The sequence below is a fragment of the Pseudomonas sp. ZS1P83 genome, from assembly GCF_054897825.1.
Genome location: NZ_CM142706.1, coordinates 341,939 through 399,609, shown reverse-complemented (window position 1 = coordinate 399,609; position 57,671 = coordinate 341,939). Strand labels below are relative to the sequence as shown.

At 59.2% G+C, this 57,671-nt stretch carries 52 protein-coding genes and 1 pseudogene (1 of these 53 cut by a window edge); 21 read left to right on the top strand and 32 right to left on the bottom strand.

Annotation, left to right across the window (positions count from 1 at the left end; all coding sequences use genetic code 11):
• Positions 1-168 precede the first annotated feature (168 nt).
• A complete protein-coding gene (locus tag ACYZT0_RS01950; protein ID WP_414923805.1) occupies positions 169-417 on the top strand; it encodes a CopG family ribbon-helix-helix protein in 249 nt (82 codons plus the stop codon).
• Positions 395-685, top strand: coding sequence for a type II toxin-antitoxin system RelE/ParE family toxin (locus ACYZT0_RS01945; RefSeq protein WP_462044406.1), 291 nt, complete (start codon positions 395-397; stop codon positions 683-685). Before ACYZT0_RS01950 ends, ACYZT0_RS01945 begins: the two co-directional genes overlap by 23 nt.
• Positions 686-736: 51 nt before the next feature.
• Here ACYZT0_RS01945 and ACYZT0_RS01940 read toward each other — a convergent pair whose 3' ends face one another.
• Positions 737-922 (bottom strand): hypothetical protein, encoded by a 186-nt coding sequence (locus tag ACYZT0_RS01940; RefSeq protein ID WP_462044405.1) that lies wholly within the window; start codon positions 920-922, stop codon positions 737-739.
• A 415-nt stretch (positions 923-1,337) separates the two neighbouring features.
• On the opposite strand from ACYZT0_RS01940, the gene ACYZT0_RS01935 reads away from it, so the two are divergent.
• A complete protein-coding gene (locus ACYZT0_RS01935; RefSeq protein ID WP_462044404.1) occupies positions 1,338-2,963 on the top strand; it encodes a glucan biosynthesis protein D in 1,626 nt (541 codons plus the stop codon).
• A 138-nt stretch (positions 2,964-3,101) separates the two neighbouring features.
• Here ACYZT0_RS01935 and ACYZT0_RS01930 read toward each other — a convergent pair whose 3' ends face one another.
• The 3 genes from ACYZT0_RS01930 to ACYZT0_RS01920 form a co-directional block, all read right to left on the bottom strand.
• Entirely contained in the window at positions 3,102-4,208 is a 1,107-nt protein-coding gene (locus tag ACYZT0_RS01930; RefSeq protein WP_462044403.1) for an NADH:flavin oxidoreductase/NADH oxidase, read from the bottom strand.
• 266 nt (positions 4,209-4,474) lie between these two features.
• Complete coding sequence (gene recJ / locus ACYZT0_RS01925) at positions 4,475-6,184, bottom strand: single-stranded-DNA-specific exonuclease RecJ (protein ID WP_462044402.1); 1,710 nt, start codon at positions 6,182-6,184, stop codon at positions 4,475-4,477.
• A gap of 66 nt (positions 6,185-6,250) precedes the next feature.
• Positions 6,251-6,793, bottom strand: a complete 543-nt coding sequence (locus ACYZT0_RS01920; protein WP_282377035.1) for a YaeQ family protein — start codon at positions 6,791-6,793, stop codon at positions 6,251-6,253.
• 147 nt (positions 6,794-6,940) lie between these two features.
• On the opposite strand from ACYZT0_RS01920, the gene ACYZT0_RS01915 reads away from it, so the two are divergent.
• Positions 6,941-8,140: a CaiB/BaiF CoA transferase family protein gene (locus ACYZT0_RS01915; protein WP_462044401.1), complete on the top strand. Its 1,200-nt coding sequence runs from the start codon at positions 6,941-6,943 to the stop codon at positions 8,138-8,140.
• On the top strand, positions 8,067-9,062 hold the full coding sequence (locus ACYZT0_RS01910) for a TIGR02285 family protein (protein WP_462044400.1): 996 nt from the start codon (positions 8,067-8,069) through the stop codon (positions 9,060-9,062). Before ACYZT0_RS01915 ends, ACYZT0_RS01910 begins: the two co-directional genes overlap by 74 nt.
• Positions 9,063-9,233: 171 nt before the next feature.
• Here the strand turns inward: ACYZT0_RS01910 and ACYZT0_RS01905 are convergent, their stop codons facing one another.
• The 11 genes from ACYZT0_RS01905 to ffh form a co-directional block, all read right to left on the bottom strand.
• Positions 9,234-9,521 carry a DUF3509 domain-containing protein gene (locus tag ACYZT0_RS01905; RefSeq protein ID WP_461974037.1) on the bottom strand — a complete coding sequence of 96 codons (288 nt, stop codon included), beginning with the start codon at positions 9,519-9,521 and terminating at the stop codon, positions 9,234-9,236.
• 162 nt (positions 9,522-9,683) lie between these two features.
• Entirely contained in the window at positions 9,684-11,042 is a 1,359-nt protein-coding gene (locus tag ACYZT0_RS01900) for a transporter substrate-binding domain-containing protein (RefSeq protein ID WP_462044399.1), read from the bottom strand.
• Positions 11,043-11,162: 120 nt separating this feature from the next.
• Positions 11,163-12,572: a threonine synthase gene (gene thrC / locus ACYZT0_RS01895; RefSeq protein ID WP_462044398.1), complete on the bottom strand. Its 1,410-nt coding sequence runs from the start codon at positions 12,570-12,572 to the stop codon at positions 11,163-11,165.
• Between the two features lie 66 nt (positions 12,573-12,638).
• Positions 12,639-13,943 (bottom strand): homoserine dehydrogenase, encoded by a 1,305-nt coding sequence (locus ACYZT0_RS01890; protein ID WP_461965900.1) that lies wholly within the window; start codon positions 13,941-13,943, stop codon positions 12,639-12,641.
• A 134-nt stretch (positions 13,944-14,077) separates the two neighbouring features.
• The gene (dsbC, locus tag ACYZT0_RS01885) at positions 14,078-14,809 is read right to left on the bottom strand and encodes a bifunctional protein-disulfide isomerase/oxidoreductase DsbC (protein ID WP_462044397.1); all 732 of its coding nucleotides are present in this window, start codon (positions 14,807-14,809) and stop codon (positions 14,078-14,080) included.
• A gap of 174 nt (positions 14,810-14,983) precedes the next feature.
• Complete coding sequence (xerD, locus tag ACYZT0_RS01880) at positions 14,984-15,880, bottom strand: site-specific tyrosine recombinase XerD (protein WP_462044396.1); 897 nt, start codon at positions 15,878-15,880, stop codon at positions 14,984-14,986.
• 99 nt (positions 15,881-15,979) lie between these two features.
• Entirely contained in the window at positions 15,980-16,330 is a 351-nt protein-coding gene (gene rplS, locus ACYZT0_RS01875; RefSeq protein ID WP_063322826.1) for a 50S ribosomal protein L19, read from the bottom strand.
• Between the two features lie 45 nt (positions 16,331-16,375).
• Positions 16,376-17,149, bottom strand: coding sequence for a tRNA (guanosine(37)-N1)-methyltransferase TrmD (gene trmD / locus ACYZT0_RS01870; protein ID WP_462044395.1), 774 nt, complete (start codon positions 17,147-17,149; stop codon positions 16,376-16,378).
• Entirely contained in the window at positions 17,131-17,670 is a 540-nt protein-coding gene (gene rimM, locus ACYZT0_RS01865) for a ribosome maturation factor RimM (RefSeq protein WP_462044394.1), read from the bottom strand. Before rimM ends, trmD begins: the two co-directional genes overlap by 19 nt.
• A 5-nt stretch (positions 17,671-17,675) precedes the next feature.
• Positions 17,676-17,927, bottom strand: coding sequence for a 30S ribosomal protein S16 (gene rpsP / locus ACYZT0_RS01860; RefSeq protein ID WP_007944872.1), 252 nt, complete (start codon positions 17,925-17,927; stop codon positions 17,676-17,678).
• Between the two features lie 250 nt (positions 17,928-18,177).
• Entirely contained in the window at positions 18,178-19,554 is a 1,377-nt protein-coding gene (gene ffh / locus ACYZT0_RS01855) for a signal recognition particle protein (RefSeq protein WP_462044393.1), read from the bottom strand.
• A gap of 210 nt (positions 19,555-19,764) precedes the next feature.
• On the opposite strand from ffh, the gene ACYZT0_RS01850 reads away from it, so the two are divergent.
• From ACYZT0_RS01850 to ACYZT0_RS01840, 3 genes are all read left to right on the top strand, one after another.
• Positions 19,765-20,577, top strand: coding sequence for a cytochrome C assembly family protein (locus tag ACYZT0_RS01850; RefSeq protein WP_462044392.1), 813 nt, complete (start codon positions 19,765-19,767; stop codon positions 20,575-20,577).
• 12 nt (positions 20,578-20,589) lie between these two features.
• The gene (locus tag ACYZT0_RS01845) at positions 20,590-21,825 is read left to right on the top strand and encodes a transporter associated domain-containing protein (RefSeq protein ID WP_462044391.1); all 1,236 of its coding nucleotides are present in this window, start codon (positions 20,590-20,592) and stop codon (positions 21,823-21,825) included.
• A 146-nt stretch (positions 21,826-21,971) separates the two neighbouring features.
• Positions 21,972-23,288, top strand: a complete 1,317-nt coding sequence (locus ACYZT0_RS01840; protein ID WP_462044390.1) for an MFS transporter — start codon at positions 21,972-21,974, stop codon at positions 23,286-23,288.
• A 127-nt stretch (positions 23,289-23,415) separates the two neighbouring features.
• Here ACYZT0_RS01840 and purT read toward each other — a convergent pair whose 3' ends face one another.
• The 5 genes from purT to ACYZT0_RS01815 form a co-directional block, all read right to left on the bottom strand.
• Complete coding sequence (purT, locus tag ACYZT0_RS01835; protein WP_462044389.1) at positions 23,416-24,597, bottom strand: formate-dependent phosphoribosylglycinamide formyltransferase; 1,182 nt, start codon at positions 24,595-24,597, stop codon at positions 23,416-23,418.
• Between the two features lie 95 nt (positions 24,598-24,692).
• A complete protein-coding gene (locus ACYZT0_RS01830) occupies positions 24,693-25,160 on the bottom strand; it encodes a preQ0 transporter (protein WP_449646424.1) in 468 nt (155 codons plus the stop codon).
• 160 nt (positions 25,161-25,320) lie between these two features.
• Positions 25,321-25,536 carry a DUF1289 domain-containing protein gene (locus ACYZT0_RS01825; protein WP_462044388.1) on the bottom strand — a complete coding sequence of 72 codons (216 nt, stop codon included), beginning with the start codon at positions 25,534-25,536 and terminating at the stop codon, positions 25,321-25,323.
• Positions 25,533-26,057: a gamma carbonic anhydrase family protein gene (locus ACYZT0_RS01820; protein WP_007954617.1), complete on the bottom strand. Its 525-nt coding sequence runs from the start codon at positions 26,055-26,057 to the stop codon at positions 25,533-25,535. Before ACYZT0_RS01820 ends, ACYZT0_RS01825 begins: the two co-directional genes overlap by 4 nt.
• A 68-nt stretch (positions 26,058-26,125) precedes the next feature.
• Entirely contained in the window at positions 26,126-26,725 is a 600-nt protein-coding gene (locus ACYZT0_RS01815; protein ID WP_462044387.1) for a CoA pyrophosphatase, read from the bottom strand.
• A 146-nt stretch (positions 26,726-26,871) separates the two neighbouring features.
• Here ACYZT0_RS01815 and ACYZT0_RS01810 point away from each other — a divergent pair, with 146 nt between their 5' ends.
• From ACYZT0_RS01810 to ACYZT0_RS01780, 7 genes and pseudogenes are all read left to right on the top strand, one after another.
• On the top strand, positions 26,872-27,423 hold the full coding sequence (locus ACYZT0_RS01810; protein ID WP_462044386.1) for an NUDIX hydrolase: 552 nt from the start codon (positions 26,872-26,874) through the stop codon (positions 27,421-27,423).
• Positions 27,424-27,487: 64 nt separating this feature from the next.
• Positions 27,488-27,991, top strand: a complete 504-nt coding sequence (locus ACYZT0_RS01805) for a L,D-transpeptidase family protein (RefSeq protein ID WP_462044385.1) — start codon at positions 27,488-27,490, stop codon at positions 27,989-27,991.
• A gap of 418 nt (positions 27,992-28,409) precedes the next feature.
• Positions 28,410-29,141, top strand: coding sequence for a GntR family transcriptional regulator (locus tag ACYZT0_RS01800; RefSeq protein ID WP_008151596.1), 732 nt, complete (start codon positions 28,410-28,412; stop codon positions 29,139-29,141).
• 31 nt (positions 29,142-29,172) lie between these two features.
• Positions 29,173-30,279 (top strand): N-acetylglucosamine-6-phosphate deacetylase, encoded by a 1,107-nt coding sequence (nagA, locus tag ACYZT0_RS01795; RefSeq protein ID WP_462044384.1) that lies wholly within the window; start codon positions 29,173-29,175, stop codon positions 30,277-30,279.
• Complete coding sequence (locus ACYZT0_RS01790) at positions 30,272-31,282, top strand: SIS domain-containing protein (RefSeq protein ID WP_462046488.1); 1,011 nt, start codon at positions 30,272-30,274, stop codon at positions 31,280-31,282. The genes nagA and ACYZT0_RS01790 overlap by 8 nt, the downstream gene beginning before the upstream one ends.
• Before the next feature lie 38 nt (positions 31,283-31,320).
• Positions 31,321-33,837: a phosphoenolpyruvate--protein phosphotransferase gene (ptsP, locus tag ACYZT0_RS01785; RefSeq protein WP_462044383.1), complete on the top strand. Its 2,517-nt coding sequence runs from the start codon at positions 31,321-31,323 to the stop codon at positions 33,835-33,837.
• A gap of 46 nt (positions 33,838-33,883) precedes the next feature.
• Positions 33,884-35,537 (top strand): annotated as a pseudogene (locus ACYZT0_RS01780) (PTS transporter subunit EIIC).
• 74 nt (positions 35,538-35,611) lie between these two features.
• Here ACYZT0_RS01780 and ACYZT0_RS01775 read toward each other — a convergent pair.
• The 4 genes from ACYZT0_RS01775 to purL form a co-directional block, all read right to left on the bottom strand.
• Positions 35,612-36,067, bottom strand: a complete 456-nt coding sequence (locus ACYZT0_RS01775) for a hypothetical protein (protein ID WP_282382543.1) — start codon at positions 36,065-36,067, stop codon at positions 35,612-35,614.
• Positions 36,051-36,689 (bottom strand): DUF6036 family nucleotidyltransferase, encoded by a 639-nt coding sequence (locus ACYZT0_RS01770; RefSeq protein ID WP_462044382.1) that lies wholly within the window; start codon positions 36,687-36,689, stop codon positions 36,051-36,053. The genes ACYZT0_RS01775 and ACYZT0_RS01770 overlap by 17 nt, the downstream gene beginning before the upstream one ends.
• A 184-nt stretch (positions 36,690-36,873) precedes the next feature.
• Positions 36,874-37,185: an NGG1p interacting factor NIF3 gene (locus ACYZT0_RS01765; protein WP_462044381.1), complete on the bottom strand. Its 312-nt coding sequence runs from the start codon at positions 37,183-37,185 to the stop codon at positions 36,874-36,876.
• A 5-nt stretch (positions 37,186-37,190) separates the two neighbouring features.
• A complete protein-coding gene (gene purL / locus ACYZT0_RS01760) occupies positions 37,191-41,087 on the bottom strand; it encodes a phosphoribosylformylglycinamidine synthase (protein WP_462044380.1) in 3,897 nt (1,298 codons plus the stop codon).
• Positions 41,088-41,360: 273 nt separating this feature from the next.
• Between purL and mltF the strand changes: the two genes are divergently transcribed.
• The gene (gene mltF, locus ACYZT0_RS01755) at positions 41,361-42,821 is read left to right on the top strand and encodes a membrane-bound lytic murein transglycosylase MltF (RefSeq protein WP_462044379.1); all 1,461 of its coding nucleotides are present in this window, start codon (positions 41,361-41,363) and stop codon (positions 42,819-42,821) included.
• Between the two features lie 127 nt (positions 42,822-42,948).
• Here the strand turns inward: mltF and pdxJ are convergent, their stop codons facing one another.
• From pdxJ to lptF, 8 genes are all read right to left on the bottom strand, one after another.
• Positions 42,949-43,692, bottom strand: coding sequence for a pyridoxine 5'-phosphate synthase (pdxJ, locus tag ACYZT0_RS01750; RefSeq protein WP_462044378.1), 744 nt, complete (start codon positions 43,690-43,692; stop codon positions 42,949-42,951).
• A 49-nt stretch (positions 43,693-43,741) separates the two neighbouring features.
• On the bottom strand, positions 43,742-44,425 hold the full coding sequence (gene recO, locus ACYZT0_RS01745; RefSeq protein WP_462044377.1) for a DNA repair protein RecO: 684 nt from the start codon (positions 44,423-44,425) through the stop codon (positions 43,742-43,744).
• A 166-nt stretch (positions 44,426-44,591) separates the two neighbouring features.
• On the bottom strand, positions 44,592-45,494 hold the full coding sequence (gene era / locus ACYZT0_RS01740) for a GTPase Era (RefSeq protein WP_462044376.1): 903 nt from the start codon (positions 45,492-45,494) through the stop codon (positions 44,592-44,594).
• On the bottom strand, positions 45,487-46,176 hold the full coding sequence (gene rnc / locus ACYZT0_RS01735) for a ribonuclease III (RefSeq protein ID WP_462044375.1): 690 nt from the start codon (positions 46,174-46,176) through the stop codon (positions 45,487-45,489). The genes era and rnc overlap by 8 nt, the downstream gene beginning before the upstream one ends.
• Positions 46,177-46,360: 184 nt before the next feature.
• A complete protein-coding gene (lepB, locus tag ACYZT0_RS01730; RefSeq protein ID WP_462044374.1) occupies positions 46,361-47,215 on the bottom strand; it encodes a signal peptidase I in 855 nt (284 codons plus the stop codon).
• 5 nt (positions 47,216-47,220) lie between these two features.
• A complete protein-coding gene (gene lepA, locus ACYZT0_RS01725; protein WP_462044373.1) occupies positions 47,221-49,020 on the bottom strand; it encodes a translation elongation factor 4 in 1,800 nt (599 codons plus the stop codon).
• A gap of 171 nt (positions 49,021-49,191) precedes the next feature.
• Positions 49,192-50,253 (bottom strand): LPS export ABC transporter permease LptG, encoded by a 1,062-nt coding sequence (gene lptG / locus ACYZT0_RS01720; RefSeq protein WP_462044372.1) that lies wholly within the window; start codon positions 50,251-50,253, stop codon positions 49,192-49,194.
• The gene (lptF, locus tag ACYZT0_RS01715) at positions 50,246-51,364 is read right to left on the bottom strand and encodes an LPS export ABC transporter permease LptF (protein ID WP_462044371.1); all 1,119 of its coding nucleotides are present in this window, start codon (positions 51,362-51,364) and stop codon (positions 50,246-50,248) included. The genes lptG and lptF overlap by 8 nt, the downstream gene beginning before the upstream one ends.
• Positions 51,365-51,670: 306 nt before the next feature.
• Between lptF and ACYZT0_RS01710 the strand changes: the two genes are divergently transcribed.
• The 5 genes from ACYZT0_RS01710 to rlmF all read left to right on the top strand — a co-directional run.
• Positions 51,671-53,161 carry a leucyl aminopeptidase gene (locus ACYZT0_RS01710; RefSeq protein ID WP_462044370.1) on the top strand — a complete coding sequence of 497 codons (1,491 nt, stop codon included), beginning with the start codon at positions 51,671-51,673 and terminating at the stop codon, positions 53,159-53,161.
• A gap of 60 nt (positions 53,162-53,221) precedes the next feature.
• Positions 53,222-53,650, top strand: a complete 429-nt coding sequence (locus tag ACYZT0_RS01705) for a DNA polymerase III subunit chi (RefSeq protein WP_462044369.1) — start codon at positions 53,222-53,224, stop codon at positions 53,648-53,650.
• An 8-nt stretch (positions 53,651-53,658) separates the two neighbouring features.
• The gene (locus tag ACYZT0_RS01700; RefSeq protein WP_462044368.1) at positions 53,659-54,048 is read left to right on the top strand and encodes a DNA polymerase III subunit chi; all 390 of its coding nucleotides are present in this window, start codon (positions 53,659-53,661) and stop codon (positions 54,046-54,048) included.
• A 220-nt stretch (positions 54,049-54,268) separates the two neighbouring features.
• Positions 54,269-57,115: a valine--tRNA ligase gene (locus tag ACYZT0_RS01695; protein WP_462044367.1), complete on the top strand. Its 2,847-nt coding sequence runs from the start codon at positions 54,269-54,271 to the stop codon at positions 57,113-57,115.
• A 234-nt stretch (positions 57,116-57,349) separates the two neighbouring features.
• On the top strand, positions 57,350-57,671 hold the 5' end (the start) of the coding sequence (rlmF, locus tag ACYZT0_RS01690) for a 23S rRNA (adenine(1618)-N(6))-methyltransferase RlmF (protein ID WP_462044366.1). Its footprint extends 701 nt past the window's final position; the window shows 322 of its 1,023 coding nt (coding positions 1-322); its start codon is at positions 57,350-57,352; the stop codon falls past the right edge of the window.

Here is a 57,671-nt window from a genome sequence, read left to right as displayed (position 1 = left end):
ATGGCAGCGGGGCACTCATTGCATTTCGAAATACATCCCCTCCTCCCGTTCTTCTTTCGCCCGCTAAGGTTTCTTCAAACCAATGCAAGGCGATCGGTTGACGAACAAGCCAGTAAGACCTAGGGTGTTTACGTCGTTTACAACGTATACATTTCTAGGAGAGCCGCCATGGCCTCGCCCGTTTTGTCTTTTCGAGTTGAAGAAACGCTCGCCCAACAGCTTGATAGTCTGGCAGCGGCCACCGATCGAGACCGTCAGTACCATCTCAAGCGTGCATTGGTTCGATATGTAGAAGCCGAGTCATGGCATCTACAAGCCATAAGCGACGGCATAAAAGACGCCGACGCAGGAAAACTCACCGATCTGGATGCCGTAAAGGCTAAGTGGGCAAAACGTGCCGAGCGTAGTACTGACTGAAAAAGCTGAAAGTGACCTCGATTCTATTCATGAGTATTACCAAGGCGTCGTTGGTGCTGATGCCGCATTGGAGGTCATAGCGATTTTTCTGCAATCCTTCCATCAACTGGAGCAGTTTCCAGGGTCAGGAAGGCCTTCAGTAGTACCGGATGTACGTGAGCTGGTATTCGGTCGTTATCCATTTATCGCTCCCTATCGATTGATGCAAGGCCAGATACAGGTACTGCGTGTTTTGCACCAGCGGGCAGAGCGATCGCAAAACTGGTAATCGGCGACATTCAGCCACAACACTATCGCCGCGGCTGAACGTCGTGCCTCCTTAAAACCGCGAAACACTCCTCATCGCATCCACCAGATACCGCATCGCAATCTGGTCGCTTTCCGACAGCTCTCGATAGCGCTCTAACAATTTCATTTCGTCCGAACTGAGCCGACGCCTTCGCCGCCTGGTAGCCAGGCAGGGAAATATTCCTAACAGTTCGGTGATGCCTTGTACTTTCGACATGGACGATGTCCTTCTATACGTCAAAGAAAACTCCAGAAAACCGCATCGCCCTACTACTTTCAGCAGTCGCATTATGTGCCTGCTGAACCCACCGGCCTGAAGGGCCGAAACCGGTCATGTCCATAGAATAGGAATTAAATCGGCGCTGAAAAGTGGTTTTTAGAGTAATTAGTCAAAAAAAGCAGAAATGCCCTATAAATCAGAAAGTCCTGTCGGAATTGTTGACCGACATTTCTTGTTTCATTGCCGCGCTGTCGCTATGCCATCAATCATTTTTTCTCCACAACCGAACGGTCTAAGCTATTTGTTATCTGTTTAATGTCCGTTGCGTTTGGCCGAAGGCATGTCCAAACCTCCATTTTTGATCCAGCACGTGCCAGGAACGGCGCGGGATTGTTCACGACAGGTTGTACTTATGCACCGCAGGAATTTGCTCAAAGCATCCATGGCCATCGCTGCCTACACCGGATTATCAGCCACCGGTCTGCTAGCTGCGCGGGCCTGGGCCGGTAATAGCGCGGCGGATGGCGAGGCTCAGGCGTTCGACTTTGAAACGCTGAAGATCCAGGCCAAGCAGCTCGCCGGCAATCGATATCAGGACACCAAGCAGGTGCTGCCGCCGACCTTGGCGACCATGACGCCGCAAAATTTCAACGCGATCCGGTACGACGGCAACCATTCGCTGTGGAATGACCTCAACGGTCAGCTGGATGTGCAGTTCTTCCACGTTGGCATGGGTTTCAAGCAACCGGTGCGCATGTACAGCGTCGATCCCAAGACTCGTCAGGCGCGGGAAGTGCATTTCCGTCCGACCCTGTTCAACTATGAAAAAACCACGGTCGACACCAAACAGCTCACGGGCGATCTGGGGTTTTCCGGGTTCAAGTTGTTCAAGGCCCCGGAGCTGGACCAGCACGATGTGTTGTCCTTCCTCGGCGCCAGCTATTTCCGTGCGGTAGATACCTCGGGCCAGTACGGTTTGTCGGCTCGCGGTCTGGCGATTGATACTTATGCCAAGAAGCGTGAGGAATTCCCTGACTTCACCAAGTTCTGGTTCGAGACCCCGGACAAGGACAGTACCCGCTTCGTGGTCTATGCCCTGCTGGATTCACCGAGCGCCACCGGCGCTTACCGTTTCGACATCGACTGTCAGGCCAGCCAGGTCGTCATGGGCATCGATGCTCACATCAATGCGCGTACCGCCATCGAACAACTGGGCATCGCGGCGATGACCAGCATGTTCAGCTGCGGCACCCATGAACGACGCATGTGCGACACGATTCACCCGCAGATCCACGATTCTGATCGCCTGGCCATGTGGCGCGGCAACGGTGAGTGGATCTGCCGCCCGCTAAACAACCCGGCCACCCTGCAATTCAATGCATTCGCCGATACTGATCCGAAAGGTTTCGGTCTGGTGCAGACCGATCATGAGTTTGACAGCTATCAAGACACCGTCGACTGGTACAGCAAGCGTCCGAGCCTGTGGGTAGAACCTACGACTGCGTGGGGCGAAGGCTCTATCGATCTGATGGAAATTCCTACGACCGGCGAAACCCTCGATAACATCGTCGCGTTCTGGACCCCGAAGAAACCGGTCGCGGCCGGTGATTCACTGAACTACGGCTACAAGCTCTACTGGAGCGCTGTGCCGCCAGTGAGTACGCCGTTGGCGCGGGTCAACGCTACTCGTTCGGGCATGGGCGGCTTCATCGAAGGCTGGGCCCCCGGCGAGCATTACCCGCAGGTTTGGGCTCGACGGTTTGCCGTGGACTTCACGGGCGGCGGCCTGGACCGATTGCCGGAAGGTGCGGCGATCGAGCCGGTGGTCACTTGCTCGAATGGGCAGGTGAAGGACTTCAACGTGCTGGTACTGGATGACATCAAGGGTTACCGCATTACTTTTGACTGGTACCCAACCAATGACAGCGTGGCGCCGGTGGAGCTGCGGTTGTTCATTCGCACCCATGACCGGACGTTGAGTGAAACCTGGTTGTACCAGTATTTCCCACCGGCACTGGATAAGCGCAAGTACACCTGAGGGTATGAGGTTGTCTGGGCGGGCCCCTTCGCGACCCGACTTGCCCGCGAAGAGGACCTGACAGCCAACAAAAATCCCCGCACAGAAAAGCAAAAGCCCCAATCAATGTGATCGGGGCTTTTTGTTTTACAGCGTCAATCAGTCGCGCAAATCCGACTCGTGAATCGGCTGTTCACGATGGGTTGCCCGCTGGTACTGCGCCGGCCAGATGGCCTTGCGCCCTCCCAAGTCATCATCGGCATGCAGCGGCCAGTACGGATCTCGTAACAACTCACGGGCCAGGAAGATGAGGTCAGCCTGGCAGGTTCGCAGAATGTGCTCGGCCTGCGCCGGTTCGGTAATCATCCCTACAGTGCCTGTAGCAATGCCTGACTCCTTGCGCACACGTTCGGCGAAGCGGGTCTGATAACCGGGACCTGTAGGAATCTCGGCGTTGGCCGCGGTACCGCCCGATGAGACGTCAATCAGGTCCACACCCAACGCTTTGAGGCGTCGTGCCAGCTCCACGGTTTCATCCGGGTTCCAGCCGTCTTCCACCCAATCGGTGGCCGACACCCGCACGAACAGCGGTAGCTCTTCAGGCCACACCGCACGCACCGCTTCGGTGACTTGCAGCACCAGCCGGATTCGATTCTCGAACGAACCACCATATTGATCGCGCCGCTGATTGCTCAGGGGCGAAAGAAACTGATGCAACAGGTAACCGTGGGCGGCGTGTATTTCGACCACTTTGAAACCCGCGGTCAGTGCTCGGTGGGCCGAAGCGACAAAGGCCTGAATGACCTCAGCGATCTCGCCTTCATCGAGCTGCTTGGGGTGGGTGTGCTGCGGGTCGAAAGCAATCGGCGAAGGGCCCACCGGAACCCAGCCACCGTCTTCGGGTTTGACGCTGCCATGTTTGCCAATCCACGGCCGATGGGTGCTGGCCTTACGCCCAGCATGAGCCAATTGAATGCCGGCCACAGCGCCTTGAGCCGCAATGAAGCGCGTGATGCGTTGCAAAGGTTCGATCTGTTCATCGTTCCACAGGCCGAGGTCCTCGCCGGTGATACGTCCGTCGGCGGTCACCGCCGTGGCTTCGGTAAATACCAGGCCGGCCCCGCCGACAGCGCGGCTGCCGAGGTGGACCAGGTGCCAATCATTGGCCAGTCCATCGACGCTGGAGTACTGGCACATCGGCGACACCGCAATGCGGTTGAGCAGGGTCAATTGGCGAAGGGTATAGGGTTCAAGCAGCAGACTCATGGGGCACCTCTCGAATCAGTGGGCAGGCTCCAGGGTTCTGTTTGAAAAGTCGACGAGTGACAGAAAAAAGGTGCAGCACCCGCCCCCGCGGGCAAAAATTCGACAAGACGTCACAAGGATAATCAAGCAGTGCTTAGAGCCTAGTCGACATCGGGGGATGAGGGAGGGTTCCGAGGGATTCGGTGTGAAGGAAATCGCCTTCGCGGGCAAGCCTCGCTCCTACAGATCACCGATACCTGTAGGAGCGAGGCTTGCCCGCGAAGGGCTTAACGCGGCTCGATGTGGGCAATCATCAACTGCACCGTCTCGTTGCCACGGAACTCGTTAAGGTCGAGTTTGTAGGCCAATTCCACCCACTTGATGGTCGGATTCGGCCAGATGTCGCGGTCGATTCCGAAGGCAATGCCGTCCAGTTTCACCGAGCCGCATTCGCTTTTCAGCACCACTTTGAGGTGCCGCTCGCCGACGACGCGCTGCTCGACCAGTTGGAACACCCCATGAAACAGCGGCTCCGGGAAGTGCTGCCCCCATGGACCGGCATGGCGCAGGGCGCGGGCCAGTTCCAGGTGGAATTCCTCGACCGCCAGGGTGCCATCCGACAGCAGGCGCCCGGTCAGGTCTTCTTCGCGCAATTGCCTACGCACTTCGGCGTCAAAGGCTTCAGCGAACAACGGAAAATTCGCTTCCGGCAACGTCAGGCCGGCTGCCATCGCATGGCCGCCGTATTTGCTGATCAAATTCGGATGCTGCGCCGCCACCACGCTCAATGCGTCGCGAATATGAAAACCCTGGACCGAACGCCCCGAGCCCTTGAGCAAGCCATCGCCTGCATCGGCAAAGGCAATGGTCGGACGGAAATAGCGATCTTTCATACGCGATGCGAGGATTCCGATGACACCCTGGTGCCACTCGGGATCGAACAGGCACAAGCCGAACGGCATCGACTCAACCGGTAAATCCTTCAGTTGAGCCAGCGCTTCACGCTGCATGCCCTGCTCAATGGATTTGCGGTCCTGGTTCATGCCGTCGAGCTGAACCGCCATTTCACGCGCCAGACCGGCGTCTTCAGTGAGCAGGCATTCGATGCCCAGGCTCATGTCATCCAGCCTTCCTGCCGCGTTCAGGCGCGGGCCAACAATGAACCCCAGATCGGTGGAGGTGATGCGCGCAGGGTCACGCTTGGCCACCTCAAGGATTGCCTTGATGCCTGGGCGAGCACGCCCGGCGCGAATCCGTTCCAGGCCTTGGTGCACCAGAATCCGGTTGTTGGCATCCAGTGGAACCACGTCGGCGACGCTGCCCAGCGCCACCAGGTCCAGCAACTCGCCGATGTTCGGCTGCGGCTTGGTCTCGTACCAGCCGAGGCTGCGCAAGCGCGCGCGCAGGGCCATCAACACGTAGAAAATTACCCCGACGCCGGCCAGCGCCTTGCTCGGAAAGTCGCAACCAGGCTGGTTCGGATTGACGATGGCATCGGCCAACGGCAGTTCATCGCCGGGCAAGTGATGATCGGTAACCAGGACGTTCAGCCCGGCCTTTTTCGCCGCTGCCACGCCTTCAACGCTGGAAATACCGTTATCCACGGTAATGAGCAACTGCGGATCGCGGGTCAGCGCCACTTCAACGATTTCCGGCGTCAGGCCGTAGCCGTACTCAAATCGGTTCGGCACCAGATAGTCGACGTGAGCCGCACCCAGCAGACGCAAGCCCAGCATGCCCACTGTACTGGCCGTCGCACCATCGGCGTCGAAGTCACCGACAATCAGAATCCGCTGACGCTGCTCCAGCGCCGTCACCAGCAAATCCACCGCCGCATCGATACCTTTGAGCCGCTGGAACGGGATCAGTCGCGCCAGGCTCTTATCCAGTTCAGCCTCGGACAGCACGCCCCGCGCCGCGTACAGACGGGTCAGCAACGGCGGCAGATCACCGAGGAATGGCAGGGTGTCGGGCAACAGGCGAGGTTCGATGCGCATGGGGTGACAGGTGCTTCTCTTGAATACGTAGGATAAAACCGGATGACGCAGGTTAGCAGCGAATAATCAGCCGCGTTCGCCGCTCAACCACTGCAACTGGACTTCATGCTGACCACGGTCGTCGGTGACGAAAATCGTCCCTTCGCTGATCATCACATCCCACTTGATAACGCGGGGCATGTCCTTGGCCAGGGTTTCCAGCACTTCCTGCGGAACAGCAGCGATGTGCACGTTTTTCAGGTTTTTGATCGCCGGGATCACTTTGGTTTCCCAGACGCGCAGGCTGCCGTAGGCCAGCAGGCTGGTGCGCTCGGTGCGACGCGAGCACCACGTCAGGCGATCGGCGTCTGGCTGACCGACTTCGATCCAGTGCAGAACGCGGTCGTCCAGGCTCTTTTCCCACAGGGCAGGTTCGTCCACGTCTGACAGACCCCGACCGAACGACAGCTGCTCGTTGTACCAGAAGGCGTAGGCCAGCAGCCGCACGGTCATGCGCTCTTCGGTTTCCGAAGGGTGACGAGCGATGGTTTGCTTCACGCTCTCGTACACGTTGCGGTCGAGGTCGGTAAGGTTCAGTTCAAACTTGTAGGTCGTGGACGGCTGGGCCATGAACGGGCTTCTTGATACGGGGAAAGGCGGCAAGTCTAACCGATGCGGTACGTAATCCACGAATGGAAGGCGATCAACCTTGGTCGTCTGACGTTCGGCTATGTTAAAACGCTGTATTCGCTCAGCCACTGTCCTACAGGATTCAGCATGCCGCTCACCGGAAAACCGCTCTCAGGTCTGAAAGTCATTGAATTGGGCACGTTGATCGCCGGGCCGTTTGCCTCGCGGATTTGCGGCGAGTTCGGTGCCGAAGTGATCAAAATCGAGTCCCCCGATGGTGGCGATCCATTGCGTAAATGGCGCAAATTGTATGAAGGCACTTCGCTGTGGTGGTTCGTTCAGGCGCGCAACAAGAAGTCCCTGACGCTGAACCTGAAACACCCCGACGGCCTGGCAATTCTGAAAAAACTGCTCAGCGAAGCGGACATCCTGATAGAGAATTTTCGCCCAGGTGTGTTGGAAAAACTCGGTCTGGGCTGGGAAGTCTTGCACGCACTGAACCCGAAACTGGTGATGGTGCGCCTCTCGGGTTTCGGTCAGACCGGGCCGATGAAGGATCAGCCAGGTTTTGGCGCCGTCGGTGAATCCATGGGTGGCCTGCGCTACATCACCGGCTTCGAAGACCGACCACCGGTGCGCACCGGAATCTCCATCGGCGATTCCATTGCCGCACTTTGGGGCGTGATTGGCGCACTGATGGCCCTGCGTCATCGCGAGGTAAACGGAGGCCTTGGCCAAGTGGTGGATGTGGCGCTGTATGAAGCGATCTTCGCCATGATGGAAAGCATGGTCCCCGAGTTCGACGTGTTCGGTTTCATCCGCGAGCGCACCGGCAACATCATGCCGGGCATTACGCCCTCCTCTATCCACACCAGTGCCGACGGCAAGCATGTGCAGATCGGCGCCAATGGCGACGCGATCTTTAAACGTTTCATGCTGATCATCGGTCGCGACGACCTGGCCAACGACCCTGCGCTGGCGAGCAACGACGGACGCGATAGCCGTCGCGACGAGATTTATGGGGTGATTGATCGCTGGGCCAACTCACTGCCGCTGGACGCCATCATCGAGCAGTTGAATCAGGCCGACGTACCGGCCAGTCGGATCTTCAGCGCTGAAGACATGTTCAGTGATCCACAGTACCTGGCCCGGGAGATGTTCCTGAAAGCCAAGTTGCCGGATGGTAAAGATTTCAAGATGCCGGGAATAGTGCCGAAACTCTCTGAGACACCCGGTACTTCGGAATGGGTCGGGCCGCAGTTGGGCGAACACAATGCGCAGGTACTCAACGATCTTGGTTACGACAAGGAACAGATCGCAAAGCTGCGTGAAGCCGGGGCGATCTAAGCTGAAACGCCTGCTTACGCGACCCATCAATCACTGCCTGACGCGCGGCGGGCGAGCAGCGTGCGCGTTCGTGTTTTTCCTTTTGCTCACCGGCCAGGCTCAGTCGACGTTGGCGCAACCGAAGGAAACCCTGGTCTGGTTATTGCGCGACCTTCCACCGCTGATGATTTTCGAAGGATCGAAAAAGGGCCAGGGAGTGATCGATCAATTTTTACCGCTGCTGATCGCCCGCATGCCGCAATACGAGCACACCCTGATGCGAGTCAATCGCGCTCGCGGCTTGCAAATGCTCCACGAGCCATCCCTCACGTGCGATGCGGCGCTGAACTGGAGCAAGGAGCGCGATAGCTGGATCGCGTTTTCCATTCCGGTGTTTCGGGCCATGAGCAATGGATTGGCCGTGCGCCGCGATGATCGGGAGGTGTTGACGCCCTTCATCAAGGATGGCGAAGTGGACCTGGTTGCCCTGTTGGCCAGTGGCCACGAGAAGCTGGGCATTATTGCCGAGCGCAACTATGGCGAATATCTCGACGCGCTGCTCAAACAAGCACCAGCCAACTCACTGACCCTCCACTACGGTAACGACGCCTTGGGCAGCCTGTTGCAAATGCAACGTCTGGGGCGCTTGCGGATGCTGTTGGGATACCGCCCGGAAATCCGCTACCAGGCCCAGCAGCAAGGGATCACGGAGGATGAATTGCAGTTCTACCCGATTCGCGGCACGGGTAAATACCTGTCCGGTTACATCGGCTGTACCGACACACCCCAAGGCCGGCAGGCGATCATCGAGATCAACCAACTGCTGCGCACCCTGCCCCACGATCACTTGAGCCAGGCATATGCCGCCTGGCTGGACCCCGAAAGTCGCAGCGACTACCTGGAAGCCAGCCGGGCATTTTTCATACAACAGGCCGCGCAATGACAAATCGCAGGCAAAAAGAAACCCCGAGAAGTGGGGAGACGACTCGGGGTTAAACGTGGCCTACATAAAGACCAGTAACAGCAAGCTACAAGCACCGGAGCACAATGCTTGATCCTGCTGTTACATGGTCTGACTGACATTAGCGCAGGAAGGTTCCCACAAAAAAACAATTCAATTTCGGTTGGCCAGGATTTTGTCCTGAGCCGCATTGCGCAACGCCGCTATGACGCAGGGCTCCAGCCGGCCTTCCGCGATAAGCACGTCGCGATGCAACCCGTCGACCACATCCGTCAGTAGACGCTTGCTGGTTAACTGGGCCTGATTGAACGCGCGTTCGACCACGATAGCGCCGGACGCATTCTTCAGTGTCACCAGGCATTCGCCATGAGTCCCTGACGGGGTCAACGTAACCTGATACGGGCTCAGAGCCTCACCGAGCAATAGACTGATACTTTCCATCTCGATCACCACTCAATAGTCCGAAAACAAAGTGCCTGGGGCGTGCCTACAGTAAATGACCTCTGGCCCGAGAAGAAAGTTCTGGATACCGACTGCAGGTGAACCTGCGCCTCTGGTCAATAGAGCATGCACGGCCAAGATGACAGAGAGAAAACAGCCGCGTCACGCCTGCCTCTTGCGCTTGCTAATATCGGTCCATCCCCCTAGCAGGCCGCGCAATTGTCCATCGGCACTGTAAAACGGCACCGTCCATTGATAGACATGCCTGAGGCCGTTGTTGAACATCAATTGACGCTCACTGAAGCGGGTCTTGCGCGTACCGAGCTGGGCCATGAACTCTGCATGCAGCAGTTCGGCAGTCTCTTTGGGCAAGACATCCTGTTCAATCAGCTGTCGTCCCTGAACCTGGTCGAAACGAGTCGACAAGCCCTCTTCATAACTTTTGTTGCACATGATCAAACGCCCTTCCAGATCACGAACAAACATCGGATCGGGCATGGCGTCCATCAACGCATGCTGGAAGGCGAGCTGATCACTCAGATTTTTCTCGGCATCCAGGCGCTGCTGGATCAATACCGTGAGCCTGCGGTTCCAGAGTAGCGACAGCAGGCCGAACAGACTGACGACAAACACTCCCCAGCAGCCCCACTGGGTGAACGGGTGCCAGTTGCCGGGCACCTGAACGGGGGCAATCCCATTGAGCCATTTCAGGCGAATGGCGCGCAATTCGGCAGGAGGAAACGCTTCAAGCGCCTTGTTGAGAATGCTCGACAACTGCGGCTGACCTTTGCGTACGGCCAGGTGGTCCGCCTCCCATTTGCCCTCAACCGTATACCCGACCTTGAGCTGACCGGGCGGATAGAGTTGTGCTCCGATTTCGTTTTCGATGGTGGCATAGGCCTCACCGCTTTCGACCAACGCCCGGGCCTCCGTATAGGTTTTAACCGAGCGCAGGTCGATGTCCGGATTGTCGCGGCGAATCGTAGCCTCCAGCGCATGCCGCGTCGGCAACACCAGAACCCTTCCCGACAGCTGCTCCAGGGATTGCACCACTGGCGCCCCGGCGCGCCCGACGAACACCCAGCCAGCGCCACCGAACGCATGACTGAAATCCAGAAACGTCTTGCGTTCGTCATTCATCGCCAACGTCGTGCTCATGTCCGCGGCACCGCTTTCCAGCCGTCCAAGCAGCTGATCGGTAGAAAACGACTCTTCATGAACAAACTGCAATCCCGTCATGGCGCTGATGCGGTTGAGCAGATCATTGTTCAAACCGCTCCAGTGGCCGTGCTCATCCTTGAACAGGTACAGCGGATATTGCACCGAGGCGACGATGACTTGCGAATGCTCGGCAATCCATTCAAGTTCCTGAGCGTCCAGCTCGATCGCTGCGTTGATGACGGATCCCCTGGACTCGGAAGCCGTCAATTGCGACGCGCTCCCCCATTGAGCAAAGCCCAAGGTACCGACCAAAAAAAACATCCAGCGCGCGGCTGGTTTTAACCCTTTTAAAAACAGCATTACCACTTCCTTCGCGATCAACTCGCCCGTCCCTCATGGGCGAAAACGCAACAAGTGTGGCATGCAGAAATGAAAAAGCCCGTCAGGAGACGGGCTTCAAAATGTGACAGTTTTAATTGGTTACAGAGGCTTGCCGCGGTTGCCATGCTGACTGACAAAGGCCTGGACGGCTTTCAGGTCATTTGGCAGCACGGTGCAGCGCTCATCTCGCTCAAACAAATCAGAAAGATGTGCAGGTAGTTCGAGCGCTTTTCCTACGCCTGCTTTTTCCACGGCGTCCGGGAATTTGACCGGATGCGCCGTACCGAGGATCACCATTGGGATATCCAGGTTGCGACGGCATTCGCGTGCAGCCTTCACACCGATAGCCGTGTGCGGATCCAGCAGTTCGCCGGTTTGCTCGAAGACTTCGGCGATGGTTTCGCAGGTTTGAGCGTCATCCACGGCCAGCGAATCGAACAGTTTGCGAGCTTCGGTCCAGCGCTCCTCTTCGACGCTGAAACCGCCACCCTGCTTGAAGGTGTCCATCAAACCGGCAATCGCTGCGCCGTTGCGACCGTGCAGATCGAACAGCAGGCGTTCGAAGTTCGACGACACCATGATGTCCATCGACGGCGACAGCGTGGCGTGCAGGGTTTCCTTGACGTACTGATTGCCGCTCATGAAGCGGTGCAGGATGTCGTTGCGGTTGGTGGCGACGATCAACTGGTTGATCGGCAGGCCCATGTTGCGTGCCAGGTAACCGGCGAAGATATCGCCGAAGTTGCCGGTGGGCACCGAGAAGGATATCGAACGTGCCGGACCGCCCAACTGCAGGGCTGCGTGGAAGTAGTAAACGATCTGGGCCATGATTCGCGCCCAGTTGATCGAGTTCACCGCTACCAGACGCGTGCCTTTGAGGAAGCTCTGGTCGGCGAAGCTGGCCTTGACCATTTCCTGGCAGTCATCGAAGTTGCCTTCGATGGCGATGTTATGAATGTTCTCGCCGAAGATCGTGGTCATCTGGCGACGCTGCACTTCGGACACGCGGTTGTGCGGGTGCAGGATGAAGATGTCGACGTTTTCGCAGTGCTTGCAGCCTTCGATGGCGGCCGAGCCGGTATCACCGGAGGTCGCACCGACGATCACTACACGCTCACCGCGCTTTTCCAGCACGTAGTCGAGCAAACGACCGAGCAGTTGCAGGGCGAAGTCCTTGAACGCCAGGGTCGGGCCGTGGAACAGCTCCAATACCCATTCGTTGCCGTTCAGCTGACGCAGCGGTGCGACGGCGTTGTGCGAGAACACAGCGTAAGTTTCTTCGAGGATTTTTTTGAAATCGGCATCGGGGATGCTGCCGGCCACGAATGGGCGCATTACCCGGAAGGCCAGTTCGTGATACGGCAGGCCGGCCCAGGAAGCGATTTCTTCCTGGGTGAAACGTGGCAGGTTTTCCGGCACGTACAGGCCGCCGTCAGTGGCCAGACCGGCCAGCAGAACGTCTTCGAAATTCAGGGCCGGTGCCTGGCCGCGGGTACTGATATAACGCATGACTGGCTCCAATAGACAGTGTTCGCAAACCCGAGCCCGCATGCGGGCCCGGTGAACGATAACGGCTTAGTTCAGGTGCTCGACGCGGATCCGTACGACCGGACCGACCACGCCCGTCAGGGCTTCCAGGGCGGCGATTGCGTCGTTCATGTGCTGTTCCAGCACGCGATGAGTCAGCAGAATCATCGGCACCAAGCCGTCGTGTTCTTCGACTTCTTTCTGCATGATCGATTCGATGTTGATGCCGCGCTCCGACAGGATGCTCGCGACCTGGGCCAACACGCCCGGATGATCCTTGGCCTGGATGCGCAGGTAGTAGGCGCTTTCGCAAGCTTCGATCGGCAGGATCGGGTGGGCCGACAGCGAATCCGGCTGGAAGGCCAGGTGCGGCACGCGGTTTTCCGGGTCGGACGTCATGGCGCGAACCACGTCCACCAGGTCGGCGATCACCGAGGAAGCGGTTGGCTCCATGCCAGCGCCAGCGCCGTAGAACAAGGTCGAACCGGCTGCATCACCGTTGACCATCACCGCGTTCATCACGCCGTTGACGTTGGCGAGCAGACGATCGGCCGGGATCAGCGTCGGGTGCACACGCAACTCGATACCGGCAGCCGTGCTGCGAGCCACACCAAGGTGCTTGATGCGATAGCCCAGCGCTTCGGCGTAGTTCACGTCAGCGGTGGTCAGCTTGGTGATGCCTTCGGTGTAGGCCTTGTCGAATTGCAGCGGAATACCGAACGCGATGGATGCCAGGATCGTCAGCTTGTGGGCCGCGTCGATGCCTTCAACGTCGAAGGTCGGATCGGCTTCGGCGTAACCGAGGGCTTGCGCCTCGGCGAGGACGTCTTCGAAGGTCCGGCCCTTTTCGCGCATTTCGGTGAGGATGAAGTTGCCGGTGCCGTTGATGATCCCGGCGACCCAGTTGATACGGTTGGCGGACAAGCCTTCACGGATCGCCTTGATCACCGGAATGCCACCGGCCACGGCCGCTTCGAACGCAACGATCACGCCCTTCTCGCGGGCCTTGGCGAAAATTTCGTTACCGTGAACGGCGATCAACGCCTTGTTCGCGGTGACCACATGTTTTCCGTTCTCGATCGCTTTGAGTACCAGCTCACGGGCAACGGTGTAGCCGCCCACCAGCTCTATGACGATGTCGATCTCAGGGTTCGTGGCCACTTCGAAGACATCGTTGGTAATCGCAATACCGGTCGTCTGGAACTGAGGCTTTGGCGTGCGCATGGCAATTTGTGCCACTTCGATTCCACGCCCGGCACGACGAGCAATTTCCTCGGCGTTGCGCTGAAGTACGTTGAAGGTACCGCCACCGACGGTTCCTAACCCACAGATGCCTACTTTGACCGGTTTCACTGTGAACTCCCCATAAAACGGCCGACTCAAGGCCGGCCGTGAAAACAACCGCATGCTCGCGGTTCTCTATTGATGGCCCGGTGAATGTTGCCGCCGGACCATGATCGTCAATGGCTGACCGTGACGATGCAAATTTATTTCGCGTCCAGCGCCAGTTTGGCGACTTGTGGCGCAGGCTGGTAGCCCGGAATGACTTGGCCATCAGCCAAAACGATGGCCGGTGTGCCGTTCACGCCGATCGACTGACCGAGGGCGAACTGTTTGGAAACCGGGTTATCGCATTTGGCGGCCTTGATTTCCTTGCCGTCGACCATTTTGTCCATGGCGGCTTTTTTGTCTTTCGAGCACCAGACCGCTTGCAGCTGTTCATCACCCGGCGAGCCCAGGCCCTGGCGCGGGAACGCGACGTAACGCACTTCGATGCCGCGCTTGTTCAGCTCAGGCACTTCGGCATGCAGCTTGTGGCAGTACGGGCAGGTGGTGTCGGTGAACACGGTGATGTGCGATTTGGTTTCGCCGATCGCCGGATACACCACGGTTTCCGCGACCGGGATTGCGTTGACCAGTTTGGAAACGCCCAGGCGTTCGGTCTTCTCGGTCAGGTTGACCGGTTTGCCGTCCTTGAGCTGGAACAGGTAACCCTGAACCACGTACTGGCCATCGGCGCTGGCGTAGAGCACGCGGCTGCCCTTGAGTTTGACTTCGTACAGACCTGGCAGAGGACTGGCGGAGATGCTTTCTACCGGAACTTCGAGCTGAAGGTTTTCCAGGCTTTTACGAATGGCTTTATCGGCCGCGTCATCGGCGACGGCAAAGGTGCTGACCAACGCAATGGCTGCGGCGGCGAAAATCTGGGTCAGACGCATGAGAACTCCTGAGGGCGGACAAATGGGACGATCAGAACGCCCGTGCCGAAACACCGGGTCATAATCGCCCATCGTGCAAACCGGCAAAGCCTACCACATAAGGGCTGCGTGGCCGAATGCGGGTGACAAGACACCTAACTTGCGGTGTACGACGCTTTATGTAGCAGTTCTGCACTAGCCGCGCGGATGGTGTTTGGCATGCAATTCCTGCAAGCGTGCGCGGGCGACGTGGGTGTAGATCTGCGTGGTCGACAGATCGCTGTGGCCGAGTAGCATTTGCACCACCCGCAAGTCGGCTCCGTGGTTGAGCAAGTGCGTGGCGAAGGCATGACGCAGGGTATGCGGCGACAGCGACTTGCCGATCCCGGCGACCTTGGCCTGATGCTTGATGCGATGCCAGAAAGTCTGCCGAGTCATCTGCTCGCCGCGCAGGCTGGGGAACATGACATCGCTGGGGCGCCCGCCCAGCAGCTCGTTGCGGCCATCGCGCAGGTAACGCTCGACCCAGACAATCGCCTCCTCGCCCATCGGCACCAGCCGCTCCTTGCTGCCCTTGCCCATCACTCGCAGCACGCCCTGACGCAGGTTGACCTGCTCCAGTGTCAGACTGATCAGTTCCGTCACCCGCAGGCCACAGGCGTAAAGCACTTCGAGCATGGCGCGGTCCCGCTGGCCGATGGCTTCGCTCAAGTCGGGCGCCTTCAGCAACGCCTCCACATCGGCTTCTGACAAGGATTTTGGCAAAGGCCTACCGAGTTGAGGCATATCGACGCGTAACGTCGGATCGACCGTGATCAACTTTTCTCGCAGCAGATAGCGATAAAAGCCGCGCACACCAGAGAGAAATCTCGCAGTGGAACGGGGTTTGTAGTTCTGCTCCAGGCGCCAGGCCAAGTGATCGAGGATCAATTCACGGCCAGCGTTGATCAACTCCAGCCCCCTCTCCTGCAGCCAGCCGTTGAACAAGGCCAGGTCGCTGCGATAGGCATCGCGGGTGTTATCGGAAAGACCTTTCTCCAGCCACAGCGCGTCGAGAAATTGGTCTATCAAAGGATGATCGATGGCGGGCATAAAGGCTCAGGCAAGACCGGCAGTACGGCCAAGGAAGATAAATCGCAGGCAACAAAAAAGCAGCCCGTAGGCTGCTTTTTTCTGCATCGGAAGCTGGACTTAAGCCAGTTTTTCCTTGATGCGAGCTGCTTTACCGGACAGGTCACGCAGGTAGTACAGCTTGGCTTTACGTACGTCACCGCGACGTTTAACGGCCATGCTGTCGATTTGCGGGCTGTAGGTCTGGAAAGTACGCTCTACGCCAACACCGTTGGAGATTTTACGAACGGTGAAAGCACTGTTTACGCCGCGGTTACGCTTGGCGATAACAACACCTTCGAACGCTTGCAGACGCGAACGGTCGCCTTCCTTCACTTTCACCTGAACGACAACAGTGTCGCCCGGGGCAAAGGTAGGGATCTCTTTGGTCATCTGCTCTGCTTCGAGTGCAAGGATGATTTTGTTAGTCATGCTGTGCTCCTAAGGTAAATCGTCGGATCTACCATCGATACGTTGTTAACTATCGTCCCGCTCGCGGATGTATTCCTCGAGCAGCTTCTTCTCTTCTCCAGAAAGCGAGCGGCTTTCCAGAAGATCGGCGCGTCGTTCAGAGGTCCTACCAAGGGACTGCTGTAAACGCCAACGCCGGATATGCGCGTGATTGCCACTTAGCAATACGTCGGGAACACGCTGATCCGCATACACCTCCGGTCGGGTGTAGTGCGGGCAATCCAGCAAACCATCCGTAAAGGAATCTTCCTCGGCGGAGTCCGCATGCCCTAAAGCTCCAGGCAGCAGTCGTGTAACCGCATCGATCAGGACCATCGCCGGCAGCTCGCCGCCAGACAGTACATAGTCGCCAATCGACCACTCTTCATCGACATGAGCTTCAATAAAACGCTCGTCAATGCCTTCATAGCGGCCGGCAATCAGGATCAATGCATCCGAATTCGCCAACTCGCGTACCGCCGACTGAGTCAGTTGACGGCCTTGGGGGGACAGGTAAATTACCTTCGCCGCCTCCCCGGCTGCTGCCTTGGCCTGAACCAACGCATCTTCCAGGGGCTTGATCTTCATCACCATGCCCGGACCACCGCCAAATGGGCGATCATCCACAGTGTGATGTCGATCCGTCGTGTAGTCTCGCGGATTCCAACAGGTGAGCTGCAAGAGCCCCTGTTTCACCGCACGACTGGTGATGCCGTACTCGCTGATGGCGGAGAACATCTCGGGAAACAAACTGATCACTTCTACGCGCAAATTAGCCACGCTTAGAAGTCCGCATCCCATTCCACCTTCATCTCGCCTGCGGCAAGGTCGACAACCAACACGCATTGCTCCGTATAGGGCAACAGGCGTTCGCGATCGTCCAGGCTGCCAGCGCAAGGCTTGACCACCATGACATCGTTCGAGCCAGTCTCTAGCAGATGATCGATTTTCCCGAGCAGTTGCCCGAGTTGGTCGATGACCTTGAGACCTTCCAGCTGGTACCAGTAGTACTCGCCGTCGGTCAGATCTGGAAACAGGTTACGCGGCACGCAGATCTCATAACCGGCCAGAAGACGAGCTTCTTCACGATCATCGAGACCCTTGAGCTTTGTGACCAGAAACTTGCCGTTATGAACACGGCCGCTGACCAGCTCTACCTGCCGTACAACGCCTTCACGCTTGAGCGTCCAGGTTTTGTAGTCCAACAGGTTTGCAATTGGATCAGTAAAGGAAAAGACCTTCACTTCGCCGCGAACACCGTGAATCGAATAGATTTTGCCGATAACGATCAAATCATCAGCAATGGCTGGCGTCGCGTTCATATTGCTCAGGCCGCAGCCTTAGCAGCGTCCTTCAACAACTGAGCAACACGCTCAGAAGGTTGTGCACCAACGCTCAGCCAGTAGGCTACGCGCTCTTGGTTCACGGACAGACGAACTTCTTGACCACGAGCAACAGGGTTGAAGAAACCAACCTGTTCCTTGTGCGAACCGTCGCGCGGGTTGCGGCTGTCGGTTACGGTCAAGTGGTAAAACGGGCGCTTTTTGGAGCCGCCAAGGGCAAGACGGATTGTTAGCATGTGAACATCGTTCCTGTAGTCGGTGCTGCAAATCTAAAGGCACAGCGGGCATAGGTGCCCGAAAGGCCGCATATTCTAAGGAATATCCGGACTTTTGCAAATGTCTTTTTCCGGCGGCCTATCGGTCGCCATCAAGATTTGCTATAGAGCCGTCGTTGAAAACGGCCAGTCAGCTCCCGCCAAGTGCGGGTTTGCTGGAGATCCCACTTCCATGTGGGGTTGCGCCGACATGGCTGTCGGCACGAATTCTTTACATTTTCGGCATGCCGCCGCCGGGCAACATACCGCCCATGCCGCGCATCATTTTGGCCATTCCGCCTTTCGCGGAGAATTTCTTCATCATCTTCTGCATCTGCTTGTGCTGCTTGATCAAGCGACCGACGTCCTGCACCTGGGTGCCGGACCCCATGGCGATCCGGCGTTTGCGCGAACCGCTGATCAGCTCAGGGTCGCGGCGCTCGGCCGGGGTCATGGAATTGATGATGGCTTCCATCTGTTTGAATTGTTTCTCTGCCGCGCCCTGGGCGTTGCCCATCTGTGCCAGGTTCATACCACCGATGTTCGGCAGTTTGTCCATGAGGCCGCCGAGACCGCCCATGTTTTTCATCTGTTGTAGCTGATCGCGGAAGTCCTCGAGGTCGAAGCCCTTACCCTTCTTCAGCTTCTTGGCCAGTTTGTCGGCCTTGTCCTTGTCGAGGGTCTGTTCGGCCTGCTCGATCAGGCTGAGCACGTCGCCCATGCCGAGGATGCGCGAAGCAATACGCTCTGGGTGGAACGGCTCGAGCGCTTCGCTCTTCTCGCCCATACCGATGAACTTGATCGGCTTGCCGGTGATGGCGCGGACCGACAGTGCAGCACCGCCACGGGCGTCGCCGTCGACCTTGGTCAGGATCACACCGGTCAGCGGCAGTGCATCGCCAAAGGCCTTGGCCGTATTGGCGGCGTCCTGACCGGTCATGGCGTCGACCACGAACAGTGTTTCGACCGGGTTGATCGCAGCGTGGAGCGCCTTAATCTCGCCCATCATCTCTTCGTCGATGTGCAGACGACCGGCGGTATCGACGATGACGACGTCGATGAATTTCAGTTTTGCTTCTTTAATAGCCGCTTGCGCGATGTCGACCGGTTTCTGGCTCAGGTCGGACGGGAAGAAGGTAACGCCAACTTCACCCGCGAGCATTTCGAGCTGTTTGATCGCTGCCGGACGGTAAACGTCCGCAGACACGACCATGACCGACTTCTTCTTGCGCTCTTTGAGGAAGCGCGCGAGTTTGCCGGCGGTGGTGGTTTTACCCGCACCCTGCAAACCGGCCATCAGCACGACGGCAGGAGGAACGGCGCTCAGGTTCAGGTCTTCGTTGGCCGCGCCCATCAGGCTTTCGAGTTCGGCCTGGACGATTTTCACGAAGGCCTGGCCCGGCGTCAGGCTGCGCGACACCTCGGTGCCGACGGCGCGTTCCTTGACCGAGTTGACGAAGTCTTTCACCACCGGCAAGGCGACGTCAGCTTCGAGCAACGCCATGCGCACTTCACGCAGGGTGTCTTTGATGTTGTCCTCGGTCAGCTTGGCCTTGCCGGTGACATGGCGCAGCGTCTGCGAGAGACGGTCGGTTAAGTTTTCAAACATTGCGCGATCCTTTCAGGCCCTGTGTAGACCGGGATAATGGCGGCCCAGACCGGAATAAACATGTGCTCGGCGAGCCTGCGGCGTGGGCAGGTCGCGGATTATAGCGAAGACTGCGTCTGGCGGACACCTCGTCGTCAGGTTGCATGGTCTTTCGTGCTGCGGGGGTTCTATGCCAAACTCAGCGCCTTTCGGGCTTGCCTAACAGGATTTATGCTCCCCTTGTCACCCAGTTTGCTAACTACCCTCGCCGCCGCCTGCTTATATGCCGCTGCGACCCTCTATCAGAGCACTCGTCTGGCCACCGGCGCCAAGGCGAACAAGCGCCTGCTGGTCACGCTCGGCGTGCTTGCCGTGCTGGCTCACAGCGCCAGCCTGTTCACCCACCTGCTGACACCGATCGGCCTGGGCCTGGATTTTTTCAGCGCCGCCAGCCTGATTGCCGCCGCTGTCATCGCCCTGACGCTGCTGGCCTGCTCGCGAATTCCGGTGGAGAACCTGCTTATATTGCTGTTCCCGCTCGGTGCCGCCACCGTGCTGCTCGCGCAGTTCGCCCCCGCCGGCACGGTGCAGATCATCGACGAAGAACCGGGCATCCTCGCCCACATCCTGCTGTCGATCCTCGCCTACGGCATGTTCACCATCGCGGTGTTCCAGGCGTTGCTGCTGCTGGTTCAAGACCATCAGCTCAAGCACAAGCATCCGTCCGGCCTGATCAAGAACTTCCCGCCGCTGCAAACCATGGAAAGCCTCCTGTTCGGCTTCCTCTGGGCCGGCTGGACCCTGCTCTCGCTGTCGCTGATCTCCGGCTGGCTGTTCGTCGACAACCTGTTCGCCCAGCACCTGGTGCACAAAACGTTGCTGGCGTGCCTCGCCTGGGTCGTTTTCAGCGTGCTGCTCTGGGGTCGTAACCGCCTCGGCTGGCGCGGACACAAGGCCATTCGCTGGACCCTCGCCGGTTTCTGCCTGCTGATGCTGGCGTATTTCGGCAGTAAGCTGGTTCGTGAATACATCCTGCATATCTGACGGGCGGCATTAATGGACGACTTGCCCATAGGGCCGATGCTCGCGGTAGTGGCCCTGCTGATTTTATGGTCGGGGCTGTTTACCGCCATCGAAGTTGCACAACAGCACTTGCTCGCCCAGCGGACCGCTTCGCGTTCGAGCGACAAGCCGGTGGCAAAGCTGAGCTTTGCGCTCAATAGCCTGATCCTCTGCAATACCCTGTGCCGCGCGCTGGTCGTGGTCATCAGCACATTGCTGGCGATTTTCACCTGGGCGGAAAACGGTCCATGGGTTGCCTGCCTCGGGGCTGGCGCCGTGCTTCTGGTGTTCGCCGACTACCTGCCGCGCACCCTCGCCGTTCGCCATCCGGACGCCGTCCTGGCCTTGGGTAATACCTTGCTTGGCGCGCCACTGAAAATCGTCTATCCCGCCGCCTGGTTGCTCAATGGCATCAGCCAGTTGCTGATGCGACCGTTCGCCCGCAAAGTCAAAGTGGTGCAGCAGAGCGAAGACGAGGCACCGAACGATAGGCACAACGATCACGAACACGCCGTCTGCCGCCCGCACCCGCTGTCAGGTATCCATGCGCTGGACAACATCACGGTCAACGACATTCTGGTGCCACGCAGTGACGTCGAGGGGATCAACCTGGACGACTCCCTCGAGGAAATCATCGAGCAACTGCGCAAAAACAAACGCACACGCCTGCCGGTGTTCCACAGCGACATCAACCAGGTCGAAGCGGTGCTCAACACCCGGCAGATCCGTCACTTATTGCACGATTCCAGCCTGACCATGGAAGCGCTCTTGGCGGCCAGCCACGACCCCTACTTCGTACCGGAAAGTACCCCGTTGCAGCTGCAACTGTTGAATTTCCACAAACAACAGCGACGCTTGGGCATGGTAGTCGACGAGTACGGCGAAGTGCTCGGCATCGTGACCCTGGAGGACATTCTCGAAGAAATCGTCGGCGAGTTCGAAAGCCAGCACAGCCTGGATAACCCGCACATCCATCCACAAGCGGATGGCCGCCTGGTGATCGAAGGTGCGGCGTCGATTCGCGAACTGAACAAGAGCCTGGGCTGGCACCTGCCCAGCGATGGTCCGAAAACCCTCAACGGGTTGGTGACCGAGGCGCTGGAGACGATTCCGGAAAGTGCGGTATGCCTGAAGATCGGGCGTTATCGCCTGGAGATTCTGGAGACGGAAGACAACCGCGTCAGCCGGGTTTTGATCTGGCATATCAGTTCGGTTCCCGCCGCTATCTAAAGCCCGACACGTGCCCTGTGGAGAGCCGCTTACCCAAGCCCCGCCATACCCAAGTGCTACCCGCACTCTGCGTTAAACCCACATCCCTGGGTGTTCGACCATAATAATTCGCTCCACTGGGGCACATGACTGTCAGGGATAACTGCATGACGACCAGCACGATTTATAACGACACCACGCCTGCGCAACCGACGAACTCCGCCACCCGTGTGGCGACCGCGAGTTTCATCGGCACCGCCATCGAGTTCTACGACTTCTACGTTTATGCCACTGCCGCTGCGCTGGTGATCGGTCCGGTATTCTTTCCGCAGACCTCCGGCACGGCCCAGATGCTGTCGGCGTTCCTCACCTTCGGCATCGCCTTCCTTGCTCGACCGCTGGGATCGGCGCTGTTCGGCCATTTCGGTGACCGCATCGGGCGCAAATCGACACTGGTTGCCTCGCTGCTGCTGATGGGCGTGTGCACCACGCTGATCGGCGTGCTACCCGGTTATGACAGCATCGGAGCCTGGGCGCCGATTTTGCTCTGCGTGCTGCGCTTTGGCCAAGGCCTGGGACTGGGCGGTGAATGGGGCGGCGCTGCGCTCCTGGCGACGGAGAATGCGCCGAAGGGCAAACGCGCCTGGTTCGGCATGTTCCCGCAACTCGGCCCTTCTATTGGCTTCCTCGCGGCCAACGGCCTGTTTCTGACGCTGGCAATGACCCTGAACGACGAGCAGTTCCGCTCGTGGGGCTGGCGGATTCCTTTCCTGCTCAGTGCCGCATTGGTGATGGTGGGTCTGTACGTGCGCCTCAAGCTTCACGAAACGCCGGTGTTTGCCAACGCAATGGCTCGCCAGGAGCGGGTGAAGATCCCGCTGATCGAGCTGCTCAGTCAATACTGGGCGCCGATGCTGCTGGGGGCCGGGTCGATGGTGGTGTGCTACGCGCTGTTCTATATCTCGACGGTGTTTTCGCTGAGCTATGGCGTATCGACGCTCGGGTACACCCGCGAAACCTTCCTCGCGCTGCTGTGCTTCGCTGTACTGTTCATGGCCGCTGCCACCCCGCTATCGGCTTGGGCCAGTGATCGTTTCGGGCGCAAACCGGTGCTGATCATCGGTGGCGTGCTGGCGATTTTGTCCGGATTCCTGATGGAACCGCTGCTGACCCAAGGTTCAACCTGGGGCGTGGCGCTGTTCCTGTGCATCGAGCTGTTTCTGATGGGCGTGACGTTTGCACCAATGGGCGCACTGCTGCCGGAGCTGTTCCCAACTCACGTGCGTTATACCGGTGCGTCGGCGGCCTACAATCTGGGCGGCATTGTCGGGGCCTCAGCGGCACCGTTCTTCGCACAGAAGCTGGTGGCGATGGGGGGGTTGAGTTATGTCGGTGGGTATGTGTCGGGGGCGGCGGTGCTGAGCTTGATTGCTGTGCTGTGCCTGAAGGAAACGCGAAATAACGATCTGAATCGGGTTGTCTGATAGAAAAAGCTTCGCGGGCAAGCCTCGCTCCTACGGTCCCAGGTCGAATACATGCTTATGGATTGACCTAATCCTGTAGGAGCGAGCGGTGCGGCGATCCAACTTGCCCGCGAAGGGCGCGCCTCGGTTACAGCTCTACAACAACAGCCTGAGCAGCGCGGGTGGCTTTAGCACGAGCCGCTTCAATCGACTCATCCCGCGCCAACGCCACACCCATCCGACGCTGGCCATTCACCTCAGGCTTGCCGAACAGACGCAACGCAGTATCCGGTTCGCTCAACGCGGCCCCCAGATTGGCGAAAGCCGTCTGAGTCGACTGCCCTTCCACCAGAATGACCGCCGAAGCCGAAGGCCCGAACTGGCGGATCAACGGAATCGGTAAGCCCAGAATCGCCCGCGCGTGCAGCGCGAACTGCGACAGGTCCTGGGAAATCAACGTCACCAAACCCGTATCATGCGGACGCGGCGAGACTTCACTGAACCAGACTTGATCACCTTTGATGAACAGCTCAACACCAAACAGACCACGGCCACCCAGGGCTTCAGTGACGGCTTTGGCAACGCGCTCGGATTCGGCCAGGGCAATCGGGCTCATGGCTTGTGGCTGCCAGGATTCCTGATAGTCGCCCTTCTCCTGACGGTGACCGACTGGCGCGCAGAACGTAGTGCCGCCAACGTGACACACGGTCAACAGGGTGATTTCGTAGTCGAAGTCGATAAAGCCTTCGACGATCACGCGGCCTTTACCGGCGCGGCCGCCTTCTTGCGCGTAATCCCAAGCGGTTTTCACGTCATCGGCACTGCGCAGCAGGCTCTGGCCTTTGCCCGACGAACTCATGACCGGCTTGACCACGCAAGGGAAGCCCAGGTCCTGGACGGCCTTGCTGTAATCTTCGAAGGTGTCGGCGAAGTGGTACGGCGAGGTCGGCAGGTCCAGCTCTTCAGCAGCCAGGCGACGGATGCCTTCGCGGTTCATGGTCAGCTGCGCGGCGCGAGCGGTCGGGATCACGGTGAAGCCTTCGGCTTCCAGCTCCACGAGGGTCGCGGTGGCAATGGCTTCGATTTCCGGCACGATGAAGTGCGGCTTTTCGGCCTCGATCACGGCACGCAGGGCGGCGCCGTCGAGCATGTTGATCACATGGCTGCGATGGGCTACCTGCATGGCCGGCGCATTGGCATAGCGATCCACGGCAATCACTTCAACGCCCAGGCGTTGCAGCTCGATCACCACTTCCTTGCCCAACTCGCCACAGCCACACAGCAATACGCGGGTCGCGGTTGGCGACAATGGAGTTCCGATACGGGTCATCTCAGGTCCTCAGAAGCGGATCATCGAGGGTCGCGCCTGACGCGCTTCCCATGGGGAGAAAGCGCGGCATTTTACATGAACCGAGGGGTTTGGCTTCAGCTGGCGACGGCCTGTTTGCGCAAGCGCCAGGCCATGATCAGCCACACGGCCGTCACGCCAGCGAACTTTGAACCCATGGCAGTGAGGATCACGCCGGGGGTGAAGGCATCAATCATGCCGAAGAAGATGAACGTATCGAGGGGAATACTCAGCGCCGAACTTATCCACAGGCGGTCGTGCAAGGGACGCTTGGTGATGCTGAACACCAGCCAGTCGATGCACTCGGACACCGCGAAGGCCGTGGCGCTGGCCAGGGCGATGGAGGGATCGGACGTCACGTAGGACAACACCAGCGCGGCCAGCATCGCCGCGATCGCGCCATGGCCGAAACGGGTTTGCACCATGTCGCGCAAAACGAACACCAAACCACCCCAGGCCGACCAGATGATGTCCAGATGCGGAGCGGTGGAAAAGGCGTAGTTGATCAGTACGACACTGCTGATGTAAGCGATCAGGAAGAGCATGGGGCGTGGGGTACCTGTCAATTCTGGCGTGCAGGGTACTTCAGGGATTGGGGGTTGGGCCAAGGGAGGTGTTAGTGTCTGTGGGGACGCCTTCGCGGGCAAGCCTCGCTCCTACAGATCACCGATACCTGGAGCGAGGCTTGCCCGCGAAGGCCACGCCTCAATTGCCCGGTTTTCCCCCGATCATCCACATCAACCCGCTCGATTTTGCCCGCTCATGACACACCCCCAACACCTTGCGACGCTCTTCGTTGTCCATCCGGCTCCAACGAGTAATCTCTTCCACCGTGCGCTGACACCCGGTGCAGATGTCATCCTCGTCCAGCGCGCAGATATTCACGCACGGCGATCGAACCGGGCGTTCGGGCGTGCTCATTCTTCCTGCTCAACCAGATCTCGGGCATAACGCTGCGAGTTATGCACATAGTGAGCAGCGCTGGCCTCCAGCATTTTTTTCTGCGGCTCGGTCAGTTCGCGCACCACTTTGCCCGGCGAGCCCATGACCAGCGAACCGTCTGGAATCTCCTTACCCTCACCGATCAGCGAGTTGGCGCCAATGATGCAGTTCTTGCCGATTTTCGCGCCGTTGAGGATCACCGCGTTAATGCCGATCAAGCTGTAATCGCCCACCGTACAACCATGAAGCATGGCGTTGTGGCCGATGGTCACGCCGGTGCCGATGGTCAGCGGGTAACCCATGTCGGTGTGCATCACCGTGCCGTCCTGGACGTTGCTGTTCTTGCCGATCAGGATCAATTCGTTGTCGCCCCGCAGCACGGCGTTGAACCAGACGTTGGCACCCTCTTCCAGTTTGACCTTGCCCACCAGCACGGCATTGGGTGCGACCCAGCTCTGCGGATGGGTTTCGACGCGGGCGTCGCCCAGGCGATATTTCATCTTATTGTCCTCAAGGCCAGGCAGGCTCACTTGCAAAAAGCAGGATTCAGGCCATACGAACGATGGCTTCAAATATTGGTAAAGCTTTTGGGTGGGTGATGCAGGCTGATTTTGGCGTCATAGAGCAGGTTGATCAACTCGACGATCATAATCGCCGTGAGGCCCCAGATTTTGTACTCGTCAAAGCGATAGCTCGGCACGTACCAACTGCGGCCCTGGTAATCGATGCGATGGGTGTGTTCGCGCGGATCCTTGCGGAAGAACTCCAGCGGTACGCTGAAGACTGCGGCAATCTCGGCGTCGTTGGGCTTGTACTCGACAAAGTCCGGAATCACACCGACATAGGGGGTGACCTTGATGCCGTGCAGGGAGATCAACGGGCTCAGCGGGCCAATCACTTCAACCAGCCCCGGGGGCAGGCCAATTTCTTCTTGGGCCTCACGTAGCGCAGTGAAAATCAGGTCAGGGTCTTCAGGGTCACGTCGACCACCGGGAAAGGCCACTTCACCACCATGGGTCGAGAGCCCGCTGGCTCGCAGGGTCAGAACCAGTTCAGGTTCGTCACTGCGGGTGATAGGCACTAATACCGCGGCTTCGGGGAAACGTAGGTCGGTTTCCAAGGTTCGCGGCGTGTGGTTGCTTACCCGGTGAAGTAGCTCGTCCAGCATGAGTCTTCTCGATTTGTTCTCTACTTTGCATCATGCACCAATCGAACCGACCACCCAACCCCATAACCACTGCATGTCGCTAAACGACAACTTGCCGACAGACACCGCCGCACGCCAAGATAGGCACAGCATTCAGGAACCCAAGCATGAAATTTTGCAGTCAGTGCGGCAACCCGGTGACCCAGCGCATCCCAGAAGGCGATTCGCGCCTGCGTTTTGTCTGTAACAGCTGTCAGGCGATTCACTACCAGAACCCCAATATCGTCGCCGGTTGCGTGGCGACCTGGGGCTCCAAGGTCTTGCTGTGCCGACGCGCCATCGAGCCTCGGCTTGGTTATTGGACCCTGCCCGCCGGTTTCATGGAGAACGGTGAAACCATCGAGCAGGCGGCCATTCGCGAGACGGCCGAGGAAGCGTGCGCGCGGGTGCGCAACCTGACCCTCTATACGTTGATCGACGTGCCGCACATCAGCCAGGTGCATGTGTTCTTCCGCGCCGAACTGGTGGACCTGGACTTTTGCGCCGGTCCCGAGAGCCTGGAAGTGAAGCTTTTCGAAGAAGCCGACATCCCTTGGTCCGAGCTGGCTTTCCGCACAGTGGGCCGTACCTTAGAATGCTTCTTCGCTGACCGGCGGACCGAGGTCTACCCCGTGCGGTCCGAGTCGATCCCGCCGCTTGCTCAGCCTGCCATCACATAACGCTCCTGGTTCTAAAATCACCTATAACTTAATAGTCGCGACACCTCTTAGGGATATCGTTTCAATGCGCTGGCTGCTTGCCCTGTTTTGCTTGTCGTTTGTCACTGTCTCCCAGGCTTCCGTTGCGGAAACCCAGGACGGCAAAGTCATCGAAAAAATCCTGGTTCTCAAATCCGCCCACCAATTGCAATTGATCAATGACGGCAAGCCGCTCAAGACCTATCGCATCTCATTGGGAAAAAGACCCCTCGGCCCGAAACTCATGGAAGGCGACAAACGCACGCCTGAAGGTTTTTATTGGCTGGACTGGCGCAAGACCAGTGACCGTTTCAACCTGTCGATGCACATCTCCTACCCGAACATCAGCGACTCCGTCCGCGCCCGGCGCGAAGGCGTCGAGCCCGGTGGCATGATCATGATCCACGGCACCCCGGACACCGAAGAAAACCCCGAAGACCTGTTCCACACGCTGGACTGGACCGACGGCTGCATCGCCATGCGCAATATGGACATACGCGAAGTCTGGAATCTGGTGCCGGACGGCACGATGATCGAAATCCGTCCGTAGCCCCCTTCGATGATCGTTCCCACGCTCTGCGTGGGAATGCAGCCCGGGACGCTCCGCGTTCCATCCAGAGCCGAACGCGGAGCGTCCGTTGAGGCGTTCCCACGCAGAGCGTGGGAACGATCAATTGGCTACCGCTGGTCGTTCCTCGAAAAATAAAATCAAAAGATCGCTCCCCGCGGCAACTCTTATAGGGTAGATACCATTCCCATCGGTAGGAGCTGCCGCAGGCTGCGATCTTTGCTTTCAAATTCCCCACCTCTAATACCACTTCAAACCAACAACCCTACTGCCAATCAATCAGGGCAAGCTTTCCCATGCCTGCAGCAAAGTGGTCTCATTGACATGGTATTTAAGTGGTATTAATTTCCCCTCACCACCGAGCGACAACAAACCTACATCCGCATCGGACCAAACCTACATGAATGACCTCCAGGCCCTACGCCCTGACGACACCCAGCCCACGCCGTTGTACCTGCAACTGGCGCGCAACCTGGAAGCGGCGATCCATGCCGGCCAGTGGAAAGCCGAACAGGCCATGCCGTCGGAGCGCAACCTCAGCGAAATGTTGGGCATCTCCCGCGTCACCGCGCGCAAGGCGTTGGAAGTGCTGTTCGAACAAGGTCTGATCCGGCGCAACCAAGGTTCCGGCACGTTTATCACCCCACGCCTGGAACAACCCCTGTCGCGCCTCTCGGGTTTCAGCGAAATGCTGCGGCTGAAGGGCTTCGTCCCTGGTTCCCAATGGCTGGAACGGGAAATCACTCCGCCGACCCACGAAGAACTGATCCGCCTCGGCCTCTCGCCGAACGACAAGGTCGCGCGGCTCAAACGTCTGCGTAAAGCCGACGACACGGTCATGGCGATCGAGATGAGCACCCTGCCCGCCTCGATCATTCCCAAGCCGCAAGCGGTGGGCGACTCCCTCTACGAATACCTCGACGGCATTGGCAAGCCGATTGTCCGCGCCCTGCAGCACATTCAGGCGATCAACGCCTCGGATGAATTCGCCGCCCTGGTGGGCATCGCCCCAGGCACCGCCATGCTGCTGATGACCCGTGTCGGCTACCTCGAAGACAACACGCCGATCGAAGTCACCGACACCTATTGCCGCAACGACTACTACGACTTTGTTGCAGAGCTGCGCCGCTGATCAGCCACGCCGCTAAACGAGAGAACCGATCATGTCCGAAGACAACATCCTCACCGCCCACGGCTGGGTTCGCGGCCGGCTGATTCATGAACACGGCAAGGTCGTGTCGATCGAAGGCCAGCCGTGCGATCCGGCCGACAACGACCTGCCTTACCTGCTGCCGGGTTTTATCGACCTGCACGTTCACGGCGGTGGCGGCAAAGACATCATGGAAGGCGCAACCGCCTTCGAGACCATCACCAAAACCCACGTGCGTTTCGGTACCACGTCGATACTGGCGACCACCATGACCGCGCCGAGCGAAGAGATTTCCAGCGTGCTCAAAGCCCTCGGCGAGTTCTGTGAGTGGCGGCCCAAAGGCAGTGCCCGGGTACTGGGTGTGCACCTGGAAGGCCCCTACATCAACCCCGGAAAACTCGGCGCCCAACCGAACTTCGCCCACACCGCGTTGATGGCCGAAGTCGAAGAATACCTGGCCTTGGCGCCGATCCGGGTGATCACCATCGCCCCGGAAATCGCCGGCCACGATGCGTTGATCCGCGCCCTCAGCGCTCGCGGCGTGCGCATGCAAATCGGCCACACGCTCGGCAGTTACGAGGAAGGCGTGGCTGCGCTTGCGGCCGGCGCCAGCAGTTTCACCCACCTCTACAACGCCATGAGCCCGCTGCATCACCGCGAGCCAGGTATCGTCGGCGCGGCACTGGCTCACGCCAAATACGCCGAACTGATTCCGGACTTACTGCACGTACACCCCGGCGCCATCCGTGTGGCCTTGCGCTCGATCCCATGCCTGTATTGCGTCACCGATTCCACCGCCGCTGCCGGCATGCCCGACGGTGAGTACAAGCTCGGCAGCCACACCGTGACCAAATGCCTGGGTGGTGTGCGCTTGCCCGACGGCACTCTGGCCGGCAGCACGCTGACCATGGATCAGGCCCTGCGCAATCTGGTGAAGATCGGTTTGCCAATCGCCGAGGCCTCGCAACGTCTTTCGCAATTCCCCGCCGACTACCTCGGCATCACCGAACGCGGGCGCCTGCAACCCGGCGCCTGGGCCGACTGCGTGCGACTGGATCGCTCACTGAAACTGACCGCCGTCATGGTCGAAGGAGAAGACATTGACTTCAAAAATGCTTGAAGAGGCGCTGTCCTCGAGCGAGGCCGTGCAAGCCCAATTGCAACAACTCGACCCACAGATGATCGAGATCGCCGGGCGCCTGCGTCGTCAGCCGCCGCAAGTGGCGATGACTGTCGCTCGCGGCAGCTCCGACCATGCTGCCAGTTACTTCGCCTACCTGACCATGCAGCAACTGGGCATTCCGGTGGCGTCGTTGCCGATGTCGGTGGTGACGATGCAGCAAGCGCCGTTGAAGGTCAGCGGCCAAGTGGCGTTCGCCTTCTCGCAGTCCGGGCAAAGTCCCGATCTGGTGAACAGCATGCGCCTGCTGCGCAAGCGTGGCGCCCTGAGCATTTCGATGGTCAATGCCGAGAGTTCGCCGCTGGAGGCCGCGTGTGAGTTCAGCCTGCCGCTGTGTGCCGGCACCGAAAACAGCGTCGCGGCGACCAAGAGTTTTATCGCCACCCTCAGCGCCAGCGCCCGTCTGATCGCACATTGGAAAGAGGACGTAAATTTGCTGGAGGCCGGCCTCGCGCTACCGGAAGGTTTGCGCGACGCGGCGAAACAGGACTGGAGCGTGGCCATCGACGCCCTGCGTGATTGCCAGCACCTGATGGTGATTGGCCGTGGCGCCGGTTTCGCCATCGCCCAGGAAGCCGCACTGAAATTCAAGGAAACCTCGGCGATCCAGGCCGAAGCCTTCAGCAGTGCCGAAGTCCGTCACGGGCCGATGGCGTTGATCGATGAAAATTATCCACTGCTGATCTTCGCCCCACGCGGTGCCGAGCAGGCCGGTTTGCTGAGCCTCGCCGCCGACATGCGCCAGCGTGGTGCTCGCGTCCTGCTGGCCGCGCCGCATGACGTCGTCGAACGCGACCTCACCCTGAGCCGCGCCGAACACCCGATGTTTGATCCGATCCTGGCGATCCAGAGTTTCTACGTCATGGCCGCAGGCTTGGCTGTCGCCCGTGGCATGGACCCGGACCAGCCGCGGCACTTGAGCAAAGTCACGCGCACGCACTGAGTCTGACCCGTACATTTTTTCCTGATGAGACCGAGCCCATGCACAACAATAATAAAGAGCTGACCCTCAGCGCCCCGCTCAGCGGCCCGGTGCTCATGCTTGCCAAAGTCCCGGACCCGGTGTTTGCCAGCGGCGCCATGGGCGACGGGATCGCCATCGATCCGCTGAACGACACCCTCCACGCACCCTGCGCCGGCGTCGTGATGCACGTCGCCCGCACCGGCCACGCCGTCACCTTGCGTGCGGATAACGGCGCCGAATTGCTATTGCACCTGGGCCTCGACACCGTCGAGTTGCAGGGCGAAGGCTTCTCGATGCTGGTCAAGGAAGGTGCGCGAGTCAGCAACGGCCAACCGCTGTTGCGCTATGACCTGGACAAGGTCGCGCAGCGGTGTAAAAGCCTCGTCAGCTTGATGATCCTGACCAACAGCCAGGACTTTCAGGCGCGGCCTATTACGCTGAAATCAGTGAAGGTCGGCGAGCCATTGCTGCACATCATTCGTCGGCACGCACCCGATGCGATGGCTGAAATGGAGTTGTCGGGAGAAGAGATTTACGGCCACATTCGCATCGCCCACCGTGGCGGTCTGCACGCCCGGCCGGCGGCGCTGATTCGTCAGACAGCGCAAGGGTTCAAGAGTAAATCGCAGCTGCATTTCGCCGGCAAATCGGCGACCTGTGACAGCTTGATCGGGCTGATGGGTTTGGCCGTTGGCGAGCAGGACGAGGTTCAAGTCAGCTGCCAGGGCCCGGACGCCGAAGCGGCTTTGCAAGCGTTGTTGATCGCCTTGTCCACAGCGCTGGCCGAAGACAGCCACGCCGCGGCGCCGACATCGATTTCTCAGCGTAAAAGGGCAGCCGAAGCCGGTGTGCTGCACGGCGTCTGCGCCGCTCCCGGTTTGGTGGGTGGGCCGTTGTTTCGCTTGAACGCCATCAGCCTGCCGGTGGACGCCGGCCACCATGATCCCGAGCAACAACTGAAAACCCTCGCCACTGCACTGACCGTCGTGCGCAGCGAAATCGACCACACACTGGCCCAAGCCAGGAAACATAAAAACACCGACGAAGAAGCGATCTTCGCCGCCCACCTCGCCTTGCTCGAAGACCCGGCGCTACTGGACGCCGCCAACACTTCCATCGACCAAGGCATGGCCGCGACCCACGCCTGGAGCCAGTCGATCGACGTGCAGTGCGAGGTACTCCAGCAACTCGGCAGCCCGTTGTTGGCCGAACGCGCCAACGATCTTCGCGACCTCAAACAACGCGTGCTGCGCGCCCTGCTCGGCGAAACCTGGCACTACGACGTACCGGCCGGCGCGATCGGCGCCGCGCATGAATTGACGCCGTCCGACTTGCTGCAATTGAGCCAGCAAGGTGTCGCCGGGTTGTGCATGGCCGAGGGCGGCGCAACTTCTCATGTCGCCATTCTCGCGCGAGGCAAAGGTTTGCCGTGCATGGTTGCACTGGGTTCGACGCTGCTGGATCAGCCGCAAGGCCAAGCGGTTGTGCTGGATGCCGATGGTGGTCGTCTCGAACTGATGCCAAGTGCCGAACGGTTGGCCGAAGTGCATCAGGCGCGACTCGATCATCAACAGCGCCGCGCCGAGCAACAGGCTCAGGCCCATACGCCGGCGCTGACGCTCGACGGTTTGCAGATTGAAGTTGCCGCCAACGTGGCCTCCAGCGCTGAAGCGGCAGATGCCCTGGCCAATGGCGCCGACGGCGTCGGCCTGCTGCGCACCGAGTTCCTCTTCATCGACCGCAACACCGCGCCGGACGAACAGGAACAGCGCGTCACCTACCAGGCCGTGCTCGACGCCATGGGCGACAAGTCGGTGATCATCCGCACCATCGACGTCGGGGGTGACAAGCAACTCGACTACCTGCCGCTGCCGGCCGAGGCCAATCCGGTGCTGGGCTTGCGTGGCATTCGTCTGGCTCAGGTCCGTCCGGAATTGCTCGATCAGCAACTGCGCGCGCTGCTGCATGTCAGCCCGCTCTCCCGGTGTCGGATCCTGTTGCCGATGGTCACCGAAGTCGATGAGCTGCTGCACATCCGCCAGCGCCTCGACGCGTTGTGCACTGAACTTGGTGTGAATGAGCGCCCTGAGCTGGGCGTGATGATCGAAGTCCCCGCCGCCGCATTGCTGGCCGAGCAACTGGCCGAACACGCGGACTTCCTGTCCATCGGCACCAACGATTTGTCCCAATACACCCTGGCCATGGACCGCGACCACGCAGGCCTCGCCTCGCGGGTCGACGCCCTGCACCCGGCATTGCTGCGATTGATCGCCCAGACCTGCGCCGGTGCTGCGATGCATAACCGCTGGGTCGGCGTCTGCGGCGCACTCGCCTCTGATCCGTTGGCCACGCCGGTCCTGATTGGCCTGGGCATCAGCGAGTTGTCCGTCAGCCCGGTGCAGATCGGTGAAATCAAAGACCGCGTGCGCAACCTCGACGCCTCCGAATGCCGCCGCATCAGCCAGGACCTGCTCAAACTGAGCAGCGCCAGTGCGGTGCGTCACGCCTGTCACCAGCAATGGCCTCTGAGCTGAACAACTACAACAGCTCTAAAACAAAAAGAACACAGGGAGAACCGCCATGTACCAATACTTCATCGAAGGCCTGCAGCGCCTCGGCCGCGCGCTGATGCTGCCGATCGCGATCCTGCCGATTGCCGGTCTGTTGCTGCGTTTGGGTGACACCGACCTGCTGAACATCGCGATCATTCACGACGCCGGCCAGGTGATCTTCGCCAACCTGGCGATGATCTTCGCCATCGGCATCGCGGTCGGTTTCGCCAAGGACAACAACGGCACGGCAGGCCTCGCCGGAGTGATTGGCTACCTGGTGATGATCTCCACCCTCAAGGTGCTCGACGCGAGCATCAACATGGGCATGCTCGCCGGGATCATCAGCGGCTTGATGGCTGGTGCGCTGTACAACCGCTTCAAAGACATCAAGCTGCCGGAGTACCTGGCATTCTTTGGTGGTCGGCGCTTCGTGCCGATTGTCACCGGGTTCGCCGCCGTCGGACTCGGCGTAATCTTCGGCCTGATCTGGCCACCAATCCAGCACGGCATCAACAGCTTCGGCGCATTGATGATGGAGAGCGGCAGCTTCGGCGCGTTCGTCTTCGGCGTGTTCAACCGCCTGCTGATCGTCACCGGGCTGCATCACATCCTCAACAACATGGCGTGGTTCGTCTTCGGCAACTTCACCGACCCGACCACGGGCGCCATCGTCACCGGCGACCTGTCGCGTTACTTCGCCGGTGACCCGAAGGGCGGCCAGTTCATGACCGGCATGTTCCCAATGATGATCTTCGGCCTGCCCGCCGCGTGCCTGGCGATGTACCGCAATGCCTTGCCGGAGCGCCGCAAGGTCATGGGCGGGATCTTCCTGTCGATGGCGCTGACATCGTTTTTAACGGGTGTGACGGAGCCGATCGAATTCGCCTTCATGTTCCTCGCGCCGCTGCTTTATCTAGTGCATGCGTTGCTGACTGGCCTGTCGATGGCGATCACCAACCTGCTGAACATTCACCTCGGGTTTACGTTTTCCGGTGGCTTCATCGACATGATTCTCGGCTGGGGTAAATCCACCAACGGCTGGTTGGTGATACCGGTCGGGCTGGTGTATGCGGTGATCTACTACGCCGTGTTTGATTTCTGTATCCGCCGCTTCAACCTCAAGACGCCGGGGCGCGAAGAGGTGCCGACGGGCGACAAATTTGATCACCGTGGGTGCGTGTACCACGCGGCTGCGGCTGGACATGGTGGATCGCAACAAGGCAAACGATGCGGCGTTGAAAGCGCTGGGCGCGATGGCGGTTGTGCGGCCGGGCAAGGGAGGGAGTTTGCAGGTAGTGGTCGGGCCGATGGCGGACAGCATTGCTGATGAGATTCGGTTGGCGATGCCGGCTTTGGGCCGCGCAGTCGTGTCCTCCCCCGCTGCTGCTGTCGATGCGCCGCAACCTGCTGCGGTGACAACGCCGCAAGCGCAGCAATGGCTGAATGCGTTGGGCGGTGGCGAGAACGTGCTGCAGATGGATTGCATCGCCATGACCCGGATCCGGCTGCAACTGGCGGATGGCAAGGCGTTGTCGGAGTGTGATTTGAAGACGCTGGGTTGCCAGGGTGTGAGCCAGTTGGACGGTGGGGTTTGGCATTTGTTGATTGGCGATAAGGCGCCGAGTTTGAGTGGGGCGCTGGAGGCGTTGGTTAATCGTAGTGAAGTGAGTGCCAAGGTTTAGATCTTGGCTGCCTGACAATCAGTCATCGCGAGCAAGCTCGCTCCCACAATGGTTCGGCGTAGTACCACATAAACTCAAGCAGACGTGGCGTGCTGCTCAGCTTCGTAATGTCGAGTCTGGAAAGGCATGAGAGTCTGAGCCTTAAGACCAAGCCCCTCACTCAGCCCCCAAGAAGCCGCGAGCTCATCGCGGCGCTTGCGAAGCGGAACAGTCGCTACCTGCGACCTCACTTCCAGTCTGGACGTCGAGCGTAAAAAAAGCTTAAGAGCGCCGAAGGCTTCCAAGACACGGCTATCAGAAACACATGCAAAGCGCGTGAACCGCTCGAGCAAATAACCTGCGCGGCGAACTTCGAGCTCGTCAGCATGAAGACTCAGGAAGGCTTCGACTTCACTGACAAGGTCATCCTTCGAATACCAGACAACTTTAGCTGCGCGCACCAGCGCAGCGTCATCTGCTTGATTCAAAGGTTTTTTGACCAAGGTGTCCAAGGCGGATGAGAGGACGTGGCCGCTATGGGGCGTCGCCATCTGTAGTCTCCAGGTAATCTTGCAAGATATTGGTGAGAACGGAGGTCGATGGCTCTTTGTTGCCAACATATACATCAATTGCCTGCAATGCCAGACGACGGAGTTCAGTGGTCAGTATAAAACCCGCCCGGAGCAGCGCCATGACGTCGCCAATATCCTGGTCTGTCGCTCTACCTAGTTTGGATATTGCGATGTCGACAGGAGCAGCAATATGGACATGCAGCGGTGATTCTACGGAGAAATCTGTAAGGGGAAGACTTCGTTCCCAGTAGTCTTCATGAATTGGACCGAAGCTGGTGTTGTATTGAAGGTCGTAGTTCAGCTCCATCAACCGGCCGGATTGCTCATCAACAAATTGTTCAGGTACTTCCGCGAGCAAGGTATGTAGGTGAAGACTCTGTGGGAGATTTGCATAGTAAATCTCAGCGTCAACATCAGTTGACACGCGGTGATGAGTGTAGAGGTGAACGGCGCACCCTCCGAACACGATAACCTTGACCGCCCCTGGCTCTGCCCGCTCACCGACTAGTTCCAACTCGACGGATTTGAACATCGAAATTAGCGCCTGCCCAAGCGCGGTGTTCGAGTTAACCCTGGGAGTAATTGCGTCCGGCAATTCCATCTTTGAACCTCAAGTGGATTGAAGTGTTTGTGATGGACAAAGGCTGGACTTGGCACTTCCGACGGACAACCTGAAAAGGTTGTCGGATATTTCCTCGAGCGGTGTAGCCGTTATTAAGTCCCGAACAACAAAAAACCCGCTGAACGCTCATTCAGCGGGTTTCTCATTTCAGCAGCCCGGAAGATCAAAAATCCTCCAGCCGCCACACCTCATAAGCCGGCGTCTCGTAGGGATGGCTCTGCTTCAGAGCCACCACCACAGAGCGAATCAACTCATCACTGACCACAAGCTCAACCTTCCATTCCTCAACCTGCTCGACCTGCCCTGCTTCACCAATAAACGGCTGGCTGCCATCCAAAGGCCGAAACTGACCCAGACCCAAGACCTGCCACGCGCAGTGATCATAGGCCCCGATCCGCCCACCACCGGCAGCGAACACAGCACCTTTGACCACCTCGACATGGCTGGCAGGAACATAAAAACTGAGCTTATACACGGCTCTTAGTTTACCCAGACGCGAGCATTACGGAACATACGCATCCAAGGTGCATCTTCGTTCCAGTCTTCCGAGCGCCACGAGTTCTGCACCGCGCGGAACACACGCTCCGGGTGCGGCATCATGATGGTCACGCGACCGTCACGGCTGGTCAAACCGGTGATCCCGCGCGGCGAGCCGTTCGGGTTGGCCGGGTAGTTCTCGGTGACCTTGCCATGGTTGTCGACGAAACGCATCGCCACGCAACCCGACAGATCAGCTTCCAGCAACGCTTCTTCGCTGGCGAACTCGGCATGACCTTCACCGTGAGCGATCGCGATCGGCATGCGCGAACCGGCCATGCCTTGCAGGAAGATCGAGCTCGACTCCTGGACCTGAACCATCGCCACACGCGCTTCGAACTGCTCGGAACGGTTACGCACAAAGTGCGGCCAGAACTCGCTGCCCGGAATCAGCTCGTGCAGGTTGGACATCATCTGGCAACCGTTGCACACGCCGAGGGTGAAGCTGTCGTTACGTTCGAAGAAGCCCTGGAATGCATCGCGAGCGCGGCTGTTGAACAGCGCGGACTTGGCCCAGCCTTCGCCGGCGCCCAGTACGTCGCCGTAGGAGAAACCGCCGCAGGCCACCAGACCTTTGAACTCGTTCAGGTCGACACGGCCGGCCAGAATGTCGCTCATGTGCACGTCGATCGCGTTGAAACCGGCGCGGTCGAACGCGGCCGCCATTTCCACCTGACCGTTGACGCCCTGCTCACGCAGTACGGCAACCTGTGGGCGAATGCCTTTCTTGATGTAAGGCGCGGCGACGTCTTGGTTGACGTCGTAGCTCAGCTTGACGCTCAACCCCGGGTTGTCTTCTTCCAGCAACACGTCGAATTCTTGTTCGGCGCAGTCAGCGTTATCACGCAGACGCTGGATCTGGTAGCTGGTTTCAGCCCACTGACGTTGCAGCAGACGACGCTGACCTTCGAACACGGTTTCGCCGTTGAAGGTGATGTTGATCTGGCCATTGTTCATCGGCTGACCGACCACCGAGACGCAGTCACCCAGACCGGCCGCGCTGAACTGCGCAAGGATGTCCGGCGTAGCGTCCTGACGAACCTGGATCACAGCGCCCAGTTCTTCGTTGAACAGGATCGCGGCGATGTCGGCGGAGGTTTCTGCCAGACCGTCGAGGTTCAAGCTCAGGCCGCAGTGACCGGCGAAGGCCATTTCCACCACGCTGGTCAGCAGACCACCGTCGGAACGGTCGTGGTAAGCCAGCAGGTGACCATCGGCGTTGAGGCCCTGGATCACCGCGAAGAAGGCTTTGAGGTCTTCGGAATCGTCAACGTCCGGCGCTTGCGAGCCGAGCTTGCCGTGAACCTGGGCCAGGATCGAGGCGCCCATGCGGTTCTGGCCACGGCCCAGATCGATCAGGATCAGGTCGGTGGTGCCTTTGTCCATGCGCAGTTCCGGCGTCAGGGTCTGACGGATGTCAGCCACAGGCGCGAAACCGGTCACGATCAGGGACATAGGCGACGTCACGGTCTTGTCGACGCCTTCGTCGTTCCAGCGGGTTGCCATGGACATGGAGTCCTTGCCCACCGGGATGGTAATGCCCAGCTCAGGGCACAGTTCCATGCCGACCGCTTTCACGGTGTCGTACAGACGCGCGTCTTCACCTGGGTGACCGGCAGCGGACATCCAGTTGGCCGACAGTTTGATGTCGGAGATCTTGTTGATGCGCGAGGCACAAATGTTGGTCAGGGTTTCGCCGATGGCCATGCGACCCGACGCCGGAGCGTCCAGCAGTGCCAACGGAGTGCGCTCGCCCATGGCCATGGCTTCACCGGTGTAAACGTCGAAGCTGGTCGCGGTGACGGCAACGTCGGCAACAGGAACCTGCCACGGGCCGACCATCTGATCCCGGGCAACGAGGCCGGTGATGGTGCGGTCACCGATGGTGATCAGGAAGCTTTTGCTGGCCACGGCCGGGTGATGCAGAACGCGCTCTACGCAATCTGCAATCTCAAGCGTCGACGGATCGAAATCGTCACCCAGTTCGTTTTCGCGAACGGCCGAACGGTGCATGCGCGGGGCTTTGCCCAGCAGCACTTCCAGCGGCATGTCCACCGGGCTGTTGCCGAAGTGGCTGTCGGTGACCGTCAGTTGCGGCTCGGCAGTGGCTTCGCCGACGACGGCAAACGGGCATCGCTCGCGCTCGCAGATCGCCTGGAAGCGTTCGAAGTCAGCCGGGCCGACCGCCAGAACGTAGCGTTCCTGAGATTCGTTACTCCAGATTTCGTGCGGGGCCATGCCCGGCTCGTCGTTTGGAATGTTGCGCAGTTCGAAGCGACCACCACGGTTGCCGTCGTTGACCAACTCCGGGAAGGCGTTGGACAGACCGCCCGCGCCCACGTCGTGGATGAAGCTGATCGGGTTGCGTTCACCCAACTGCCAGCAACGGTCGATGACTTCCTGGCAGCGACGTTCCATCTCAGGGTTTTCGCGCTGTACGGAAGCGAAGTCCAGGTCTGCCGAGCTAGTGCCGGTGGCCATGGAGGAAGCTGCACCGCCGCCCAGGCCGATCAACATCGCCGGGCCACCGAGTACGATCAGCTTGGAGCCAACGGTGATCTCGCCTTTCTGCACGTGTTCGGCACGGATGTTACCCATGCCGCCGGCCAGCATGATCGGCTTGTGGTAACCGCGAACTTCGTCGCCACGCGGGGTGGTGATCGACTGTTCGAAGGTACGGAAATAGCCGGTCAGGGCCGGACGACCGAATTCGTTGTTAAACGCGGCGCCACCCAGTGGGCCTTCGATCATGATGTCCAGCGCGGTAACGATGCGCTCAGGTTTGCCGTACGGCACTTCCCACGGCTGTTCGAAACCCGGGATTTGCAGGTTGGACACGGTGAAACCGGTCAGGCCAGCCTTTGGCTTGGCGCCACGACCGGTAGCGCCTTCGTCGCGAATCTCGCCGCCTGAGCCGGTGGACGCGCCCGGGAACGGCGCAATCGCAGTCGGGTGGTTGTGAGTTTCGACTTTCATCAGGATGTGCACCGGCTCCTGTACCGCGCCGTACTGACGGGTTTCAGGGTCCGGAAAGAAACGGCCGGCAACGTTACCGACGATCACCGAAGCGTTGTCCTTGTAAGCCGACAGCACGCCTTCGCTGTGCATCACGTAGGTGTTCTTGATCATGCCGAACAGGCTTTTTTCCTGGCTCTGACCATCGATGTCCCAACTGGCGTTGAAGATCTTGTGACGGCAGTGCTCGGAGTTCGCTTGGGCGAACATCATCAACTCGATGTCGTGCGGGTTGCGCTTCAGGTCGACGAAGGCGTTGACCAGGTAGTCGATTTCGTCTTCAGCCAGGGCCAGGCCCAGCTCGGTGTTGGCTTTTTCCAGCGCGGCACGGCCGCCACCCAAGACGTCGATCGCGGTCAGCGGCTTCGGCTCGGCGTGGCGGAACAGGCCGGCGGCTTGTTCAAGATTGCCGAGGACGATCTGGGTCATGCGGTCATGCAGCGCATCGGAAATCAGCTGCGCTTCGGCGTCGCTGAACTGGCCAGCGACGTAGAAAGCAATGCCGCGTTCCAGGCGTTGGATTTTCGTCAGGCCGCAGTTGCGAGCGATGTCGCTGGCTTTACTGGACCATGGCGAGATGGTGCCGAAACGCGGCAACACCAGGAACAGACGACCGGTCGGCTCTTGTACCGGAACACTTGGGCCGTACTTCAGAAGGCGCGCGAGCACCTGCTGTTCGTCGCCGGTCAGGACGCCGGTGACTTCGGCGAAGTGAGCGAATTCAGCATACAAGCCACTGACAGCCGGGACCTTCTGGCTCAGTTGCTCAAGGAGTTTGCTGTGGCGAAAGGCAGAAAGGGCAGGAGCGCCGCGCAGGATCAACATCTTCGGGACAGCCTCGGGAAGGGGTGTGCTTTGAGGCCGTGCATTCTAGCCTAAACAGCCCGCGACATCACCCGAAACGGTACGGGCGGCTGCACCCGGGCGTCGGGCCGGGTGTTTGGGCCTGAAACAGGGGGTGCCAGGGGTTATTTTTGCTGTTAAAAATTAGCGTCCGAGCCCATTCCTGCGGGCTCCACGCAGGTTTATCGCTCTCTACCAGACAAGCCCTTCGCTGTCGAGATATGGCGCTCGTGGTCCTTTGCGTATACTGCGCAGATGTTTTCCCCAACGGCTTTGCGTCCGCGGTACGCCAAATGGCTGATCGCAACCGGACTCTTCCTGATGCTCAGTGGCTGTGTTGATAAACCCAACACGCTGGAGCGCGTAAAGGAGGATGGCGTGCTGCGGGTGGTTACCCGTAACAGCCCCGCCACCTACTTTCAGGATCGCAACGGTGAAACCGGCTTCGAATACGAGCTGGTGAAGCGCTTCGCCGACGATCTGGGGGTGGAACTCAAAATCGAAACCGCCGACAACCTCGACGACCTGTTTAATCAGGTGGGCAAACCCAACGGCCCAGTGATCGCTGCTGCCGGCCTGGTCAGCAGCGAAGAACGCAAAAAGCAGGTACGGTTTTCCCACGCCTATCTCGAAGTCACCCCGCAGATCATCTATCGCAACGGCCAATCGCGGCCGACCGACGCGAAGGATCTGGTGGGCAAGAAGATCATGGTGCTCAAGGGCAGCACTCACGCCGAGCAGTTGGCGGAGCTGAAAAAGAAATACCCCGGCATTGATTACGAAGAGTCCGACGCCGTCGAAGTCGTCGACCTGCTGCGAATGGTCGATGAAGGTCAGATTGATCTGACCCTGGTCGACTCAAACGAAGTGGCGATGAACCAGGTCTACTTCCCCAACGTGCGGGTAGCCTTCGACCTCGGAGATGGCAGCAATCAGAGCTGGGCAGTGGCCTCTGGCGACGACAACAGCTTGCTCAACGAGATCAATTCCTACCTCGACAAAGTAAAGAAAAACGGCACCCTGCAACGTCTGAAAGACCGCTATTACGGGCATGTCGATGTACTGGGTTACATGGGCGCCACCACTTTCGCCCAACACTTGCAGCAACGTCTGCCCAAATACGAACAGCACTTCAAGGCGTACGCCAAGATAGAGAAAGTCGATTGGCGCCTGCTGGCCGCAGTCGGCTATCAAGAATCGCTATGGCAAGCGGCCGTCACGTCGAAGACCGGCGTGCGCGGACTGATGATGCTGACCCAGAACACCGCGCAGGCCATGGGCGTATCCAATCGACTGGACCCCAAACAGAGCATCATGGGTGGCGCCAAGTACCTGGCCTACATGAAGGATCAGCTGGATGAGTCGATCCAGGAGCCGGATCGCACATGGTTTGCACTGGCGGCCTACAACGTTGGCAGCGGTCACCTGGATGACGCACGCAAACTGGCGGCCAAGGAAGGATTGAACCCGGATAAGTGGCTGGACGTGAAGAAGATCCTGCCGCGTTTGTCAGAGAAGAAGTGGTTCAGCAAAACTCGTTACGGCTACGCCCGTGGCGGCGAACCCGTTCACTTCGTGGCGAACATCCGTCGCTACTACGACATTCTGACGTGGGTGACGCAGCCGCAACTTGAAGGCAATCAGGTCGCCGAAGGCAACCTGCATGTGCCAGGGGTCGACAAGACCAAGCCGAATCAGGAAACCCCACAGCTCTAACAGAACAACCGAGATCAAATGTGGGAGCGAGCTTGCTCGCGAATGCGGTGTGTCAGTCGACATCAACTTTGACTGATACACCGCATTCGCGAGCAAGCTCGCTCCCACATTTGGTTTTGTGTTCGGCTTAGGCTTTAGCGGCGGCCAGGATCAGAGCTTTCATCTCCGAAACAGCCGACTTGAACCCGACAAACAACGCGTGAGCCACAAGCGCATGGCCGATGTTTAATTCATTGATGCCTTTGATCGCGGCGACTGCTTCGACGTTGTGGTAATGCAAACCGTGGCCAGCATTAACGATCAGGCCCTGAGCCAAACCAAACGCCACACCATCAGCCACACGCTTCAGCTCTTCAGCCACTTCGGTCGGCGTCTGCGCATCGGCGTAACGACCGGTGTGCAACTCGATGGCTGGAGCACCCACACGCTTGGACGCCACGATCTGCCGCTCGTCAGCATCAATGAACAGCGACACTTCACAGCCGATCTTTGACAGGCGATCCACCGCCGCTTTAATCCGTGCTTCCTGCCCCGCCACGTCCAGGCCACCTTCGGTCGTCAGCTCCTGACGGGTTTCCGGCACCAGACAAATATGCGCCGGACGAATGCGCTCGGCGAACGCCATCATCTCTTCGGTGACACCCATTTCGAAGTTCATGCGGGTTTGCAGCACATCCTTGAGCAGCAGCACGTCGCGCTCTTGAATGTGCCGACGGTCTTCGCGCAGATGCACGGTGATGCCGTCAGCGCCCGCCTCTTCCGCGTCCAGTGCTGCCTTGACCGGATCCGGATAGCGCGTACCCCGGGCCTGACGCAGAGTGGCTACGTGGTCGATATTCACGCCAAGAAGAATGCGATTGCTGGTGGTCACGGAAGCGCTCCTGAAAATGGAAAAGTTCGGCGCACAGCATACGGGGTGATCAGGGCTTGCGAAACAACTCGCGACTGACCAAGGGACGGCCGCCCAGATGAACGGCCAGCGCCTGACGCATCAATCGCTTGGCTGCCGATAGCGCGCCAGGGGCTGACCAGTCTGCATCGGCCATGGCCAACAGCTCGGTACCGTTGAACAAACCGGGTTGCAGCAGGTAAACCCGCTCAAGTCCGGCGTCCACCTGCAAACGGTAGAGACCGTCCGGCGCGATGGGCTCGTCGTGGATATCGGTGGTCAGGGCAAAGCCGTAACCCAAGTCGTCAAGCAGCCGCCATTCGAAGGATCGCAATAAAGGCTCCAACGGACGGCCTTCGGCCAGCGCAAGCAGGGTCGCGGCGTAGTGATCGAACACACCGGGGTGCGGGTCTTCGGAGGGCAACAGACGGATCAATAACTCGTTGAGGTAGAGACCGCTGAACAGCGCCTCACCGTTGAGCCAGGTGGAAACGCCAGCGCTTTCCATGCGTCCGACATTCTTCAATTCACCCCGCCCCCGGAATTCGACTTCCAGCGGCACGAACGGCCGCGCCAGCGTCCCGGCCTTGCCCCGAGCGCTACGCAACACTGCCCGCAGCCGACCTTGCGGCGTGAGGAAATCCACCAACGCGCTGCTTTCGCGGTAGGCGCGGCTGTGAAGCACGAAAGCGAGTTGGCCGATGGGTTGGGACATGGAGTTCTCAATGACGGAACGCAGTTTTACAAACAACCCAAAACCAATGTGGGAGCGGGCTTGCTCGCGAAAGCGGAGTAACAGTCAACATCAATGCTGAATGTTACATCCTATTCGCGAGCAAGCCCGCTCCCACAGGGGTTCCCTGGTGTATCAGGAACCGGTGTTACAGGTCGCCATACCCCAGCGAACGCAAGGCGCGCTCGTCGTCGGACCAGCCGCCTTTCACTTTGACCCAAAGGTTGAGCATGATCTTGGAGTCGAACAGCAGCTCCATATCCTTGCGCGCCTCAGTGCCAATGCGTTTGATGCGCTCGCCCTTGTCGCCAATGATGATTTTCTTCTGGCCGTCGCGCTCAACGAGGATCAAGGCATGGATGTGCAGGGTTTTGCCCTGCTGCTTGAACTCTTCGATTTCCACGGTGATCTGGTACGGCAGCTCGGCGCCCATCTGGCGCATGATTTTCTCGCGCACCAGTTCAGCGGCGAGGAAGCGGCTGCTGCGGTCGGTGATCTGGTCTTCCGGGAAGAAGTGATCGTTTTCCGGCAGGTAACCGGCAATCACACGCTCCAACACTTCGAGGTTGTGCCCGTGCTGGGCCGAGATCGGCATGATCTGCGCGTTCGGCAACTGTTCCTGCAACCAGGTCAGGTGCGGCATCAGCTCGGATTTGTCTTCGATGCGATCAGTCTTGTTCAGCGCCACGATCAGTGGGCCGGTCACGTATTGAACGCGCTCGAGGACCATCTGGTCTTCGTCGGTCCACTTGGTGCGGTCAACCACGAAGATCACCACGTCGACGTCTTTCAACGCGGCGGAAGCGGTCTTGTTCATGTAACGGTTCAGGGCTTTCTCGCCACCTTTGTGCATGCCGGGGGTGTCGACGTAGATCGCCTGCACGGCGCCTTCGGTCTTGATGCCGAGCATGTTGTGGCGCGTGGTCTGAGGCTTGCGCGAGGTGATCGCCAGCTTCTGACCGAGGATGTGGTTCAGCAGCGTGGACTTGCCCACGTTGGGACGACCGACGATGGCGACATAGCCACAGCGAGTTGCAGTTGAATCAGTCATGGCCATTCTCCACGCCCAGGGCAATCAGTGCTGCGGCGGCCGCTACCTGTTCGGCAATACGACGACTCACACCCTGACCTCGGCTTTTTTCATTCAGTAAGGTGATTTCGCATTCGACAAAGAAGACTCGGCAATGCGGCTCACCCTGGATATCCACCACTTCGTATCGCGGCAGCTCACAACCACGCGACTGCAGGAACTCTTGCAGGCGGGTTTTTGGATCTTTGTTGGTGTCGACCAGCGTCAGGCCTTCGAACTCCCCGGCCAGCCAGGCCAGCACGCGTTCGCGCGCCATGTCCATGCCGGCGTCCAGGTAGATCGCACCAATCAGCGCTTCAAGGGCATCGGCCAGAATCGACTCACGACGGAAACCGCCGCTTTTCAATTCACCGGAACCCAGACGCAGGTATTCGCCCAGATCGAAACCGCGGGCCAGTACGGCCAGGGTCTCGCCTTTCACCAGGCGTGCGCGTAAACGCGACAATTGGCCTTCACGGGCCAACGGGAAGCGATCGAACAGCGCCTCGCCAGCGACGAAGTTAAGGATGGCATCACCGAGGAATTCCAGGCGTTCGTTGTTACGTCCGGCAAAGCTGCGGTGAGTCAGGGCCAGGACCATCAGTTCCTGATCCTTGAAGGTGTAGCCGAGCTGACGCTCGAGACGGCTTAAGGAGACGCTCACGGTTTACCCACGCTGAGTTCGTGGTTGGATTCCACCGCCATCGCCGAGAGGTGGCGCAGGCTTGGGACAATTAACGCTGTGTTCAAAAATAACGTCCTGAATATCATTGGCTTCATGCTTTCGGCGCCGTTTGTGTCGAGGCCAGAAATGCATTCGGCGCTGTGTTCAACAGCGCCGTGTGTGATTACTTGATCAGGCCAACCCGCGAGAAATTCGGCAGGTGACTGAGTTTAGGTTCCGGCCAGCTCATCCAGACTGCGAAGGCCTTGCCGACGATATTCTTGTCGGGAACCATGCCCAGCAGATCCTTGGGAATACTCGGATCATCCCAGTAGCGACTGTCGTTCGAGTTGTCGCGGTTGTCGCCCATCATGAAGAAGTGCCCGGCAGGCACGGTCCACGAATGGTCCGGCGTTGCGCGGTAACGGCTCATTTCCTTGCGGATCAGGTGCTCGGCAGCGCCGAGTTTTTCCTTGTAGAGCTGCGCGCTGCCCAACGTGCCCGGCTCGGAGCCGACCAGTTGTTCGGCAATCGACTCACCGTTGACAAACAGACGCTTGTCGGCGGTGTAACGAATCTGATCACCCGGCAGGCCCACCACACGTTTAATGTAGTTGACGTTCGGATCGCTCGGGTAGCGGAACACCATCACATCGCCGCGCTGTGGATCACCCACTTCGATGACTTTCTTGTCGATCACCGGCAAGCGGATCCCGTAAGAAAACTTGCTCACCAGAATGAAGTCGCCAACGTCCAGGGTCGGTTTCATCGAACCGGAAGGAATCTGGAACGGTTCCACCAGGAACGAACGCAGTACCAGCACGATGAACAATACCGGGAAGAACGACTTGCCGTATTCGACCAGCAGCGGCTCTTTGTTCAGCTTCTCGACGACCACCATGTCAGCCTGGCTGACACTCCCCTGATAGGAGTTGATGGCAGCCCGGCGCCGTGGCGCCAGGAACAGCAGATCGAGCAACGCCAACAGGCCGCAGACGAACACGGCGATGACCAGCAACAGCGGGAAATTTAGTGACATAGGACCTAACTATCCAACCTGAGCACTGCAAGGAAGGCTTCTTGTGGAATTTCCACGTTACCGACTTGCTTCATGCGTTTTTTACCGGCCTTCTGCTTTTCCAACAGCTTGCGCTTACGGCTAACGTCACCACCGTAGCATTTGGCCAATACGTTCTTTCTGAGCGCCTTGACAGAGGTCCGCGCAATAATCTGCCCGCCAATGGCGGCCTGTATCGCGACGTCGAACATCTGGCGTGGAATCAGTTCTTTCATCTTCTCGGTCAACTGGCGACCTTTGTAGTGCGCGTTTTCCTTGTGCACGATCAGCGCCAGGGCGTCGACCTTGTCACCGTTGATCAGCACATCCAGTTTCACCAGATTAGCCGATTGATAACGATCGAAATGGTAATCCAGCGAAGCATAGCCACGGCTGGTGGATTTCAGACGGTCGAAGAAGTCCAGGACCACTTCGTTCATCGGCAAATCGTAGGTCACTTGAACCTGAGTACCGAGGAACAGCATGTCGTGCTGTACGCCACGCTTCTCGATGCACAGGGTAATGACGTTGCCCAGGTGCTCTTGCGGCACAAGAATATTGGCCCGCACGATCGGTTCACGCATGTCTTCGATCGAGGACAGGTCGGGAAGCTTCGACGGGTTGTCGACGTAAATTGTTTCACCGGTTTTCAGCAATAGCTCGAAAATTACCGTCGGCGCCGTGGTGATCAGGTCCAGGTCGTACTCGCGTTCCAGGCGCTCCTGGATGATTTCCATGTGCAGCATGCCGAGGAACCCGCAACGGAAGCCGAAGCCCAGGGCGTCGGAGCTTTCCGGGGTGTACTGCAGGGACGAGTCGTTGAGCGTGAGCTTTTGCAGGGCTTCACGGAAATCTTCGAAGTCGTCGGAGCTAACCGGGAACAGACCGGCGTACACCTGCGGTTGAATGCGTTTGAAGCCTGGCAGTACGTCAACGTCCGGCGTGGAGCTCAAGGTCAGGGTGTCACCCACCGGTGCACCGTGAATGTCCTTGATGCCGGCAATGATGAAGCCCACTTCGCCGGCCTTCAGGTCGACGGTGGCGGTGTGTTTCGGGTTGAACACACCGACGCTGTCCACCAAGTGGATCTTGCCGGTGGATTTAACCAGGATCTTGTCGCCCTTCTTCACACGACCGTGGCGCACGCGCACCAGGGAAACAACGCCCAGGTAGTTGTCGAACCAGGAATCGATGATCAACGCTTGCAGCGGATCTTCATAGTTGCCGGTTGGCGCAGGAATGGTCTTGACCAGGCGCTCGAGTACTTCGTCGACGCCCAGACCGGTCTTGGCACTGCACTCGACCGCATCGGTGGCATCGATACCGATGATTTTTTCGATTTCTTCTTTGACGCGGTCCGGATCGGCCTGAGGCAGGTCGATCTTGTTCAAGACCGGCATGACTTCCAGGCCCTGCTCGATCGCCGTGTAGCAGTTGGCAACCGACTGCGCTTCAACGCCCTGACCGGCATCGACCACCAGCAACGCGCCTTCACAGGCCGCCAGCGACCGGCTGACTTCATAGGTGAAGTCGACGTGGCCCGGGGTGTCAATGAAGTTCAGCTGGTACTTGATGCCATCGCGAGCGGTGTAATACAGGGTGACGCTGTGGGCCTTGATGGTGATTCCGCGTTCACGTTCCAGGTCCATGGAGTCCAGAACCTGGGCTTCCATTTCGCGCTCGGCAAGGCCGCCACACATCTGGATGAAGCGATCGGCCAGCGTCGACTTGCCATGGTCAATGTGGGCGATGATGGAGAAATTGCGGATATGACTCAAATCACTCACGGATCAACACTCAAAAAGGCTGCAGGCATAGCCCGCCGAAAAATAGCCGGGAATTGTACCTGATCCACGGCGCAAGCGTCACGTTCGCAGGTCAGACGGCGGATACAAAAACGCCCCGGTCTTGCGACAGGGGCGTTTTGAGTGACCAGCCAAGTCAGGAAAAACCCTTGATCAACCGGCCCTGCGCAGTAACCAGACCCCGGCCAAGGCACAAACACCCGCCGGAACAAGTACCGCAAACAGTGGCGAGAAACCGAAGACCAGGCTCGAAGGGCCGAGCAAATCCTGAACGATGCGGAAGGTGAAGCCCACCAGCACGCCAGTGAACACCCGCTGACCGAGGGTCACCGAGCGCAACGGACCGAAGATGAAGGAAATCGCCATCAGCACCAGCGCGGCGGTGACCAGCGGCTGCAACACCTTGACCCAAAATGCCAGCCAGTAACGGCCATTGCTCAGGCCCTGGTCAGCCAGGTAGTGGATGTAACCCCACAGACCGCTGATCGACAGCGTGTCAGGTGACATGACCACGGTATCCAACAGCTGCGGACTCAAGGCGACATTCCAGCGCTCGACCGGGGCGGTGACCACTTCAGTGCTCTTTTCATGGAACAGCGTGGTGGTGACGTCGCTCAATTGCCACTGACCCTGATCGAACTTCGCCCGCTTGGCGAAGCTGGAAGACAGCATATGACGCTCATTGTCGAAACGATAACGGGTGACGCCGTACAGCAGACCGTTGGGTTGCACTGAGTTGACGTGGATAAACTCATCACCCTGGCGGTGCCACAAACCATGCTTGGCGCTCTGCGCATCGCCGCCACCCTGAGCCAGGGAGCGATTGGCCTGAGCGGTGACTTCGGTGGCCGGCGCGACGTATTCGCCGATCAGCACTCCCACCACCATCAGGATCAGCATTGGCTTCATGACTGCCCAGACGATTCGTCCGATCGACACGCCCGCAGCGCGCATGATGGTCAGCTCGCTGTGACTGGCCAGACTGCCGAGGCCGATCAGGCAACCGATCAGCGCAGCCATTGGCAACATGTCGTAAAGACGACGCGGCGCGGTCAGCAGGACATAACTCAACACGTCGACCAAGGTGTAGGTGTCGCTGACCTCACTCATTTCATCGATGAAAGCGAACAGTGTGGCCAGACCGAGAATGATCCCCAGCACCGCCAGAATCGCCACGAACACGCTGCTACCAATGTAGCGATCGAGCTTATCCACGAGCCACCTCCAGCGCGCTGCGGCGACTCGCCAGCTTCAGCTGCACGGTTTCCCAATAGAGCAAGCCCAGGCCGATGATCAGGAAGACTGCATGCACCCACCACAACCCCAGAGCAGGCGGAATCTTACCCTTTTCAAGGGCGCTACGAGCCGCAATCAGGATGGACAGGTAAGCCATATAAAGAAGAATCGCCGGCAGCAGCTTGAGGAAACGGCCCTGACGCGGGTTGACTCGCGATAACGGCACCGCCATCAAGGTCACGATGAAGACCAGCAATGGCAAGGACAGACGCCATTGCAGTTCGGTACGCGAACGGATGTCGTCACTGCCCATCAACGACGCGGTGGTCATCGCGTCACGGTCGGTCACTTCGTCACTGACGTCAGGCTTGGGCAGCAATACGCCGTACTCGTCGTACTTGATCGCCCGGTAGTCGGCCTGACCCGGATTGCCGTCATAGCGATAGCCGTTGTCGAGAATCAGGTAACGGTTACCGTCCGGGCGAATTTCCTGACGACCCTTTTCGGCCACCAGCACGGAAATCCCACGATCCTTGTTATCGGACGAGACGTTCTTTTGCGAAATGAAGACGCCGCCGAGGTTGATGCGGTCATCCGACAGCGTTTCGGTGTAGGTCACCCGCGTACCGTCACGCAAAGCCTGGAAGCGACCCGGTTCAAGGGTGTCGAACTCGGTCAGGGCATCCTGCTTGTTCAACAGCAACTGGAATTGATTGGCGCCTTGTGGCGCCAGGCTCAGGCTCAGCCACGCCACCACCAGTGCAACCAGGGTGGCTGGAAAAAGGGTCATGGTAAACAGACGCTGCTGGCTCATGCCGGTGGCAGACAGCACCGTCATTTCACTTTCAAGGTACAGGCGACCGTAGGCCAGCAGGATTCCGAGAAACAGGCCCAAAGGCAAAATCAACTGCAAGAAACCCGGCAGACGAAAGCCCATGATCAGGAATAGCGAGCCTGGATCCAGGAGGCCAGAGGCCGCCTGGGCGAGGTACTTGATGAAGCGACCGCTCATGATGATGACCAGCAGCACAGCGCTGACGGCGCTCAAGGTCAACAGGACTTCGCGGGATAGATAACGGAAGACGATCAAACCAGACACTCCAGGGTTGTCAGGCTAAGGCGGCCAAACAAGCAAACGTATCAGACAGCCCGCAGGGCAGAGCCGCCGAAAAAGTTGGCGCATTATCCTGTGATTGGGTGCGCCTGTCACTGCGCATGCTCAAGCAGGCGGGTAAAGCGCTGAAGATCGTACAACCGAGGGTTGTCAGGCGCCGGTAGCGAGGTTCAAACTGCGGCCTTTGTCGCAGGCCGTGCCCTGCGTCTTTCTATTTATAAGCAAGTTCGAACGCGTGCCGTCGAACACTTGCGTGTTGACCATTAATTCAGGGACCCGGACATGGAATTGGTTGTAAAAAGCGTTAGCCCAGAAACGTTGAAAACCGCCACTCTGGTAGTCGCCGTCGGCGAAGGCCGCAAGCTCGGCGCCGTCGCCAAACAACTCGACGAACTGAGCGGTGGCGCCATCAGCGCTGTGCTCAAGCGCGGCGACCTGGCGGGTAAAGTCGGCCAGAGTCTGTTGCTGCACAGCCTGCCGAACCTGAAGGCCGAACGCGTGCTGCTGGTGGGCGTGGGCAAGGACGAAGAACTGGGCGACCGCCCGTTCCGTAAAATTATCGCCGGCATCCTCAACACCCTTAAAGGCCTGGGCGGCAGCGATGCGGCGCTGGCCCTGGACGAAGTTGTGGTCAAAGGTCGCGACAGCTACGGCAAAACCCGCCTGCTGGCGGAAACCCTGGTGGACGGTGAATACGCCTTCGACCAGTTCAAGAGCCAGAAAGCCGAACCGCGCGCCCTGAAGAAAGTCACCTTGGTGACCATCAAGGCTGCACAGGCTGAAGTCGAGCGTGCCGTGGCCCACGCCACCGCCATCGCCAACGGCATGGCGTTCACCCGCAACCTGGGCAACCTGCCGCCGAACATCTGCCACCCGACGTTCCTGGGTGAGCAGGCCAAAGACTTGGGCAAAGAATTCAAGAGCCTGAAAGTCGAAGTCCTCGATGAGAAGAAGATCAAGGACCTGGGCATGGGCTCGTTCTACGCCGTCGGCCAGGGCAGCGCCCAGCCACCGCGTCTGATCGTCATGCAATACAACGGCGGCAAGAAATCCGAGAAGCCGTACGCACTGGTCGGCAAAGGCATCACCTTTGACACGGGCGGTATCAGCCTGAAACCGGGCGCCGGCATGGATGAAATGAAGTACGACATGGGCGGCGCTGCCAGCGTATTCGGTACCCTGCGTGCCGTGCTCGAGCTGAAACTACCGATCAACCTCGTGTGCATCCTCGCGTGCGCCGAGAACATGCCGAGCGGCAACGCTTCGCGCCCTGGCGACATCGTCACCACGATGAGCGGCCTGACCGTGGAAATCCTCAACACCGACGCCGAAGGCCGCCTGGTGCTGTGCGATGCCCTGACCTACTCCGAGCGCTTCAAGCCACAAGCCGTGATCGACATTGCGACCCTGACCGGTGCCTGCGTCGTCGCGCTGGGCTCCCACACCTCGGGCCTGCTGGGCAACAACGACGAACTGATCGGCCAGCTGCTGAGTGCGGGCCAGTCGGCTGATGACCGTGCCTGGCAACTGCCGTTGTTCGATGAGTACCAGGAACAGCTGGACAGTCCGTTCGCTGACATTGCCAACATTGGCGGTCCGAAAGCCGGCACCATCACAGCGGCCTGCTTCCTGTCGCGCTTCACCAAGAACTTCAACTGGGCGCACCTGGACATCGCCGGCACGGCCTGGACCAGCGGCGGCAAGGACAAGGGCGCCACTGGCCGTCCGGTTCCCCTGCTGACCCAATACCTGCTGGATCGCGCCAAAGCCTGAAACCGATGACCCTGGGCGGCGTTGCTTTCGGGTAACGCCGCTCAAGGCTCAGGAACCGCAATGACCAAAGTCGACTTCTATATCCTGCCCAGCGCCGATCCTTCGGCACGGCTGGATTTCGCCTGCAAGCTCACCGAAAAAGCCTGGCGCATGGGCCACCGCATCTATCTGCATTGCAGCGATGCTGCACAGCGCGACGATTTCGATGCGCGTCTGTGGGCCTTCAAGGGCGAAAGCTTCGTGCCTCATGGCCCTGCTGAAAATGAGCCGGACGGTTTGATTGTGCTGGGTCTTGGCGATGACTGCGGTCAACATCAGGACCTGCTGGTCAACCTTGACTTGAAGGTCCCGGTCTTTGCCAACCGGTTCGCCCGTGTGGCGGAAGTGGTGGTGGAAGATCCGACCATTCGTACGGCTGCGCGGGAGAGTTTCCGCTTCTACCGCGAACAGGGCTATCCTCTGCAAGATCACCGTTTACAGCGACTCTGAGCATTCCGATGGACACTCCAAAACCGCAACAAAAGTCCGCGCACCTGCTGGACGACCTCGAGTCGATCCGCCAACTGCTCGGCGATGACAACCTGCAACCACCCTTGCTCACCGATACGGTCGAGGAAGGTGATCAGGAACAGATTCCGATGCTGTTCGATACGGTCGGCGCCAACCCGCCAACCCTCGCGCCGCCTGCGCCCGCCCCTGCCGCCCAACCGGCACCCGCCGCAAGCAAAGGCGCTGACGCTCTGCTGCACCTGGACAGCGAACTGCGCGCCGCCGCGCAATTGATCATGCAAGACGTGATCGACGACTTCGCGCCGCACATCGAAACCGAAATCAAACGCCGCCTCAGCGCGCGCCTTGAGCGGCTGTTGAGTCAGTACAACGACTGAATCCACCCCCCCCCTGTAGGAGCGAGGCTTGCCCGCGAAGGCGGCGTGCCAGGCATATCAATTCTGGCTGACACACCGCCTTCGCGGGCAAGCCTCGCTCCTACAAAGCATTGAACCGCTGTTAACGATGCGCCCTGTCCGCCCCTGCTCGCCCTACGCACCATGCCCCGCTATACTTGCCGGCTTTTCCTGAATAAATGCCAATAGGGTCCCGCCGCGCATGGATAAGACCTACCAGCCGCACGCCATTGAAACTTCCTGGTACAACACCTGGGAGTCAGAGAATTACTTCGCCCCGCAAGGCGCGGGCGAGTCCTACACCATCATGATCCCGCCGCCGAACGTCACCGGCAGCCTGCACATGGGTCACGGCTTCAACAACGCGATCATGGACGCCCTGATCCGTTTCCGTCGCATGCAGGGTCGCAACACCCTGTGGCAACCAGGTACCGACCACGCCGGTATCGCCACGCAAATGCTGGTGGAGCGTCAACTCGAAGCCCAGGGCCAGAATCGCCACGACCTGGGCCGTGAGAAATTCCTCGAGAAAGTCTGGGAATGGAAGGATCAGTCCGGCGGCAACATCAGCCGTCAGATCCGCCGCCTCGGCTCGTCCGTCGACTGGAGCCGCGAGCGCTTCACCATGGACGATGGCCTCTCGGAATCCGTGAAAGAAGCCTTTGTGCGCCTGCACGAAGACGGCCTGATCTACCGCGGCAAGCGCCTGGTCAACTGGGACACCAAGTTGCACACGGCGATTTCCGACCTCGAAGTGGAAAACCACGACGAGAAAGGCTTCCTGTGGAACCTGAAATACCCGCTGGCCGACGGCGCCAAGACTGCTGAAGGCAACGATTACCTGATCGTCGCGACCACTCGCCCGGAAACCATGCTCGGCGACGCCGCCGTAGCGGTTAACCCGAACGATGAACGCTACCAAGCCCTGATCGGCAAATTTGTCGAGCTGCCGCTGGTCGGCCGCCGCATTCTGATCATCGCCGACGATTATTGCGATCCAGAATTCGGCACCGGCTGCGTGAAAATCACCCCGGCCCACGATTTCAACGACTACGAAGTCGGCAAGCGCCACAACCTGCCGCTGCTGAACATCTTCGACAAGAACGCCGCCGTATTGCCGGCCTGCCAGGTGTTCAATCTGGATGGCACGCTTAACGAAAGCATCGACGGCAAGATCCCGGACGAATACGCCGGCCTCGACCGCTTTGAAGCGCGCAAGCAGATCGTTGCTGCGTTCGATGCTGCGGGCCTCTTGGTCAGCGTCAACGATCACGCGTTGAAAGTGCCGAAAGGCGACCGTTCCGGCACCATCATCGAGCCGTGGTTGACCGACCAGTGGTACGTGTCGACCAAGCCATTGGCCGAGCCTGCGATTGCCGCCGTTGAAGACGGCCGCATTCAGTTCGTGCCCAAGCAATACGAAAACATGTACTTCTCGTGGATGCGCGACATCCAGGATTGGTGCATTAGCCGTCAGCTGTGGTGGGGCCACCGGATTCCGGCCTGGTACGACGAGTCGGGCAAGGTCTATGTCGGTCGCGACGAAGCCGAAGTACGTGCCAAGCACAACCTCGGCCCGAACATTGCCCTGCAACAGGACAACGACGTTCTCGACACCTGGTTCAGTTCGGGCCTGTGGACGTTCTCCACGCTCGGCTGGCCTGAGCAGACCGAATTCCTGAAGAAATTCCACTCCACCGATGTGTTGGTCACCGGTTTCGACATCATTTTCTTCTGGGTTGCCCGGATGATCATGCTCACCATGCACTTGGTGAAGAACGAAGACGGCACGCCGCAGGTTCCGTTCAAGACCGTTTACGTTCACGGTCTGGTGCGCGATGGCCAAGGCCAGAAGATGTCCAAGTCCAAGGGCAACGTCCTGGACCCGCTGGACATCATCGACGGTATCGAGCTGGAAGAGCTGGTGCAGAAACGCACCTCCGGCATGATGCAGCCGAAACTGGCGAAGAAGATCGAGAAGCAGACCCGCGACGAGTTCGCCGACGGCATCGCCAGCTACGGCACTGACGCCCTGCGTTTCACCTTCTGCTCGCTGGCCTCCACCGGTCGCGACATCAAGTTCGACATGGGCCGCGTCGAAGGCTATCGCAACTTCTGTAACAAGATCTGGAACGCCGCGCGCTACGTGCTGGACAAGGGCGAAGACTGCGGCCAGAACGGCGAGGCTTACGAGCTCTCGCTGGCGGATCGCTGGATCATTTCGCAGCTGCAACGCACCGAAGCCGAAGTGACCCGTCAGCTCGACCAGTTCCGTTTCGACCTGGCCGCACAAACCTTGTACGAGTTCATCTGGAACCAGTATTGCGACTGGTACCTGGAACTCTCCAAGCCTGTGCTGTGGGACGAAAACGCGCCGGTCGAACGTCAGCGCGGCACCCGCCGCACCCTGGTTCGGGTGCTGGAAGTGGCCCTGCGTCTGGCGCACCCGTTCATGCCGTTCATCACCGAAGAAATCTGGCAGCGCATCGCGCCGCTGGCCGGTATCGAAGGCAAGACGATCATGCTCCAACCCTGGCCTGTGGCCAATGATGAGCGCATCGATCCGGCCGCCGAGAACGATATCGAATGGCTCAAGGGCCTGATGCTCGGCACGCGCAACATCCGTGGCGAAATGAACATCGGTCCGGGCAAGCCGCTGAACCTGTTCCTGAAAAACGTCAGCGCCGAAGATCAGCGTCGTCTCACCGAGAACGAAGCCCTGCTGAAGAAGCTGGCTCGCCTCGAATCAATCACCGTGTTGGCCGCCGGCGAAGAAGCACCGCTGTCCGCCACGGCTCTGGTCGGCGAGATGGAAGTGCTGGTGCCGATGGCTGGCCTGATCGACAAAGATGCCGAGCTGGCACGTCTGGACAAGGAAATTCTGCGTTTGCAGGGCGAAGTTCAGCGCGTGGGCGGCAAGCTGTCCAACGCGGGCTTCGTCGACAAGGCTCCAGCCGAAGTCATCGACAAGGAACGCGCCAAACTGGCCGAAGCTGAACAGGCTTTGAGCAAGTTGGCCGAGCAGCACGCGCGGATTGCCAGCCTGTAACGGCAAATCGCAATGAAAAAGGGAGGCCCGCAACGGTCTCCTTTTTTTATTCTTTCCGCATTTTGCTCTCTGTAGGAGCGAGGCTTGCCCGCGAAGAACGATAACGCGGTCTACCTGATTGACCGTGTCGCGTCCTTCGCGGGCAAGCCTCGCTCCTACAGGAGGATCCCCGCGTTGCCACCGTCTGTGGGACAATACCCGCCACTTTTAGCCATACCCGAATCGACAACGCCCATGAACGCCCCCCGCACACCAAGACCTGCGCGCAAGAAGCCTGACACCGGCACCCCGGCCAAAGCCGTGGAGCCTCGTGAGAAGGCCAGCCTGCATCCGCGCAACCGCCATCAGGGTCGTTACGACTTCCCGGCGCTGATCAAAACCACGCCGGAACTGGCGAAGTTCGTGATCATCAACCCGTACGGCAAGGAAAGCATCGACTTTGCCAGCCCGGACGCGGTCCGTGTGTTCAACCGGGCGTTGCTCAAGTCGTTTTATGGCGTCGCCCACTGGGACATCCCGGCCGATTACCTCTGCCCCCCGGTTCCGGGCCGTGCCG

What these genes read in the sequence shown, in the direction of transcription:
- ACYZT0_RS01950 (WP_414923805.1), top strand. Translation starts at nt 169, where the DNA reads ATGGCCTCGCCCGTTTTGTCTTTTCGAGTTGAAGAAACGCTCGCCCAA.
- ACYZT0_RS01940 (WP_462044405.1), bottom strand. Translation starts at nt 922, where the DNA reads ATGTCGAAAGTACAAGGCATCACCGAACTGTTAGGAATATTTCCCTGC.
- ACYZT0_RS01935 (WP_462044404.1), top strand. Translation starts at nt 1,338, where the DNA reads ATGCACCGCAGGAATTTGCTCAAAGCATCCATGGCCATCGCTGCCTAC.
- ACYZT0_RS01930 (WP_462044403.1), bottom strand. Translation starts at nt 4,208, where the DNA reads ATGAGTCTGCTGCTTGAACCCTATACCCTTCGCCAATTGACCCTGCTC.
- recJ (WP_462044402.1), bottom strand. Translation starts at nt 6,184, where the DNA reads ATGCGCATCGAACCTCGCCTGTTGCCCGACACCCTGCCATTCCTCGGT.
- ACYZT0_RS01920 (WP_282377035.1), bottom strand. Translation starts at nt 6,793, where the DNA reads ATGGCCCAGCCGTCCACGACCTACAAGTTTGAACTGAACCTTACCGAC.
- ACYZT0_RS01915 (WP_462044401.1), top strand. Translation starts at nt 6,941, where the DNA reads ATGCCGCTCACCGGAAAACCGCTCTCAGGTCTGAAAGTCATTGAATTG.
- ACYZT0_RS01910 (WP_462044400.1), top strand. Translation starts at nt 8,067, where the DNA reads ATGCGCAGGTACTCAACGATCTTGGTTACGACAAGGAACAGATCGCAA.
- ACYZT0_RS01905 (WP_461974037.1), bottom strand. Translation starts at nt 9,521, where the DNA reads ATGGAAAGTATCAGTCTATTGCTCGGTGAGGCTCTGAGCCCGTATCAG.
- ACYZT0_RS01900 (WP_462044399.1), bottom strand. Translation starts at nt 11,042, where the DNA reads ATGCTGTTTTTAAAAGGGTTAAAACCAGCCGCGCGCTGGATGTTTTTT.
- thrC (WP_462044398.1), bottom strand. Translation starts at nt 12,572, where the DNA reads ATGCGTTATATCAGTACCCGCGGCCAGGCACCGGCCCTGAATTTCGAA.
- dsbC (WP_462044397.1), bottom strand. Translation starts at nt 14,809, where the DNA reads ATGCGTCTGACCCAGATTTTCGCCGCCGCAGCCATTGCGTTGGTCAGC.
- xerD (WP_462044396.1), bottom strand. Translation starts at nt 15,880, where the DNA reads ATGCCCGCCATCGATCATCCTTTGATAGACCAATTTCTCGACGCGCTG.
- rplS (WP_063322826.1), bottom strand. Translation starts at nt 16,330, where the DNA reads ATGACTAACAAAATCATCCTTGCACTCGAAGCAGAGCAGATGACCAAA.
- trmD (WP_462044395.1), bottom strand. Translation starts at nt 17,149, where the DNA reads ATGGGATGCGGACTTCTAAGCGTGGCTAATTTGCGCGTAGAAGTGATC.
- rimM (WP_462044394.1), bottom strand. Translation starts at nt 17,670, where the DNA reads ATGAACGCGACGCCAGCCATTGCTGATGATTTGATCGTTATCGGCAAA.
- rpsP (WP_007944872.1), bottom strand. Translation starts at nt 17,927, where the DNA reads ATGCTAACAATCCGTCTTGCCCTTGGCGGCTCCAAAAAGCGCCCGTTT.
- ffh (WP_462044393.1), bottom strand. Translation starts at nt 19,554, where the DNA reads ATGTTTGAAAACTTAACCGACCGTCTCTCGCAGACGCTGCGCCATGTC.
- ACYZT0_RS01850 (WP_462044392.1), top strand. Translation starts at nt 19,765, where the DNA reads ATGCTCCCCTTGTCACCCAGTTTGCTAACTACCCTCGCCGCCGCCTGC.
- ACYZT0_RS01845 (WP_462044391.1), top strand. Translation starts at nt 20,590, where the DNA reads ATGGACGACTTGCCCATAGGGCCGATGCTCGCGGTAGTGGCCCTGCTG.
- ACYZT0_RS01840 (WP_462044390.1), top strand. Translation starts at nt 21,972, where the DNA reads ATGACGACCAGCACGATTTATAACGACACCACGCCTGCGCAACCGACG.
- purT (WP_462044389.1), bottom strand. Translation starts at nt 24,597, where the DNA reads ATGACCCGTATCGGAACTCCATTGTCGCCAACCGCGACCCGCGTATTG.
- ACYZT0_RS01830 (WP_449646424.1), bottom strand. Translation starts at nt 25,160, where the DNA reads ATGCTCTTCCTGATCGCTTACATCAGCAGTGTCGTACTGATCAACTAC.
- ACYZT0_RS01825 (WP_462044388.1), bottom strand. Translation starts at nt 25,536, where the DNA reads ATGAGCACGCCCGAACGCCCGGTTCGATCGCCGTGCGTGAATATCTGC.
- ACYZT0_RS01820 (WP_007954617.1), bottom strand. Translation starts at nt 26,057, where the DNA reads ATGAAATATCGCCTGGGCGACGCCCGCGTCGAAACCCATCCGCAGAGC.
- ACYZT0_RS01815 (WP_462044387.1), bottom strand. Translation starts at nt 26,725, where the DNA reads ATGCTGGACGAGCTACTTCACCGGGTAAGCAACCACACGCCGCGAACC.
- ACYZT0_RS01810 (WP_462044386.1), top strand. Translation starts at nt 26,872, where the DNA reads ATGAAATTTTGCAGTCAGTGCGGCAACCCGGTGACCCAGCGCATCCCA.
- ACYZT0_RS01805 (WP_462044385.1), top strand. Translation starts at nt 27,488, where the DNA reads ATGCGCTGGCTGCTTGCCCTGTTTTGCTTGTCGTTTGTCACTGTCTCC.
- ACYZT0_RS01800 (WP_008151596.1), top strand. Translation starts at nt 28,410, where the DNA reads ATGAATGACCTCCAGGCCCTACGCCCTGACGACACCCAGCCCACGCCG.
- nagA (WP_462044384.1), top strand. Translation starts at nt 29,173, where the DNA reads ATGTCCGAAGACAACATCCTCACCGCCCACGGCTGGGTTCGCGGCCGG.
- ACYZT0_RS01790 (WP_462046488.1), top strand. Translation starts at nt 30,272, where the DNA reads ATGCTTGAAGAGGCGCTGTCCTCGAGCGAGGCCGTGCAAGCCCAATTG.
- ptsP (WP_462044383.1), top strand. Translation starts at nt 31,321, where the DNA reads ATGCACAACAATAATAAAGAGCTGACCCTCAGCGCCCCGCTCAGCGGC.
- ACYZT0_RS01775 (WP_282382543.1), bottom strand. Translation starts at nt 36,067, where the DNA reads ATGGCGACGCCCCATAGCGGCCACGTCCTCTCATCCGCCTTGGACACC.
- ACYZT0_RS01770 (WP_462044382.1), bottom strand. Translation starts at nt 36,689, where the DNA reads ATGGAATTGCCGGACGCAATTACTCCCAGGGTTAACTCGAACACCGCG.
- purL (WP_462044380.1), bottom strand. Translation starts at nt 41,087, where the DNA reads ATGTTGATCCTGCGCGGCGCTCCTGCCCTTTCTGCCTTTCGCCACAGC.
- mltF (WP_462044379.1), top strand. Translation starts at nt 41,361, where the DNA reads ATGTTTTCCCCAACGGCTTTGCGTCCGCGGTACGCCAAATGGCTGATC.
- recO (WP_462044377.1), bottom strand. Translation starts at nt 44,425, where the DNA reads ATGTCCCAACCCATCGGCCAACTCGCTTTCGTGCTTCACAGCCGCGCC.
- era (WP_462044376.1), bottom strand. Translation starts at nt 45,494, where the DNA reads ATGACTGATTCAACTGCAACTCGCTGTGGCTATGTCGCCATCGTCGGT.
- lepB (WP_462044374.1), bottom strand. Translation starts at nt 47,215, where the DNA reads ATGTCACTAAATTTCCCGCTGTTGCTGGTCATCGCCGTGTTCGTCTGC.
- ACYZT0_RS01710 (WP_462044370.1), top strand. Translation starts at nt 51,671, where the DNA reads ATGGAATTGGTTGTAAAAAGCGTTAGCCCAGAAACGTTGAAAACCGCC.
- ACYZT0_RS01705 (WP_462044369.1), top strand. Translation starts at nt 53,222, where the DNA reads ATGACCAAAGTCGACTTCTATATCCTGCCCAGCGCCGATCCTTCGGCA.
- ACYZT0_RS01700 (WP_462044368.1), top strand. Translation starts at nt 53,659, where the DNA reads ATGGACACTCCAAAACCGCAACAAAAGTCCGCGCACCTGCTGGACGAC.
- ACYZT0_RS01695 (WP_462044367.1), top strand. Translation starts at nt 54,269, where the DNA reads ATGGATAAGACCTACCAGCCGCACGCCATTGAAACTTCCTGGTACAAC.